Origin of the sequence: Streptomyces sp. YIM 98790, assembly GCF_011421595.1 — a bacterium.
In the GTDB taxonomy this organism is placed as follows: domain Bacteria; phylum Actinomycetota; class Actinomycetes; order Streptomycetales; family Streptomycetaceae; genus Streptomyces.
Window position 1 is genome coordinate 1 of record NZ_WTLH01000012.1, and the last position, 54,160, is coordinate 54,160.

Consider the following 54,160-nt stretch of genomic DNA (forward strand, 5'->3'; position numbering starts at 1 on the left):
GGGCCCGCCGCGCCCGGCGGGCCGCTGCCGCTCCGCCGCCGGGACCGGCTGGCCGGACTGGGCGGCTTCCTGCTCGCCCTGTGCCTGCTGCGGCTTCCGTTCCGGGTGACGGTGCGGGGCGTCACCGTGGCCAGGCGGCTGCTGTGCCGGAGCCCGGCCACCCCGGCCCAGGCGGAACGGGCCCTGCGGACGGTGCGGCGGGCGGCCCGGCGCCACCCGGGACGCGCGGCGTGCCTGGAGCTCTCCCTCGGCGCCGTCCTGGCACTGGCGCTGACCGGCCGCAGTGCCGCCTGGTGCCTCGGCGGCACGGGCGACGCACTGCGCTTCCACGCCTGGATCGAGGCCGGCCGGGTCCCCGTGCACCACCCGGACGACGGAACCGGCGCCCCCGGAAACGGCCCCCTGCACACCGTCCTCACCCTCTGACCCCGCCCCCGTCCCCGTCCCCGTCCCCGCGCCCGCTCCGCCCTCGCGCCCGCCCCGGCAGACCGGCAGGGGCCCCGCCGCGCCGCGCCAAGGCCCCCTGGTGCCGGCTCCACCGCCGGACGGTCAGCCGATCCGGCCCGCGCCCAGGACGGCCAGAACGTCCTGGACGCCCAGGACGACCAGCACGACCAGCACGATGACGACCGTGCGGACATGGCTCCACCGCACGCGCTTGGTGCCGTGGACGGACACCCGCAGCTGGCAGATCACGAGAACCTCCTCTCCGGCTGCCGCTCGAACCCGGTGACATGACAACCCCAACGGAATTCGAGGAAACGGGAATTGCCGCCATTGTGCCCCCGTTTCCGCAGGTGGGCAACGAACTTGATGGCCCGCAACCGCGTCCCGGAGCAGCTCGTTCACCATTTCCAAAGACTTGCCTCTTCGAATTGAAATCAACCGGGCGCCTATACGGCCCCGGAATGCGCAATCCGCGGGAGCAGTCCATGAGCCGGCGGAACCGGCAGCTCAGGCCACGGACGTCACCGCACCCCCGGCCGCCGGACGGCACCACGCCTCCGCGGGGCCCGCCGCCTCCCCTCCGCGTCCGCCCGGCCCGCCCTCGATTCGATGCCGCATCCGCCCGTCACCGGTGCGCTCGCGGGAAATTGCGCGGCAGGCGCCCGCAATCCCCGCCGGAAAAAAATCCGGGAGCCCCGGGGCCACGGCACGCCCGCCTCCTCCCCCGCACGGAGCGGGGCCCGCCGCAGGGGGACCGGCCGCGTTCTGAGAAGATCCGAAGTCCGCCGGTCCGCCGGGTCCGCCGGCTCAGCGGTTCCCGGCTCAGCGGTTCAGCGGTTCAGCGGCACCTGCCGGGGGAACCGGTCCGGCAGACGGAAGACCGACCAGGCACACGCCATCGCCGAACGATGCGCGCGCATACGGAAAGGCGGGATCACCGGTGACCGCGGAGACACCCCACAGCGCCGACGGGCGCCGGGCCGGCACCGCCGAGCAGCCGGACGGCGGCGGGCCCGCGCCGCTGATCCTCAGCAATGTCCCGGGCAGCTTCCCCTGGGGTGTGCTGGAGAAGCGGCACCCGGCCCTGATCGGACAGGTCCGCGACGCCCACCCCTACACCCCCGCACAGCGGCGCGGCCTGGACGCGCTGCTGGAGGAGATCACCCTCGGCACGATCCGCCCGCTGCCGGAGTCCGCGCACGACTCCGGCCAGTGGGCGGCCTGGGGCCGGGACCACATCGGGCGCCGCTGGACCGACGTTCCCTTCCTGTGGGCGGAGAGCTTCTTCTACCGCAAGCTGCTCCAGGCCGTCGGCTACTTCGAGCCCGGCCCCTGGCAGGGCGTCGACCCCTTCGCCCCCGTCAAGCAGGCCGAGCTCGACAGCGACGGCGTCGCCGGGGAACTGGCCGCCCTCGACCGCCTCGACAGCCTCCCCCCGGATGTGACCGGCCAGGCCCTTCTGCACGCCTCGCTCTGGGGCAACCGCGCGGACCTCAGCTTCCGGCTCACCGCCGAAGACCCCTCCCCCGCCCGCTCCGGCCGGCTCGTCGCCGACGACAGCGCCGCCCTGTGGTCCCTCCTCGGCCGCACCGCGCCCGCCACGCTCGCCGTCTTCGCGGACAACGCCGGAGGAGAACTCCTGCCCGACCTGGTCCTGATCGACCACCTGCTCCGCCGCGGACTCGCCGGACGCGTCGTGCTGCACGTCAAGCCGTACCCCTACTACATCTCGGACGCCACCCTCGCCGACGTTCTCGCCTGCCTGCGCCGGCTTCTCCGGGCCACCGGCCCGGCCGGTGCCATCGGCCGGCGGCTCTGGAACGACATGGGCGCCGGGAGGCTCGACATCCGCGCACACGGCTTCTTCTGCGCACCCCTCCCCTTCCGCGAAATGCCCGAGGACCTGCGGCAGGACGTGGCCGCCTGCGACCTCGCGCTCCTCAAGGGCGACCTCAACTACCGGCGGCTGGTGGAGGACCGGCTCTGGCCGGCCACCTCCTCCTTCACCGACCGCACCGCCTGGTTCCCCACCGCCGTCGCGGCCCTGCGGACCGTCAAGTCCGACGTCATCACCGGCCTGAGCCCCGCCACCGTGTCCCGCCTGGAGTCCGGCGGCCGCCCCTGGCGCACCACCGGCACCCACGCCCTCATCCAGCTCCGCCCGTAACCACGGCGTCCCGCACCGCACCCGCCGTCCGTGGCCCCGCGGGTTCCGGTGCGGAACGCCGGGCTCCTGGCCGGCCGCGGTCACCAGCCCGGTGCGGCAGCGCTCCGGCGCCACGGCAGGCTGCCCTCATGCCGATGCGACCGAGCCTGTCCGCCGACGGACCGGGCGGGGGCGTGCCGCCGTCTGCGACGGTGCTCCCGCCCGGGTTCGCAGGAACTCCGCTGCCCGCCCGCGGGGTGCGGGCAGGCGGGAAACCTGCATGCGCGCCGGAGATTCCGGCTGCGATCCTCACTCAGGACGCGTCGGCGGCCAGCCCCCGGTTCTGTGCGTAGGCGTCGCGGCAGGCGATGGCGCAGAAGCCGACGGTGGTGCCGTCGTGCTCCAGGGTGATCGCCTTCGGGCCGAGCCGGACCTGCATACCGCAGATGGGGTCGAGGACGACGCCTTCGGGGAGGTCACTCTCCTCAGGGGTGCCGGACCGGTACTCCTCGGTCATGTAGTTCACCACGCCCGTGGCGGTGGCCGCCCTGCCGTTCAGGCCGATGCTGCCGTCGGCGATGCCGACGACGTTGATCCACACATCGCCGCCCTCGCGGGAGATTCCGCTGCGGCTGTCCTGTCGCTGGAGCGCGGCCCGTACCACGCCGATGCCGTGTCGCGACATCTCCGCCCGCCACGCCTCGGGCACCGTGATGGTGACGATGTACGGCGGCGGCGCCTGATCGGGCCACGGACCATCTCCCGTGGTCCAGCCCTTCGCCTCGCGGAACAGCACATGCACCATCCGGCGCGCCCGCCGCAGGGTCTCGGGCGGGATCTGCTCCGCACCCAGCAGTCCGGTCGTGATCTGCCGCGCGATCTCTGCCTGCGCCGCGGCATCCAGGGCTCCGGCAGGGTGAGTGATTTCGACCAGATTCATCGCTGTACCCTCCGCCTGGGGATGGCCGGGGCCCACCTATTTTTACGTACAGTTGTACCTTAATGCGGTAGAGCGTAGGACTGAGCAGACGGGGAGTCAAGCGGTGGGACGGCGGGCGAGGTTCACCGGGACCGAGGTGGAGGACGCGGCCATCGCGGTCGTCGACGAGCACGGCCTTGCCGGTCTCACCATGCGCGCTGTCGCTTCCCGGCTGGGCACCGGACCGATGACCCTCTACAACTACGTCGACGATCGGGGAGCGCTGGACGCCCTCGTGGTCGACGGCGTACTGCGGGACATCACCGTTCCCCGTTCCCCTTCGCCCGACTGGCGCACCGATGTCCACCACATCGCCGAGGAGGTCTGGTGTGCCGTCCGCCTGCACCCCAACGTCATTCCACTCGTGCTGGCCCGGCGCAGCCACTCGGCGACGTTCCTTGACATCGCCGAGGCCCTGCTCGCCGCACTCGCCCGCGCGGGTCTGCGTGGTGAGGAGCTGCTGGCGGCCTTCCGCTCCGTCACCACGCTGGCGACGGCCTTCGCTCTGACCGAGCTGGCCAGCCCGCTGAGCAGCCGCGACGGCGACGCCGATGCGACAATCGACCGGTTCCGCTCGCTTCCCACCGAGCGCTACCCCCGGCTGATCGAGATCGCCGGCGCTGCCCGGAGCAGCACTCCGGAGACCGAATTCCGCCGCGGGCTCGCCGCACTGCTCGACGGACTTCAACCACGTTGAGTGCCGGAAGGCCACCGTCCTCACCGGTGACTACGACGACATCAAGGGGAAGACCGGCATGGGCAACGAAGGCGGACTTCCCGGCGCGGGTCCGCGGATTCATCCAGCTCCAGAGGGAACGATGGCCCGGATTCCTCTCTTCCAGGGGCGCCCCAGTGGCAACCGACGGCGGGCACGGCCCCGGCCGCGTGTGCCGGATATGCCTGCTTCAGGGCCACGGTGTCACAAACGCGCCTAGAGTGGGGTGCCCAGCCGGGCCGGATCGGAGCCGGCGGGGAGGAGGGGTGGCGGTGCGCAGGATTCCGCCGGAGATGTTCCGGTTCACATGGGGTGAGTGGGCGGATCTGTACCAGGCGATACTCGACGCCTTCGCCGCCGCCAACGAACGGCTGGAGACCACGCTCGGGCTGGACGATGTCCGGGCGCGGCTCCGTGCGGGCGGCTGGCTGGCTCCTCTGACCGACGAGGAGCTGATCAGGGCACTGAAGCAGCTCCGCCAGTGGAACCTGCTCGACGTGGTCCAGAACCACGCCGAGAACTACCGCACCGCCGACGAATACGAGCGGCGCAATCTTCAGTACTCCCTCACCCGGCAGGGCGAGGCCGCGATCGCCGGTGTGCAGCACGCCCTGGAGGCTCTGGCGTCCACCGGTGCTCTCCAGACGGCCGTGCTGGATGCCATCGCGGACCGGCTCGCCGAGCTCTGTGTACTGCTGGAGACCCCCGGGTCCGCGGACCGGCGGATCTACACCACGCTTCAGGAACTTGAGGGCCATCTGGAAGCCCTGCTGGACAACACCAGAACCTTCAACAGCGAACTGCAGCGCCTGCTGCGCGCCGAAAGCGCGGACACCGGCACGTTCCGGGAGGTCAAGTCCGCGACCGTGGCGTACCTTCAGGAGTTCCTGACCAATATCGACCAGAGGGCACGCGCCATCGCCACGGCCGCCGCCCAGGTCGAGAAGAACGGCGTGAGCCTGCTGCATGAGCGGGCGCTGGCCGGTGCCGAGCTCCCCCCGGTGCCCGGCGGTGATCCCGTACCCGCGTGGCTGGCGCACCGCCGTGCCCGCTGGGACGGCCTGCGGGCATGGTTCCTGCCGCCCGAGGGTGTGCCCGCCCGGGTCGAGCAACTGCATGATGTCGCCCGCCGGGCGATCATCACCCTGCTTCAGGCGCTGGACCGCATTCACGAGGCCCGTCGCCGGTCCTCCAGCGCAGCCCAGGATTTCCGCGAGCTGGCCCGGTGGTTCGCCCTGGCGCCCGGAGAGGAGGATCTGCACCGGCTGTGGCACCTGGCCTTCGGGCTTGCCTCATCCCGCCATGCCCACCTGCACCAGTCCGACCCGGAACTCACTCCGTCCGCCACCTCGTGGGCCGACGCGCCTCCGGTGGACGTATCCGCCCTGCTGCGCACCTCGGGCCGGACACAGCAGGCCGGCCGTACCGGCAACGTCCGCCCGGTGGACGCACTGCGGGCCCGCCGCGCCGCCCGGGCCCGCCAGGAGCGTGCCGAGCTGGAGGCCGCGTGGAGCCTGCTCGGCACGGATGTCCCCATTCCTCTGTCCCGCTTCGGCGAGCTGGACCACACGGTCTTCGAGCGGCTGCTCGACCTGCTCGGCCGGGCCCTTGCGGCCCGGCCCGACCAGACCGGCATCCGGCGCGCGACCACCGGCGACGGCAAGGTGGACATCCTGCTCCGGCCGCCCCCGGATACCTCCGCACCGGCAGTGCTCCGCACCGGGCGCGGGCGGCTCACGGGCCCGGACTATCTCGTCGAAGTGCGTGTGGCCGGCACCGCCGCGCACCCCGCCGGGGACGGAGGGGCCGGCGGATGAGTAATCTCGCCAATCAGCTTGTGGTCGCCGAGCGGGATGAGATCTCCCGGGCCATCCGCCTGCTGCTCGCCCGGCCACTGCTGACCAGACGGCACGATCCCGAGCCCTTCGAACTGGTCCGGCGCCGCCGGGACCCGCTCGTCCAGTGGTTCGACTACCACGTCGGCTGGACCCTTGCCGTCGAACCCCGGCTCGGATATGCCCGGCTGTTCAAAGTCCGGCAGACGGCGGACGCCTCCCGACCGGCCCGGCGGGCACGTGCCGGCCGGGCCCCGTTCGACCGACGCCGCTACACGCTGCTGTGCGTGGCTGCAGCGGAACTGCTGTCCGTGCCGGTCACCACCATCGGCCTGCTCGCCGAGCGGGTGGTGCGCGCCACCGCCGAGGACAAGGCAGTCCCGCTGTTCGACACCGCCTCCCGGGCCGAGCGGATGGCCTTCGTCGACGTGCTCCGGCTGCTGGAAACCCTCGGTGCGCTCCGCGCCGTGGACGGCACCACCGACAGCTATACCGAATCGGCGGAAGCAAAGGTCCTCTACCGGGTGGACACCACGCTTCTCATGCGGCTGATCGCCGCCCCCGAAGCCCCTTCGCGGCTCGCTCTGCCGCCGGCCGGCATCCCCGTACGGTTCGACGAGCTGCTGGACGGCCTGATGCGGGAACGCCGTTACGGCGAGACCGGCGACACGGCCCCGGCGGGCTTGATATCCGAAACCCAGCGCAACCTGCGACTGCGCCACTCGGTGCTGCGCAGGCTGTTCGACGACCCGGTACTCCACCGCGAGGACCTCTCCCCCGACGAGGCGGCCTACCTCCTCTCCCCCACCGGGCGCCAGATTGTGCGGCGTGCTGCCGCCCAGGCCGGCTTCGTGCTGGAGGAACGGGCCGAGGGCATCCTGCTCGCCGATCCGGACGGGATCGCCACCGACTCCGCATTTCCCGATGGCTCAGGAACGGCGAAGACGGCCGCGCTGCTCCTGCTGGACTTCCTGCTCCAGTCACCGGGCGGCGCCATGCCGGAACAGCTTGCCGCCGAGGCCGAGCGTCTGCTGGGCCGGCATCCCCGCTGGGCCGCGGGGTACCGGTCCGAGGGCGGCGGCCCCCGTCTGGCGGCCGATGCCGTGGACGTGCTGTGCAGCTTCGGGCTGGCACGCCGCACGGCGGACCGGATCACGACGCTGCCCGCCGCAGCCCGGTACCGCGTGACCATATCCGGCCCCGATGACCGGCCGGCACCGGAACGGGCACCGGGCCAGGGGCAACGGGAACCGGACCACGGGCACCGGGACGCCGGCGAAGCCCACGACGAAGCACACGAGGAAGCCCGCGACAAGGAGGCACTGGGGTGACGGTCATCAAGCTCGCCGACCGGACCCGGAACGCGGCGGCCGGCCCGCACGGCCACGTACCCGGAGCGGACCGCTGGCGGCCGACCAGGGCCGGCATCCTCAATGTCTGGCGCTACTACGACGAGGTCTTCACCTTTCACCAGGGCCGCCTGCTGCTGCGTGGCCCCAACGGCACCGGCAAGTCCAAGGCACTCGAACTCCTGCTGCCGTTCCTGCTGGACGCCAGTCTCCGCCCGAACCGGCTGTCCACCTTCGGCGGCTCCGAACGGACGATGCACTGGAACCTCATGGGGGAAGGCGCCTCCGGCCGCACACGTGTCGGCTATGTGTGGCTGGAGTTCACCCGCGGGGAGGCCGGACACTCCCAGTGGTTCTGCTGCGGCGCCCGGCTCCAGGCCACGGTCCACACCACCTCCGTCACCGCGGACTTCTTCACCACCGGCCGGCGCATCAGCCACTGCGCGGCCCCAGAACAGCCGGACGGGCCGGGGAGCCTGCACCTGGTCGACGCCGGCGGCCGGCCTGTCTCCCGCCGCGAGCTGCGAGACGCGCTCTCCGAGGGCCGGGGCGCACTCTTCCCGTCCGCCGCCGAATACCGCGCCGCCGTCCGCCACACACTCTTCCCCGGCATGACCGAGCAGCGCTATGACGCCCTGCTGACCGCCCTTCTCCAGCTCCGCACACCCAAACTGTCCCAGCGCCTTGACCCGGCCCTGCTCTCCACCCTCCTCTCCAGGGCACTTCCGCCGCTGGGCGAGGCCGAGATCGGCGAACTCGCCGAAGGCTTCGAACGGCTTGACCGTCAGCGGGAACGGCTGCGCAAGCTGGACCAGGAAGTGGCCGCCGCGGAGACCCTCGCCGCCCGCCAGCGCACCTATGTCCAGCGCGTTCTGCGGGCCGCGGCAGGCCGGCTGATCTCCGCCACGACGGACCTGGACAACGTCACCCGGGAGGCGCGGGAGAGCGAGCAGAAGCTCGAATCCGTTCTTGCCGAGCGTGCCGAAGCCGGGCAGGACCGGGACCGGGCGAACGCCCGGGGCCTGGAGCTGGAAGCGGCCATCGACGGCCTGCTGGACAGCGAGATCTACCGGCGCGGCAGCGAACTCGACGATCTGCGGCGCCGGGCCGATCGCGCCGAGCGCGCGGCCGGGGCGGCCCGGGACCGTGCGGACTCCCTGGCGGCCGTCGCCGAGCAGGACGCACAGCGGCGGACGGAAGCAGCCGAGCGGGCCGGCCATGCCGGCCGCCAGCACGACCAGGCCCGTGCGGAGGTCCGCCTGGCGGCCCGGCCGGCCGCCATGGAGTCCGTTGCCGAAGAACTGGACCGGTTGCTCGGTGTCGCCGTCGATCCCACCCGCGGCGCCGGCGGCTCCGAAGAGGAGCGGCCGGAACAGGCCGCCCGGCAGCTTCTGCACGGCGCGGTGAACAGCCGCCGGGACCAGGTCGCCCGGGTCCGCCGCGCCGGAGAGCGGCACGAGCGGGCGGTCGACGCCCGCACCGCCGCCGAGACCGCGCTGGAGGAGCACCGGGCGCAGCTTGCGGAGGCCGTGACCTCCCAGGCCGCAGCGGCGCGTGCCCATGAGCAGGCTCTTGATACCCTGGCGGGCGAACTGCGTCAGTGGGCCGGCCGGTGCACCGAGCTCCGCATCACCGACCCCGCCGCTCTCTCCGACCGGGCCGCTTCGCGAGACGCGGTGCAGGCGATCGTCGAACCCGCCGCACGGGACGCCGACCGCCGGATCACCGAAGAACGCACCACCGTGGCCGCGGCCCGTACCGCTGCGGCCGAGCGGCGCGGCGGGCTGACCGCCGAGCTGGACCACCTGGCGGAGGCGGCCGACCTGCCGCCCCGGGCCCCGCACACCCGGACCGCGGACCGCACCGCGAGGGAGGGCGCCCCGCTGTGGCGGCTGGTCTCCTTCTGTGACGACGTGCCCGCCGCGGTGCAGGCAGGGGTGGAAGCAGCCCTGGAAGCAGCGGGCCTGCTGGACGCCTGGGTCGGCCCGCACACCGGCTTCCGGGTGTCCGGCCACGACACCTTCGCGGAGGCGGATCTCGCGCACCCCGTGCACGGCCCCTCACTGCTGGACATCCTCCGGCCGGAGCCGGAATCCCCCGTCCCCGTCGAACGGATCCGGCGCATCCTCTCCGGTATCGCGTACGGGCCCACCCTGCCCGCCCCCACCCTGCCCGCGGCACCTGTCGCCGCCGTCTCCGCCGACGGGCACTGGCGGCTGGCCGGGTTCACCGGAAGCTGGGCCAAGGCGGAATCCGCCCATATCGGCGCCGCCGCCCGGGAGCGGGCCCGGCTCCGTCGCATCGACGAACTCACCCGCGAACTCGAGGAGGCCACCGCCGCAGTCGCCGCCCTCGACGACCGGCTGCACACGCTGGACGAGCGCCGCCGACGGCTCGACCTGGAGCTGCGCAGCCGCCCCTCGCACGAGCCGCTGGACAGCGCCCGGCAGGTCCTGGAACGTGCCGAGGCACGGACGGCGGCCCGCGAGGACGCGGTGCGGGCCGCCGTCACCCGGCTCGACCGATGCGAGAGCGATGTCCGGCAGACCCTGCGTGCCCTGACCGCGCTCGCGGCCGAGCAGGGCCTGCCCGCCGAGCCCCGAGGGCTGGACGCCGTGCTGCAGGCCGTCACCACTTTCCAGGACACCGTCGGCGCCTGGTTGCACGCCCGCACCCGGTGGACCGCCGCCCGGCGGGCCGCCGCCGTGGCGCGTGAACAGGCCGAGAGGTCCGCGCGCACCGCCGGGGACTCCGCCGGTGACGCCGACCGGGCACGGGCCGAGGCCACGGCACTCGCCGCCCGGCGAGCGGCCGTGGAGAGCGCCATCGGGGAGGACTACCGGGAAACCGCCCGCCGCATCGGCGATCTGCGCCGGGAGCGGGACCGCACACGGAAGGAGGCCGCCGCCCTGGACGCCGGACTGCTCCGCCTGGCCGACCGCATCGCGACCCTGAGAGCCTCCATGACCGCCGAGGTCCGCCGACGCGAAGAAGCCGTCGGGGAACGGAACACCGCGGCGGCCCGGTTCCGCCACCTGTGCGGGCTCGGCCTGGCCGAGGACGCCGGACTGCCGCTGTCCCTCAGCGCGCAGGACGGCACCCGCGCCACCCTGGAGGCGTCCCGCACCGTGGCCGCGCGCTGGCCGTCCCTGCCGCACGCACCCCACAACCTGGGGGATGCCTACACCCGGCTCGCCGACGCGGTCCACAGCTCCCGCCAGGACCTCGGAGAACGGGCCGACCTCGACCTGGAGGCCGATGAGGACGTCCAGATCTTCACCGCCACGCTCGACGGCATCCGGGTGGGCGCCGCGCAGCTCCTCACGACGCTCATCGCCGACCGGGACCGGAGCGCGGAAGACATCACCGCGGCCGAGCGCGATCTCTTCGACCGGACGCTGACCGGTGACACCCGGCGTCACCTCGCGGACCGCATCCGCCAGGCCAACGCCCTGGTGGACCGGATGAACAAGCACCTGGACGAGGTGCGTACCGCCTCCAACGTCGCGGTGCGCCTGGACTGGGACGTGGACCCCGAGCTTCCGCCGGGCACCCGGACCGCCCGCGACCTGCTGCTCAAGGATCCCCGGCACCTCACCGAGACGGACCACCGGGCTCTGCACGACTTCTTCCGCGCCCGGATCGACGAGGCCAGGGCCCGCGATACGGCGACCGGCTGGGAGGACCAGCTCGCCGAGGTTCTCGACTACACACGCTGGCACCGGTTCACCGTCCGGCTGCACCGGGACGACGAGCACGGCTGGCAGCCACTGACCCGCAAGCTGCACGGTGCGCTCTCCGGCGGCGAGAAGGCCATTGCTCTGCACCTTCCGCTCTTCGCGGCCGTGGCGGCCTATTACGAGGCCGTGCCGCGGGCCCCGCGCCTGATCCTCCTCGACGAAGTCTTCGTCGGCGTGGACAGCGCCAACCGGGGACAGGTCTTCGCCCTGCTGAGCGCTCTCGACCTGGACCTGGCCCTCACCTCCGACCACGAGTGGTGCACCTACCGGGAACTGCCCGGCATCGCCATCCATCAGCTGATCACCGAGGACGCGGGCAGCGGCGGGGACGACGCGGTCACCAGCGCCCGCTTCACCTGGACCGGCACTCGGCTCCACCCCGAGAACACCGCACCATGACCGACCGCCCCACCCCCCTCACGGCCCTGGACCGCCCGGAACTCCGCAAACTCTGGCAGACCGCACACCACCGCCTCAGCTCCGGCCACCCCGTCACCCGGCTCCGCCCCGGCCCCCTGGACGACGAGGAACGCAACGCCCTGGCAGACCTCCTGGGCCTGGCCCGCCTCCCCGGCCCCCGCCCGACCGTGCCTCTCGCCCGCCTGGACAGCGCCCTGTCCGAGGCGTACGGACTCACCACCAGGGAGGTCGCCGCCGCCGTCGTCGGCCCGCTCACCGACCGCGCCGCGGACCGGCGCCGCGCGGAATCCGAACGGACCGCCCTCTGGTCCTGGCTGGAGACCCATCCCGTGGTGACGGCCCAGCCCGCCCTCCTCGACTGGGTCGGGCACACCCGCTCGACCGGCCTCGCCGCCGGTTCCACCACCGTCACCCGCGCGCTCCTCACCGACGCGCTCACGGTCCTGGCCGCCCTGCCCGCCCAGGGCGAGCCCCTCCCCGTCTTCGCCACCCGCCTGCTGCGCGGCGACCCCCACGCCCTGGACGACGGAACACGGCTGTCCACGCTCGTGCTGCGCGCCCTGGCCGCACTGCACGCCACCGACCCGCCCACCGACGCCGCGGCCCGCCGCCACCTGTGGAACCTCGCCGGTGTCACCGACGACGGACTCTCCTCCACCGTGCTGGCCGCGGGACTCCGCCCCGCCGGTGACGGTCTCCTCGCCTCCCTCGCCCGCACCTGCGCCGGCGCCGGCCAGGCCGTCTCGCTCACCCTGACCCAGCTCCGCTCACCGGGCGCCTTCACGCCGCCGCCCGTGCCCGTCCACATCACCGAGAACCCCAGCGTGCTTGCCGCCGCCCTGCACCGCTTCGGCCCCGGCTGCCCGCCCCTGGTCTGCACCTCCGGCTGGCCCGGCGGTGCCGTCATGCTGCTGCTGCGCCTGCTGGCCGAAGCCGGCTCACCGCTGCGCTATCACGGCGACTTCGACGGCGAGGGCCTCCGTATCGCCGCCCACATCTTCGCCAGAACCCCGGCCCGGCCCTGGCGGATGACCACCGCCGACTACCTCGACGCCCTGCGCACCACCCCCGCCGGCCCCTCCCCCGGCCGCATCACCGACGCCCCCTGGGACCCGGCCCTGGCCCCTGCCCTCCGCCACCACGCCACCGCCATCCCCGAAGAAGCCGTCCTCCCCCGCCTCCTCGAGGACCTCACCGATAGCCGAGACGGCCCAGCAAGACCTCCAGGCTCCGCGCCGCCTCCGCCCGCTCGGCCCTGATGTCCCGCAGGGAAACGGCGTATTCGTCCTCCCACCGGCGGTATGCCTCGATCAGCTCCCGACGGCGGCGTGCCACATGGACGTCGAGTTTCCTCACAAGATCCTCGTGGAGCACGTCCAGCACCACCCGGCGCTCCGCTCCGGGCTGGTCGCTCAACTCCGCCCGCGTAGCGAACAGACCGTCCAGAAACCCCGTCTCCAGATGTCGGATCGCCCTCGAGACACGCATGCGGTCCCGCTTTACGCGGGACAATGCCGCTACTACGGCAGGATCGCCGTCCGGCGGGGTGTCCTCCTCGTGCTCCTCCGTCCCCGCGTTGAGCTCGGACCAGCGCGCATCGAGCTCTCCTTTGCGGGAATCCGCCTCTCTCAGTTCGTCGAGAAATGAGGAGGCGATCGCGGCAACCACTTTATGGGCATATGCCTGCCGCCGCTCCGCGGCGGTGCGGCTGCGGGTCCGTCCGGCACCGGGCTGCTGTTCCGGCCGGAGCTGGGCCTCAATCTGCTGGACCCACCCGTCCAGTACTCCGGCGAACCCGTGCTGTGACAAAGTCAGAAACTCGTATTTCCCATCGTGCCACCAGCCGGCCAGGGCACCAGCCAACGCAAAGCCGTCCAGCAGACCTACCCGCCCGAGCCGATCTGTGAACGACGTGATCAATGCGCTTCGAACAGACATCGGCGCGGCCCTTCGTTGCCCCGCCTCCGCTTCCAGGCGGTGCACGGCCTCCGTCTCCCACCACTGCCGGAGTGCCGCCCAGAGCTCTTCCTCTCTCGGGCGCACCAGCTCGGCCAGCCGGTCCGCGTCCGGCCGCTCGGGCTTGGGCAGGAAGTCGAGGTATCCGGGGTCCACCGGGTTACGTTCGGCGAACAGGTCCGTGACGCGCACTCCGCACGCATCCAGCAGGTCCCGTTTCGCATCAATCTCCGCCCTTGGCATGCCGCCCCCCAGGTAGGCCCGCACGTGCTGCGGCTCCGGCGGCGGAGCGGTATCCACATAGCGGCGGATGTTGAGGTTGTCTCCGTTCGCCCGCAGCTCATCACGGCCGACGATCCGGGAGAAACCGGGCACCTGCTGATACCGGTGGAAAGTGGCGGTGATCTTCTCGATGTGCTCGGGCAGCAGCGTGTTCCGCGCCCGTTCGGCTCGGTATTCGCGTTCGGCGTTGATGAACAGCACCCGGCCGGCTCGCGCCGGAGGCTTCTTTCCCGGCGGGCGAAGCACGAGCAGGCACGCCGGGATTCCGGTGCTGGGAAAGAGGTTGGACGCCAGCCCGATGACCGCTTCGATGACGTCGGCGTTCAGCAGGTTAGTGCGGATCTCCTGCTCGCTGCCGCCCCGGAAGAGCACGCCGTGCGGCATGACGGCGATAACGGTGCCGCCGTCGCCTTCCTGCTTCGCCGTCGCCAGCATGTGCTGGAGGAACATCAGGTCGGCCCTGCCGCTTCCCTTCGTGACGCCGTATGCCGCCCGTTCGGCGCCGGCCGCCAGGAAGTCTTCCAGCACGTAGTCCACCGAGAACGGCGGCTTGCTCAGGACGCCGTCGAATCGGTCCCGGTCGGTCTGTGGCAGGTGCGCCGGGCGGCCGAGCGCGTCCCCGGTCAGCAGTTCGAAGTCCTGCACTCCATGCAGCAGCAGATTGATCATGGCGGTGAACCGAGAGCTGCTGTTGACGTCCTCGCCCGCCAGGAACAGGTCTGTGGTGTTGCCGCCATACTCCTTCACGTACTCCTTGACGTGGACCAGCACGCCGCCCGAGCCCACGCACGGGTCGTAGATCCTCATCCCCGGTCGGGGCCGGAGCAGTTCCACCATCAGGCGGACTACCTCTCGCGGGGTGTAGAACTCGCCACCTCGGGAGCCGGACGTCTCTGCGAAGTGACGGATCAGGTGCTCGAAGGCGACGCCGGGGAGATCGGGGAACTCGAAGTCCGCGGTCCGCAGCCTGATTCGGTCGAAGTGCTGGATAAGCTGCCTGAGCCGCTGATCCGTGCGGCGAGCGCGGCTGTCTCCGGTACCGGTCCCGCCGATACGGGTGAAGTCCGGGTGGTCAGAGAGGCCGGTCAGCTCCCTGTGCCGGTCCTCCAGGGCATGAAAGGCCGGACGCAGAACCTTGTCGGCGATGTGGTGGGTGCCGAAGGCGATCCGGCTCCAGCGTGCGGGGCCGGGCACGAAGAGCACACCGCGGCTTCGGTACTCTGCCTCTTGCTCCAGGAGATCCTCCACCCTCTCGCCGCTCGGCTTCGGGCCGGAGGCCGCGTCCTGTGCAATCTGCTCGCGGGCCGCCTCGAACTCATCATTGACCCACTTGAGGAACAGCAGGGCGAAGAGGTGGTCCCGGTACTCGGTGACATCCATCGTGCCCCGGAGGATGTCTGCGGCGGACAGCAGATGCCGCTCCAACTGCGCAAGCGTGAGCTTGGCCATGGGTGACTCCCTCCATTCCGGGACTGCTCCAGGAACCCTACGGGGAAGGAGGTGCCCGGCAGGAATCGCTTCGGACGCGGCTGGCTGCCGTGGCCGCCCGCCGCAACCTGGAGGGACGCGGGAAACATGCTCCCGCAGAGCCGGGCTCCGGCTATCGGGGGCCCTTCATGGCACGAATCGCGGGCGGTACCGCCAGGCACAGGAGGAGCGAGGTGGCGAACGCGCCGCCGCCCGCCATGGCAGCCTCGGCCCTCCCGACGCCGGCAGCGGACGCCAGGATTCCGGCACAGAGGGCAACCACCACAGAGATCAAGCCCATGATCGCAAGCCAGTATGCCCACGTGTGGTCGGTGCGGGAGTTTCGGACAGCGGGAGGCATGACGGGTCTCCTTCCGAACAGGACGAAGGGGAAACGGCGCGGTTCAGTTCCGGGCTGGCCATGGCGTGCGCCGCGGGACCCCAGCGGCGCGACGCGGGGGGCGTGGGAGGGACCCCTCACCCTGTCCGGCGCCGGCCTCCGGTCTTCTCGGTCAGCAAAGCCTGGCCGAGCCGGACCAGCCGACGGTTCTCCTCTGCGTTGCACAGCATCTGCCGGTCGATCTCGTCGAGTGCCCCCGCCAGCACCTGCTGCTCGGCAAGGTCGGGCAGTACCACCGGCAGCCACGCCAACTCGCGCGCGTTGATCGTGCTCACGGCCTGGCCGGGGTTGGCGTAGTGGCTGAGCCAGGACCGGACGGCAGTGCTCCCGAGGTAATGCACCAGGTACTGCGGAAGCAGCCGCTCGGAGGTCACCGTGAGGAGCACGCAGGACGTGGCGAACAACCACCCATCCTCTTCCTGCCGCACCAGCGCCCGCCGTCCGAGCCCCACTACGGCCTGGCGCACCATCAGGATCTGGCCCGCACGGAGCCGGTAGCGGTCGGGCAGGGCAGCGGCAGCGTCCCGTCCCACCCTCTTCATCCCCCGGTGGTCCACCCGGTTGTACTCGGTGATATCTGCCGGCGTCACGACGGGGACACCTCCTTCCAGCTCCGCAGACATCCCGGCCAGCCAGCTTCCGGACGGGCCGGAGACGATCTCGCACAGCTCCCCGAGCGTGACCTCCCGAGCGCCAGCCTCCATCGAAGACCTCAATTCTTTTTGATTCTCCGTTTCTGACATCTCATAGAGTAGCAGAGGGTGCGCGTAGGTACCTACGCGATCTGACGCCGCGCGCAGTCGTCGGCTGCTCGGGGAGAGTCGGGCAGCGGAGGACGCGGGGGCTACGTGCCCTGAAACGGGACTGCGACTGGACGGAGGCCGCAGGCCTTCACCCCTCGGCTTCGACCTGGAACGACACGGGTTCTGCCAGTGCCCGTCGGGCGCCCTCCAGGTCCGCCATGCGCTGGGCGAGGGTTGCCCGGGCGAGGGACGCGGGCAGGGCGTCGGCGAACTTGAGCCCCTTGACGGCACGCTCGTCGATCTCCGGCAGGCACAGACGCTCGGCGGAATCCGCGACCGCCGTGCGCCACAGCGTGGGTGTCACATCGGCCCGCAGGCGGACCCAGCAGTCGTCGACCCGGTGATGGACGGAGACCGCGGTGGGCAGCGAAGCCGCGAGAGTGGCGTTGGCGCGGTGGCCGGCCCAGGTCCACCAGCGCACCTCGCCGTCGGCACGCCGGGTGATCACCGTGCCCGCCGGATCAACGGTTCCCGCCCGGACGGCGCGCGCCTCGGCAAGGGCGGCGCGGGCACGCCGGGTCAGCCGCACCGGCGGATCGGTGCCGAGCAGGACATCGCGCGCCGCACGGGTGAGGGCGGACGAGTGGATGCGCGTGGAGCCGAAGGAACTCCACTTGGCGCGCCCGCCGCCCTCGGCCGGTTCCACGAAGCACCGCCGCCGCCGGAAGTCGATGTAGGTGACGAGCCAGCTCCGTCCGGCCAGCAGCAGCTTGCGCGGGCCCTCGATCTCCTCGGTGAGCAGATCGGGATCGGTGCGCCCGATCTCGGTGCGGCCGTTGAGCACGGTGAACTCCGGCGGTGCCGTGAAGACGGCGGTGAGATTCATGAAATGCCGGTGCCCGAAGCGCCGTTCCGCCTCGGGACCGATGAACAGCAGATCACCGTCCCGGTCCAGGTAACCCTGCTCGACCAGGTGACGCACGACGGGAGCGGCGGTCCGCGGTTCGAAGGGGCTGAGGCCGTGCCACCATTCCGCCCACAGGGCGTCGCCGACCCGGTGTTCCTGGAGACACAGGGCAAGAAGTTGCTGCGCGACGATGTGCCGCGGCTCCGGAGGCGGCACCACGGGCTCGACCCATCCCCGGGACCACTGGAGCAGCAGGGCCGCGGCGGCGAGAAATCCTTCGTCGCTCACGGCGAGAAAGAGGCAGTTGCGGGTGGCGCCGGGCCGCCGCCCGGTGCGGCCGAGGCGCTGGAGAAAGGAGGCGACGGTAGCCGGGGCGTCGAGCTGAATCACCCGGTCCAGGTCGCCCACGTCGATGCCCAGCTCCAGGGTGCTGGTGGAGACGATGACACAGTCGCGTGCCTCGGCGAAGGCCGCCTCGGCACGGCGCCGCTCCGCCACGGAGAGCGAGGCATGCGACAGGAAGGTGGTGACGCCGCGCAGCCGGAGCTGCTCGCCCAGTTCCTCCACCGCACGGCGGCTCTCGCAGAAGACGAGCCGCTTCTCGCCCCGGTGCAGGGCGGCGATGACGGTGGCCGCGTTCCCCAGGGAACCCACATAGTCCAGCTCGATGTCCGGCGCGGCATCCGGCGTGCTGCCCGGTGGGCTGCCCGGTGCGGCGGCACCGGGCGGTACCCCCGGCTCGGGCGCGACGACGCGGGCGGGCCGCCGGCCGTGCCCCGATCCCTGGAGCCAGGCCAGCAGCTCCCCGGGATTGCCCACGGTCGCGGACAGCCCGACCCGCTGCAGCGGGCGCCCGGCAATCCGCTGCACACGTTCCAGGACCGCCAGCAGGTGCCATCCGCGGTCGTCCCCGGCGAAGGCGTGGACCTCGTCCACCACCACGCAGTGCAGCCCGGAGAGGAACGCCCGGTGGTCCACGTGGACGCTGACCAGCATCGCCTCCAGCGACTCCGGCGTGGTCAGCAGCACATCCGGGCGTTCGGTCAGCATCCGGCGGCGCCGGCCCGTGGCGACATCACCGTGCCACACGGCCGCGGTACGGCCCAGCCAGCCGGTGTAGGTCTCCAGCCGCGCCAGCAGGTTGTTCAGCAGTGCCCGCAGCGGACAGACGTAGAGAAGGGAGGTGCCCTGCCATCCGTGCCGCTCCGCCCGGGTCAGCAGCGGGAAGACGGCGGCCTCGGTCTTGCCTCCGGCGGTCGGCGCGAGCAGCACCGCGTCCTCGCCCGTCAGCAGCGGCGCGACGGCCTGTTCCTGCAGCGGGCGCAGGCTGCGCCAGCCCAGCGAGTTCACGATGTGGTGGCCGAGCACGGGGTCCAGCAGGTCGAAGGCCCCGCCCTCACCGGTCACGGCAGGTCCAGCTCGACGCCGTCCGCGCCCGGGGGACCGGCGGAACCCACGGAGCCCGCGGCGCTCATGGCACCGCCCGCCGCGTTGCGCTCCACCTCGCTGAGTTCGGCGGAGCCCAGGGTGAGGGAGTAGTGGCGCCGGGGGTCGAAATCCTCGAACTCGTCGACCCGGTCCAGCACATCGGCGACCAGCTTGCGCAGATAGACGCGCGGCGCGACCCCGACCCTGCCGCCGAGCCCGCCCGTGACCGCGGCGGCGAGTTCATCCACGTAGGCGTCGTCGACCCGGGCCGCGACCCGCTCCGGGTGCCGGGCCGCGCCCTGGTACACCGCACGGACGTTCCGGCCGAGCCTCCCCAGGCCGGGCAGGTCGAAGCCGGGCAGCCGGAGCTGCACGGCACGCGGCGAGTCGAACCGGGGATCGGTGGTGAAGTCGGTGGCCAGCCGCTGGGCGAGCGGGGCGAGCCGCTGCACGCCCTGCTGCCCGTCGTAGAAGGCCGGAGTGCCGGTGATGACCAGGAACAGGCCCGGGAAGCGGCCGGCGTCGATCTCGTCGAGAAGCTGGCGCAGCGCGTTGAGGGACTTCTCCCGCACGTCCCCGCGCATCCGCTGGAGCGTCTCCACCTCGTCCAGCACCAGCAGCAGACCCGGGTGTCCGCAGTCGCGTCCCACGGTGAGCAGCCCCTGCAGGAAGCCGAGGGCCCCGAAGTGGTCCAGATCGCCCCGCACCCCGGCGGCCCGCCGTGCGGAGGCGGCCACCGACCGCTGCCCGCCCAGCCAGGCGATCAACGCTTCGGCGGTGGCGCCGTCTCCGTCGGCCACCGCCCGCCGGTAGCCGCGCAGGGCGGCGGAGAAGGCGGGGGTGGTGCGGGCGACCTCGGCGAGCCGCCGCTCCATCAGCTCCTCCACCGCCGCGGCCAGCGCCGCCTCGTCACCGTCCGCCACCTCACCCGCGTCGAGGATGTCCTCCTCCAGGGTGTAGAACCAGGAGTCCACCACGGCACGCAGCGCGGAGGGCGGGTGCGTGGCGGTGGTGAGCCGCTCGGCAAGCCGCCGGTACACGGTCTCCAGCCGGTGCAGCGGGGTCTCGGTCTCCGAGATCTGCACCTCGCTGACGGCCAGCCCGGTGCGTTTGGCGCGCTCGGCCAGCCAGCGGGCGAAGAAGGTCTTGCCGGAGCCGTACTCGCCCCGTACAGCACGGAACGCGGAGCCGCCCCGGGCCACGGTGGCCAGGTCGTCGTCCAGCGCGGCGGCGAAGCGTTCCATGCCGACGGCAAACAGGTCCAGGCCCGAGCGGGGCACGGTTCCCCGCCGCAGGGCGTCGATCACATCACGGCGACGGGCGGCACTGATGTCGCGGGCGGGTGTGGTCATGACCGGTCCGCCAGGAACTGCTGCTCCAGAAGAGCCTTGTTGAGCTGGACGGTGTGCCCGGAGTCGACGAGGCCGAGCACCGGGTAGCCGTCGATGTTGAGCAGCCGCTCCAGCACGGTGGCGAACCGCTCCGGATTGCGCTGCGACTTGCCGGTCGCGGCCTGGGCCGCCGCGGCGACCGCTCCGGGGGACAGCTTGCCCCCGGCGTCCAGCAGGGCGTCGATGACGGCCGCCACGGCCTTCTCGGTCGGGGCGTGCCGCACGAACTCCCGCTGGGCGCGGAACTGCGCGGTCTGCACCACGCGTTCGCCCGTCGTGCCCAGGCCGGGCAGCATGAAGATGCCCTCACCGTGCTGCGCCGGACGCTTCCGGCCGCCGCCCGCGGCGGCCACCACCGGCGCGGCCGTCGTCGGCGCCGCCACCGGTGCCGTCGTCGGCGCTGCTGCCGGGGAGGCCCCGTCCGCCGGGCCGCCGCGCCACCAGGCCGGCGCGGTCCGCTCGCGCGGAAGGAGGGTCCAGTTCTGCGGAATCAGATCGGCGGAGGGCACCAGCCCGATCACCGGGACCGTGACCTCGGCCAGCGAGGCGCCACCGTGGTACCCCGCCTGGCGGGCGGTGTAGCGCAGATCGTCCCGCCATGCGGCGGTCAGGGCGGTGGGCCTGCCGTCCGCCGCCAGCACGCGCGGCCCGGCCAGGGCCACCTCTCCGGCCCCGGGCGCACCGGTGCGCCAGCGCGCGGACTCGGCGCCGGGCACATCGGCGGGCCGGTGGCCGTGCGGCGTGCGGTCCACCACATGCCCGTGGTCGGAGACCAGCAGCACCGGCCGGCCGTAGTCACGGGCCGCGTTCATCAGGTCGGGCAGCTTGGCCACATCCCGCAGCCGCCAGTGTGTGCGGCTGCCCTCCCGGCCGCTGGCCAGCGAGTTGTCGATGGTGTTGAGCACCACCCCGACGACCTGATCACCGGCCAGGGCGTCGAGCAGCGCGGGGGCGAGGCGGTGGCCGGGACCGCCCTCATAGCCGCCCTTGTGGAACAGCGCAGCGCTGCGATGGCGCTTCTTCCAGAAGGCCGCGAACCCGGCCTGCTCCGCCGACTGCCCGCCGGCCGTGGCCGCCCCGCTCAGCAGGGACGCCCTGCTGATCCGGGTGACCGTGGGCAGCATGGATACGGCGGCCAGCCGGCCGGGCACCCCGCCCTGCCCCGTCTTCGGCACGATCTCGGTCCACACCCGGCGGTCGAGTCCGTCGGCGAGCTGCACCGCCACCTCCGCGCTCATGCCGTCCAGCACCAGAATCAGCGGCCGGGAGTCCTTGGCGGCGAGCGGCGCGGCTGCCTTTTCCAGCACGTCCTCGATCAGCAGCGCCCCGGAGGGGGCCTGCTGGGAGGCGCCCTCGGCCCACACCGCCAGCCGCTCGGCGAACTGCTCGTCCAGCAGGCTGCGGCGTTGGCGGACCGCTCCTATCAGCCTCTCGTACGCGTGGCCCACCGCCTGATCGCGCCCGGCGTCCCCCTCGGTCAGCACGCTGACGGCCCGGTCCGCCCAGCCCCAGGACGCCAGATGTTCCCGCACCCCCTGTGCCACGGACGTCACCTGCGGCACCGGCCCGGCGAGCCAGCGCACCAGCCGCACCGCGGCGCGCGCCGCGGCCGTGGACTCGGCGTGCAGCTCGGCCAACTGGTGCTCGGTGACCCGGCGCAGCGCCGCCTCCGCGGCGGCCGGCTCGCGGCTGTCCAGGGCGTCGGCGAGCGCGTGCAGCCGGGCCCGGTAGCCGGACGGCAGCATCCGGTCGCCGCTGAGCGGCCCGGACAGATGCGCCTCCTGGGCAAGCCGGTCCGCCCGGTCCAGCACGGCCAGCACCCGGTCGCGGGCCTCCTCGCTGTGCTGTCCCGCGCCTTCGGCCTGTGCGATCCACCGGCTCAGCACCCCGTCCGCTGCCTCGGCGAACGGCGGCAGCCGGTCGTAGGACTCCAGGGCCTGCCCGAACAGGGCGCCCAGACCGAACCCGGCCGCGTTTCCCGCGTCCGCATGCAGCACGGCCGTGGCCAGCGCCCCCAGCGGCAGCGCGTCGCCGCCGCGGCCGGCGGCGGCCAGCGCGAGCAGCGTCGGGGCGGACAGCCCCACCGCCTCGGCCAGCCACCCGGTCAGGCCCTCCCGCTGGGCGGCGGGCAGGGCCGCGAACGCGGCAGGACCGGCAGAGGTGCGGGTCCAGGAGAACAGCCGGTCGGCGTCCAGGTCCAGGGTGTCGGCGGTGACGTCGCCCAGCCCCAGCCGGGCGGAGAGCAGCGCCCGCACGGCGTGGTCCCGGGTGACCACGGTGCCCGACCGGGGCCAGCCGCCGGGCGGCTCGGTGTCCAGGATGGCGTCGAGCAGCCAGGTCTCGCCCACCATCCGCGGGTCCAGGTCGGCAGCCCCGAACAGCTGCTTGACGATGTCCGCCCGGTCCACCCCGACCGGACGGCCGCGCATTGCCTGGGCCCGCAGATCCCAGCCGATCTGGTCGGCGGGCACCCGCCCGGTGACCACGAGAATCCGCTCCTCGCCCGCCTCCGCCGGCTCGGCCAGGTGCCGCTGCCAGGCGTCGGCGATGCCGAGTGCGGAGTCCTGGTCCGTGACGCGGACCCGGTGCATCCGCCCGTCCGCGCGGAGGGTGAACTCGCCGCAGTGGCCCGACTCCTCATGCACGGCGTCGACCAGCAGCAGCCGCCGCCCCTCGGCGTTCATCAGCTCCGTTTCCAGCAGCGCTTCGATGACGCGCCGGCCGACCACCGGACGCGGCGCCATCAGGTCTCCTCCCGGTCGGTCGCGAGGCCGGCCTCGAGGGAGCCGGTGTTCCCGCCGTCCCCGCCCGTCGGCACCGCACCCCAGGAGACCTCCACGGCCACCCCGGGATGGGCGGCGAGGAACGCACTGATCTCGCCCTGCACCGCGGCCAGCTCGGCTGCCAGGAGCGATTCGGCCTCGGTAAGCCCGCCCTCCGCGGCACCCGGCCGGATCACCCGGCGACGCCCGCCGGCCGGGCCCGCCCCGGACCGCGGCGTGCCGCCCCAGCCGTCCCCCTCCCCGTAGCCGTTGCCGCCGGCCGGGCCGGGCCGGTGCCCGGCGCCGGGTTCCGGACTCCGGGCCGGAAGCACCGGGTCGGCGTGCTCGCCGAGCGAGACGCCATCGGCACCGGCCTCCCGTGCCGGTGTCGGAACCAGCGGGGCGGCCCGCTCCACCCTCAGCGCCGCGTTGACGATCTCCATGCCGGTCTCCCGGATCGTGCCCAGCACGGGTGCCAGCGCACGTTCGTTCTCCGGGGCACGCGCCGTCCGCCGCACCTGGCCGAGCAGCCGCCGGGCCCGGTCCCCCACGCTGTCGTCCCGGCCGGCCAGGCCCCGGACGCTGCGCAGCATCTGCCAGTCCGCGTCGTCCAGCGCCTCCAGCACCGCGGGCGCCGAGGAGAGAGTGGTGGCCAGCACCTTGTCCTCGACCGTCCGGGGCGCCGCCGCCAGCGCCCGCACCAGGGCCGTGTTGTCAGTGCGGTGCCGGGTCAGGCGGGCGAGCAGTGCCGCGGCGTCGCGCAGCAGGGCCAGACGCGGGGCAGACCCGTCCGCACCCCCACGGCCGTCGCCACGGCCGCCAACATGAACGTCGTCATCTGCCCCGTCGAGGCCGAGCAGGGCCGCGTGGCGCTCCAGCGCGGCGCGGATGCCCACCACGGCCGGCTCGCACTGCTCGGCACGCAGCCGCACCTGCTGGGCGAGCCCGTTGACGTTGCGGGCGAACAGCGCCGGCTGCGAGCGGATGCCGAACAGCTGGGCCGCGCGCTCGCGGGCGGTCGCGTACTCCTCCTCGGCCGGCATGGGCTGCGAGCGCAGCGCCCAGCCCGGCCCGATGGCGTTCAGATCGGGCGCCGCCACATCCGGGCTGGAGTGCAGCACCCAGGCACGGTCGTCCAGCAGGGCGTAGACGGCGATCAGCAGGTTGGCGGTCAGCTTGTCCAGCCCGGTCCAGCCGATGTCGCCGGCGATCCAGCCGCGGATGTCCTCCACCGCCAGGTCCCCGGTCTCGCCGTGCCTGGCGGCGGCCTGGTTGATACGGGTGCGCCAGTCGCTGCGCAGCACCAGCGGACCGTCGTGCACCGTGCCGATCTCCATCGGCTCGACGATCCGCTTGACCTGGCGGAGCTGGTGGCTCTCCACCTCCACTCGACCGCCACCGTCCACGGCCCGGGTGACCCACTCCAGCGCGGTCCGCAGCTCCGCGGGCGTGACCGCCTTGAGCTGTCCCTTCGCGTCCGGGCCGAAGTCGGGGTGCTTGGGGTGCACGGCCGAGAACAGGCCGTCGGCCAGGTGCACCGCGTTGTCCAGGAACGACTTGCCGGCCTGCGGCTGCGGGCGCGGGAACTCCGGCTGGAGGGACAGCAGGTGCCGACCTTCGGTGACCTCCACGGCCACCGACCCGTCCTGCACGGCGGCGATCCCGTACACCTCGCCCAGGGCATCGGTGAGGATCTTGGTCAGGGTGTCACGGCCGAATTCGAGCTGGCGGCGGATCTTCACCCGGTCGTCGGGCGGGAAGTTCCCGGTGTAGTCGGCGAGCCGGTCCCGCTCCAGCAGGAAGTTGATCCGCATCAGCCGGCCGAGCTGGGCGTTGCGCTGCTCGGAGAAGAAGTGCGGCAGCCAGACCAGGGTCTGGGACACCTGCCCGCTGGTACGGAGCTGCTCCACCCGCTGGAAGTCGTCGCTGGGGAAGGCGTCGCTGTCGTCGAAGGGGTAGTCCAGCACGAAGCGGATATTGCCCGGGGCGGACACGGCGAACTGCTCGTCGGGCAGGCTGGACCGGTCACGGACATTGCCGAACACGAACTCCGCGGTGCGCCGGGTGCCGCGCCAGACGATCTCCCGCTCCGAGACGAACTGGGTGTCCGTGACGCCGAACGCCGCCCACAGCCGGTCCCGGATCCACAGGCGGCGCACGCCCGCCTTGTCCTCCTCGGCAACGGCGTCCAGCAGCGGCTCGATGTCGAGGTCGGTGAGGTGCAGCGAGAACACCGGGTCGGCCTCGCCGTCGGCCCGCACCTCGGTGGGGAACTCCGCCTGCAGCTCCCGCATCCGGCGGATCACCACATGCCCCGCGGGCACCGTCCGGGACCGCACCGAACCGTGGTTCAGCGCGGCCAGCCGGGCGCCGGTCAGCCGCCGCAGCGCCGGCACATCCGGGGCCAGCGCGCCGAGCAGCAGCGTCTTGACGAACAGGTCGTCCGCCAGGAAGTCGGGGTGGGACTCGGAGCGGTACTTGGCCAGCAGCCAGGCGCGGGCCTTGGTGTAGAAGCGCTGCGCCGCCTCGGAGTCGTTGTGCAGCCGGTCGGTGAAGGCGGCTCCGGTGCCGTCCACCAGCACGTCCCACAGGTCGCCGAGCGGGATGAGCCGGCCGACCCTGGTGTCCGCGTTCTTCTCCAGGAGCTGCTGCACCAGCTTCAGGCCGGTGCGCTCGCGCTGCAGCGCGCCGGAGAGCGCGACCAGCACGTTCAGCAGGGCCGGCGAGAGCGGGTAGACCGCCCGGAAGTCGGCCCAGCCGGCGTGCGTGGCGCCCTCGCCGTCCAGCAGGACGTCCTTGACCTGCTGCTGGAACTTCTCCGCGCCCGCGAAGGCCGACTCAAGAGCCTGCTCCCGGCCGGGGCGGGGCTTGAGCACCCGCTCCTTGATGATCTCCGGCAGGTTGCGGTCCTCCAGGTTGATCAGGGTGAACCGCTCCTCCAGGTACTCCAGCGCCTTTTCCATGTTCTTGACGTCGGAGCCGAGGATGTCCGCGCCGATGAGCTGGGACAGATCCCGCTGCCGGGAGACGAAGGAGATGACCGGCACCGGGCGGTCTGCCTCGCCCGACTCGATCAGCTTGACCAGCTTCATGATCTCGTCGTTGACGAAGGTCCGGTCCCGCATGTGCGCCTGGAGCCACAGGATCAGCTCGTCCAGGAACAGCACCAGGCCGTCGTAGCCCAGGGACGCGGCGTGCCGGCTCATGGCGGCCAGGCCGTTCTCCAGCGGCACATAGGCCGCGGCGTCGCCGCGCACGCTGTTCGCGTAGGACTTCATGGGGCCGCTGACCAGCGCGGAGACCAGCCGGTCGCGCAGCGGGTCGCCGGCGGGCGCGGCAAAGGCGCGGTCCAGGTCCTCGGCGGACCAGGACACCGCCTCCACCCAGCCGATCGGCCGCAGCTCGTCCAGCTCGTCCAGCTCGTCGCCGGAGCCGGCCGAGGAGGCGGCGGCGCTCGCCGTGTTCGCGGTGCTCGCGACATTCGCGGCGGCGTTCAGCAGGCGGGTGAACGCCTCGTCGCCGAGCTGCTCGCGCAGGCCACGGGCGTCGGCGAGCATGGCATCGGACCGGAAGACGGGAGGGGTGGGTGCGTCGGGGTGCAGCTTGCGGACGGTGGAGACATAGCCGCCGAGCAGCGCCGAGTCCAGGTTGGCCGCTCCCACCAGGTGGTAGGGCACCATGAGGAACCGCTTGCCGGGCAGCCAGTCCTGGTGCTCGGCGATCACCTCGCGCAGCCGGGGCTTGCCGAGCACCGCGGGTTCCCCGTTCAGGACCGCGTGCAGCACGGAGAGGAAGTGGCTCTTACCGGACCCGAAGGAGCCGTGCAGATAGGCGGCGTAGGACGCCCCCTTGCGGAGGGAGCCGCGCACCATGCCGAGCGCCGCCGAGAACTGGTCGGCGAGCTGGGGAGTGACCACATACTCCTCGATGCGCCGGCCGAGCTCGTCGGCGGAGCCGAAGCCGCCGGACAGCTCGACCTTGAAGTCTCCCGCGCGCATGTCCTCCTTGATGTCGAGGACATCCCTGAGCACCATGCCGTCGCCGACCGCCATGTGCCTGTCTCACTCCCCGTCGCCTCGGGACCTGCCGTCACGGGCCGCCCGCCCGTGCCACGGGCACCGCGCCACCCGCGGCATCCCATCCTGCCAGCATGCGCCGACGGCGGTCCGCCCGTGACGTCATCGTTGCGCAGCGCAACGCGCGGGGCCGACCGCTATGCACCTTTGGCCTGCTTTGTCGACCGGTGATGCCACCGGCTCACGGTCTCTGGACTGCCATGCTGGGTGCCCGGCCCCATCCGAATTGGGCGTGTGCGCGGCCGGCGGCGATGTGGGCGAGGGCTGCCGCGTGGTAGGGGACGGTGTTCTCGGGAATCGCGTCGAGGTCGTACCAGCCGATGCCTGCGCATTTGTGGGGTTCGGCGTTGTGGGGTTCGCCCTCCCAGGATGTGGCGCGGTAGAAGACGCCGAGGCGCGGTTCTTCCCCGGGCGCCCGGTGGTCGATGAAGTGGACCAGCTCCAGGTGCTCGGGGCGGACCCGGACGCCGATCTCCTCCAGCCCTTCGCGGGCGGCTCCCTCGTCGGTCGGCTCACCGGCTTCGAGGTGGCCGCTGGGGACCTGCCACAGTCCGGAGGCGTATCCGCCCCGGCGCAGGGTCAGGAAGACCTGGCGGTCGCGGACGAGGAGAAGGTGGACGTCACAGATGCGGCGGTGACGTGCGGTGGAGAGGGAGGCCACGGTGATGAGCGCTTTCGTATGGGGTTGGTGAGGCTCCGATTATGGCCACGCCCGGTGATCGGGAACGGCCATGGTCCCCCACATGGCGGGCGGTGGTCAGGACGGCTCGGTGCGCAGGAACTCCTGGGCTGCCTCCAGCTGTCGGCGGGCGGTGGCGGCGATGCGGCGGGGCAGTCGGGAGAAGAATTCGGCGTGCACGGTGCGGGTCCTCTTCTCCCAGCTCCAGGTGCCGACGATCCGTCCGGCGACGGTGATGGCCGCGCGGACCTCTCCAATGGGGTTGAAGGCACGTGCGGTGTGCGCGGGGTCGTGGTAGCGGGCGCGGGTGGTGAAGTAGCCCTTGCACGTGGGGTCCTCGAAGGCCAGCAGCCGGACGTGATCGTGAGGCAGCGGTGGCGTGGCGCGGATCCGGTCCAGGTCCTCGCTCAGGACGAGCAGGGTCTCCGGCAGGCCCGCCACCCGCACGGGGGTGATCTCGCGGCGGATCGCCGCCAGGGCGGGGGTGATCTCGGAGCGGGTGAGCCCGGACCACCACAGCAGGTCGCTCTCGGCGGCGGGGCCGTAGGCGCGCAGGTAGCGGCGGACCAGAGCGACGGTCGCCGTCGCCGGTTCGGTGGCATTGAGGGTGAGACCGGGATGGAAGTGTTCCAGGAGGGCGAACTGCCGCTGCTCGCGGTGGAGGGAGGAAGCTGTGTTCCGGCACGTGAGGTGCCCGGCCTCCCAGGCCCATTTGATGCCGAGCCGGGCGGCCTCGATGCCGGCTGCGGGGTTCTGCTTGGCCAGGCGTGCGGTCAGGTCGCGGTAGCCGAGGGGGCCGCCGGCCAGGGCCTCCCGTGCCCGGTCGGCCCACAGACGGAGATCCTTGCCGGTGAGACCGTGGCGCCGGCCGGTCGCCGCGGTGGCACCCAGCCGCAGTCGCAGCGAAGCCGTGTGGGCGTCGGCGGCCTGGTCGAGGGGCCACAGGTGGAGGGTGCGGCGCATGCACCGCACCTTCAGCAGCGTGCCGCCCGGCGCGAGTGCCTGGCGGAGCTGTGCCGGGGAGAAGGTGCCGGCGAAGCGCGAGTAGGCCGTGACGTAGGGGGTCAGCAGCCGGGCCGCGTGCAGGCCCGCCTGGGCTCCGGCGAGCCCTGGAAGGTCGCGGGGTGCGGGGCCGGTGCCCCAGCCGTGGCGGTTGGCGACGGCTGCGCGCTCGACGGCCGCGGGCAGGACTGGTACCGGGGTCACTGCGATTCGCTCCTCGTGCGCTCTGCGGTGCGGCCGTGGCCGGTGGGCCGCGAGGAGCTTTGAGCGTAGTGCTCACGGTCAGGCTCCGGGGGCGGAAGTGGGAACCCGGTGCCGGTCGGGCCACAGCTCGTCGACCATTCCGGCGAGCTCCCGATAACCCGCCTCGACTTCGGCGAACTGGTCGGGGGTGCCCCACCAGTGCTTGTGGTTGTGGTGGATGTGGTACTGGGCCCAGTCGCCGTCCCAGCCCGGCCGGCTGCTGGTCCCGTGAAGGTCGAATTCGGCCGGGTGATCGTAGACGTAGGTGCCCGGCAGCGGCACGAAACGGAAGAGTGACACCCGTTCGATCCCGGGGGCGAGTTCGGCGAGGAGGTCCATGGTCTCCCGGGTGCTGGCGCGGTCCTCGCCGGGGTAGCCGTGGATGAGGAAGAGCTTGACGTGCATGCCGGCGTTCCTGGTCCAGCGCACGGCACGCCGGATGTGGTCGGGGGTGATGTTCTTCCGCATCGCCCTCAGGATGCGCGGGCTGCCGGACTCCATGCCGTACTTGACCTCCAGGCAGCCGGCGGCGGCCATGTCCCCCAGCAGGGCCTCGTCCACGGTGTCGACGCGGGAGAGTGCGGACCATTTCAGACCCAGGTCGGCGATGCCGGTACAGATGTCGCGGACCTTGCGCTTGTTGACGATGAAGTTGTCGTCGACGATCGCGAAGCCCTCGATGCCGTACCGCTCGATCATGTCCACCAGCTCCCGCCGGGCACCGGCACCGGACCGGTACTGGATGCGGGTCTGAGCCGCGGCGCAGAACCGGCAGGGGAAGGGGCAGCCCCGGCTGAACATCACGTGGGCCATGCGCAGATCGGTGGTGCTGAGCCGGTCGCTCATCACCAGGTCCTCTGGCGGCAGCAGATGGCGGGCCGGCAGCGGCAGTGCGTCGATGTCCTTCAGCAGAGTCCTCGGCCGCGTCCGGACGGCCTCGCCGCCGCGGAGGTGGCACAGGCCGGGGATGTCGGCGAAGCGCCGCGTGCGGGCCTGGGCGATCAGCTCGCGGAAGGTCTCCTCGCCCTCTCCGATGCCGACCGCGTGCGGCTCGATGTCCCGCAGGGTCTGTTCGGGATAGAAGTTCGGGTGCACCCCGCCGACCAGGATCAGCGGGTCTCCGTCGTAGCGGCTCTGCAGGCGGCAGTCCCGGATGATCCCGTAGGTCGCCGAGGACGGGATGGTGAAGGCCACGACGTCGTACCCGGTGAAGTCCCGGACGTGATCGCTGCCGCTGACCTTGACCACCCGCACGTCATGGCCGTCCGCCTCGGCCACGGCGGCCAGGTACAGCACTCCGAAGGGAGGGAATTCCTTGCGGTTCTCCTTGAACCGCGCGAGATCGAGAACCTCTGGATAGACGAGAGCGATCCGCATGGCCGCCTCCGGTGTCCGAATCCGCGTGCGTGGGCAGGCCGGCGCCCCGCCCGCTGTCCGGGGCGCCACGCGCGGAGGTGACCGCTTGACCCCACGCGCTTCCCGCCGACGGCGTGTCGCCGGCCTCCAGCGGGCTGCCGCCTCTGCCAGGACACCGCACCGCACGACCGTCCGAAAGGGGCGCGTGCAGCATCCGCGAGCTGTGAGCGCACCACGCACACCCCCTGGGCGCGCCGTGGCGCGGTGGGCCGCGCGGGCGCGGCCGGCCGACACGGTGTGACGGAACGAGACCAGGCGCACGACGCGCCCCTCCGGCCGCTCGCCGATGCGCTGCGCCAGGCCCCGGCCGGCCACCGGCTCGCCCGAAACGGACCGCCACGGCTCCTCTTCCGGCCGAACCAAGCGGTGGCCGCTTCACGCGCGTACTGCCACGCGTGCCACGCACCAAGGGGCGGGCGGCCCGCACGGACCGCCCGCCCGGCGCCACTCGTGGGCTACTCGGCGGCTGTCTTCCGGCGTCCGCCGCGCGACTTCTTCTCCGGCCGCCAGGAGCGCAGATCCGCCACCGACAAACCGCACTCCATCAGCCGGGTGTCGAGCACGGACTGGAACTCCTCGGCCGGGTTGCCGCCCCACTCCTCGTCGTACTCGCCGTACCACTGGCGGACCCAGGGCAGCACCTCGTGGAGCCCGGCGAGGAGGGGAACGAACCGGGGGTCGTCCTTCGGCCAGCCGTCGTGCTCGATCCGGTCATTGATCAGGTTGACCAGCGCGGCGGCCTGATCCCGGTGGTTCCACCCGGCCCAGCCGAGCAGCAGCGAACCATCCGCGTCGGGACTGGCGCCGGGGTAGGAGATGAACCGCTCCTTGGGGACGTCCAGCTTGCCCCGGTTCGACCAGTAGGAGTGCTTCAGGAAATCCGCGCCGGTGTACTTCGGCGGCACCGGGATGTCGAGCCGCTCACCCGTCTCGTCCTCCTGCCGCTGCATCTCCCACACCCGCTCCCACTGTTCGCGCTTGCGCAGCCCGGACTCCTTGCAGCGCAGGGCGGCGAGATGCGGAACGTGCTCGGCGGCGGTCACCTCGGCCAGCACGGTGGCGAGGGAAGCGTCCCGGTCGTCGAGGTGGTCGGCGGCATAGAGCGCGGCAACGGACTGCACGTCCTTGTCGTGGCGCAGGGCGTCGGCGAGCTGGTTCACGGTGAGCACGCGGGGCGTGACGAACTCGTCGCGTTCCTCGAACCACAGATCCTCGCGCTCGGCCGCGTCCAGCAGCCAGGCGCGCAGCGCGGCGGCCTCCCGCTTCTTCCACGGTTCGAGCGACCACCGCCGCTTGTACTCGGGGCGCTCGATCAGCCGGATGTCCTTGTTGTCCTCGATCAGCTTGATCCGCGCCTCGACCACCCTGCGGTACGCCTCCGGCCACTCCGCCGGAACCTCGGTGACCGGCGTGGACCCATGCCGCTCGAACCAGGCCGTCTCGGCCCCTTCGTCCCGCATCCTGCGGGCCAGCACGATCTCGAACGCCCGCTGCCCGAGGGCCACGGCCGGCAGCTCGGCATCGGTCAGATCCGCCGGATCACCCGGCAGCGTCGTCCGCACCACCTCCTCGGCGGTGAGCAACCCGTAGGAGCCGTAGACCGTCCAGTCCAGCTCCTCCTGCAACGCGATCATCCGCGCCCGGACGCGCTCCTGCACGGCACGGGCCTCGTCCAGCGCGGCCCGCGTGGGCGTCCCCGAACCGGTGACCGCACTGGGCTCATGCGCGGCGAACTCCTGCGCAAGCGCATCCAACTCCCGCCCGAGGGCAAGCGGCAGCTCCGCAGGCAGCGGAAACTCCTGAAGCTTCGTCCCGGTGAACTCAAAGAACCGCTCCCATTCCTGCGACTTGAAACCTTCGTTCACCCCCTGGCTTCCCTTGTCGTGACAGACCTGCTTCAACCAGAAACACGCCGCCGACGAGTTCAGCACCCCCAGCAACTCCAGGTGCTGCTCCTCCGTCGCCCCTTCCGGCAGCTTGATCACCGGCGCAGAACGGTTGAATACCTTTCCACCCCGATCCAGCACGAAGTGATTATGCGTCGCAATAAAGGAGAAGGGGATCACCAGAGGCGCGCGGTAACGTTTTGAGAAGAACATTGAGTACTCGTACCACTTCAAACCGCGTTCGAGCTGCGTCTTTCCGTATGCAACACGCTCTCGCAGGACCACACGGTAAGGCCAAAGGAACCGCTTAGCAGGAAGTGAGCCAAGAGCCATCAAGGTGGATTCTTCATAAGGCCACAAGCTGACGGTAGGCTCGTTGATGCAAAAATCGCGGACTGAATCACCTTCTACCAGCGGCCGCTGGCTAACCGAATCAATATTGGCCCGCCGCAGTGCGCCTGCACCCACCATGTAGGCACTGTCTTCACGAGTCACAGCTCCGAAGCCGATCTCCGCTTTGAGCGTAGAGATTTTTCGCGAAAGTTCCTGTAGTTTCCCTTGTAGGTCTTCCGCGCCACCTCCATGGAGCGACCATGGATGCTTGGAAAAGGTCACCCTTTCTGCATCGCTTACGCTAATCCACTGCGATTCAGACCCGGGAGCCCAGACTTGCTTCTCAATGGCGAGCCAAACAGGGCCTCGTTCTCCCTCTGAAGGAATCGTCGTTTCACCACGAATACCGAGAACCGCCCGGATGCGACTTGCTTGCCGCGCCGACTGATTCCGGCCAGCCAGAATGACGGTCGGAGTGCCGTGCCCAGGAATATAGGCCCCGGAAGTGTCGATGATGTGTGTAAGTTCCACTCCAGCGAAGGTCGTCACCCTTTTAGTTTGAGGATCCTTATATGGAATACCTCCGTGAAAGAATGACTCGATAAGCACTCTCCCGAACTCTCGCTTCATGAATCCGTTCGAGGTAATCTGCCCAGTGAAGCCGCCGTCACGCCGGTTACTGTCTGCTCGAATTGCCAACTCAAAGACACGTTGCGCAAAGGGAACGGAGAGTTGATATTGACGTGAGCAAGCGAAGTAGGCATAGCGGTAGTTTTCGTTCTCCTGCTTGTCCTTGACCGTGATATACGGCGGGTTGGCCACGACGACGTGGTAGGAGCCCCTGCCCAGGAGATCGATACTGTCGTTGTATTCCTGCACGTCCTCCGTGCGGTAGGTGAAGACCTCGCGTTCGGCATCGTCCAGGGTCGGGTCGGTGCCGCGTCCGGCTTCCCGGCCGTGGAGGAGGGAGTCGCCCGCCGCGACGCGGATAGGCAGTTCCGGCGCCCGGGACAGCTCGCGCACGCCGCATGCCTTGAGCGCGGCCACCAGCAGGCGGAAACGGGCGATAGCGACGGCGAAGGGGTTCTTGTCCACGCCGTGGACGGATTCCAGTACCCGGCGCACGTGCGCCCAGTCTTCCGCGCCGGGTTCGGCTTCCCGCCACTTGGCGAGCAGCCGCTCGAAGAGACCGAGCAGGAAGTGACCGGAGCCGCAGGCGGGGTCGATGCAGCGGAGGCCGCGTGGCGGCTCGTCTCCCGTCCAGCCTTTCGGCTTGTGCTTCCACTCCGGGTCCAGGCCGAATTCCTCGACGGCCGGTTCCAGCGTCAGGTCGAGGATGAATTCCTCGACGAACTCCGGGGTCTGCAACAGGGCGTAGGTCTTGCGGGCGTGCTCGCTGAGGTCCTGGTACAGGTCGCCCAGGAAGCGGGTGTCCAGCTCCGGGTCCGTGAAGTTGTAGCGAACCTCGCCGTCCGCGCCACGCTCACGCCAGAAGGCCAGCAGCCCGGTGGCACCCTCGTAGGAGGGCATGACTTCCCACAGCGGGTTGTGAGTCTTGTCGAAGAGCTGGCCGGCGATGGTCGGGTGCGCGCGTGCCAGCGCTTCGAAGGACTCCACCAGCCAGTCGCGGTCGTTCTTCTCCGGGTGCTTGCGGAAGTAGGCGTCGTGACGGTCCTGGGCCTCCGCCAGCCGGTCGCCGGGGCCGGAGAGCCAGGCGTCGGGGATCAGGCCGTTGTCCTCGCAGAAGCGGACGAACACGCAGGCCAGGACCCAGGCAGCAGCGACCTGGACCAGCCGGTCCTCCCGCCACGTCTCGTACGTCACGCCGGTGCGTTCGGCCTGCTGGGCCGCCTGGTACTCGGCACGCAGCTCCTCACCGACCGCTTCTGTCTCCGTTTGCCTCCGCAGGTCGTCCGTCAGCGCAGTGACCTGCTTCTGCAAGTCTTTGAGCAGCGCCGCCTTGTCCAGCGACGCGGACGCGACCGGCGTAGCAGATGACATCGGCAAGACCTCTTTCCGCCCCAGGGTGCCCCTTGCGGCGTGCCCGCAGGCACGCCGGTCCCATCCTGCCAGCCCGGCGGGTGCGGAGACTCCCCAATGCGTCGGCTCGCGCGGACTGGCCGACCAGGGGTTCAGGAGGTGCCGAGACCGCCACCGTGGAGAGCGGACAGGAAGCCAGCCCAGCCGGCCGGCGGGAAGGTCAGCACCGGGCCGCGAGAAACTTTGCTATCCCGGACGGGGACCGCGCCGGAGTGCGCGAAGGCAACGCAGACCTCGACGCACTGCCCGCCGTTGGACGCACTGTATGACGACGCGATCCACTCAGCGGCAGTGAGGTCAATGTCCGCAGTCATGACGTGTACTCCTTGTGCAGTGCCTTGAGCAGGGTGAGCGAGTCGTCCGGGGCCAGTGCGTTCGCCCGCAGACGGTCATAATGCCGCACAGCCTCTGCAACGAGCTTCTCCTTTTCGTACATCCTGCCTCCCTGCGGACCGTCTGCGTAATAGAGGGTGGGGGAGGATTCGAACAAGAGGAGAGTGAACGGTCCCACGTGCGCCGCGGCGGCCCCGGCCGCGTAGGTGATCACCTGGATGTCGATGTGCGGGTACTGAGCTGCCGTGATCAGGCAATCGAGCTGTTCCGCCATGACGGTGGGGCCGCCCACCACTGTGCGCAGGCACGCCTCGTGGAGGATCAGCCACAGCGTGGGTGGGTTCTCGCGTTCGATCACCTTGCGACGCACCAGCCGGGCATCGACCTTCCCCTGGATCACATCGTCCCGTGCACTCGGGAAGCCTGCGCGGAAGATCGCACGGGCGTACTCCTCGGTTTGCAGCAGACCCATGATGGCGCAGGTCGAGTAGTCCTCGATGTGGTCGGCCTTCTGCTCCCCTTCGAGGTAGGGGATGAACCAATTCGGGCTGTCCGCCTCCAGCATCCGCTTCCGCAAGCCTGCGAACAGTCCGTTCGTCCCGAAGGCCAGGTCGCAGCCCTCGGCGAACTTCTCGCTGCATGTGATCTGTCCGGACTCGACGCGGCTGACATACGCCTCGGAGTAGCCGGCGGCACGACCCAACTGCCTCTGGAGAAGTTTTCGACCCAGGCGAACTTGTCGAACATCTGCGCCAAAGCGCTGAAGCGGAGTCAAGTGCTCGGGGTTCGTCGTTTCGTCCAACGCCGTGACCTCTTCGAATGTGCTCGCGTCTGACGTACCAGCAGGTCCGTCCCTTGCCGATGGCCGTTAAAGTACCCCGTTCCCCATGGAAGTTGCGTTGTTCTGGTGAGCGAATGAGTACAGGCGGTATCGGGGGATGGCCGCAGGACCAGGCAGCGGAGTGGTGATGGATGCGCAGCAGCGGAAGACGGTGACCGGCGGCGAGGGCCGAGAGGAGCCCGAGGCCGGGGTGCAGGACGGCGGCGGCCTCCCGGAGGTGGCGGTCACCGGGGATGCGCCGACGCTGGAGGAGCTGAGCGAACGGCGGGAGGAACTGCGCGCGCGGGTCGCGGCGCACCTGCGGGCCCTGAGGAGCGGCGATGCATGAGGTCTACGGGGTGCGCCGGTTCGCCGTCGTGCTGGACACGGAACCGGACGCGGAGCCCGCGACGGTGGTCATGGAGTGTGCGGTCTGCGGGGAGTCCGGGACGCCGGTCGAGGTCGCCGTGGCCGGCTCGGAGGTGGACCGTGCGGTGGCCCGCCGGAGGGCGGCGGAGTGGGTGAAGCGGCACCGGGACCGCAACCGGGAGCACTTCACCTACCGGCTGGTGGAGACCTCGCCCTGCCGCCTCGTCCCCGGGGACTGGCGATGACCGCCGTGCACGACGGCTACTGGTGCGAAGTCGTCGCCCGCTGTCCCGCCCTGGGCGGGGAATGGGTGCTGGGCGGTTACCGGGCCGGGACGCCCCGGCTGGCGCTGCGGTGGCTGCGCGGCCAGGCACGCCGCCTGTCCGACGCGCTGGACCCGCACCCGTGGCGCGGCGGCCCGTTCCCGGCCGAGGCGCTGTACCGCTGCGACCCGCAGGCCCCGAACCCCGGGCGGGTCTTCCGCGAGTGGATGGATGACTTGCCCTGCCACGAGCGGCAGTTGGCCGCCCTGGTGGCCGGCCGGCACATCAGTGTCACCGCCCGTGTCCCCGACCGGGTGGGCGGCCGGTGGGACGCGGAGGTCACCTACGGGCTGTCCTGCCGCCCGATCGCCCTCCCCTTCCTGACCGGTCTGACCGGCCCGACCGGCCTGACCGAGGCGTCCCGCCGTACAGCTCGGATACCCGCCCGGCCGCGCCATGCGGCGGCCTGAGCTTTCAGCCCGACAGACTCCCGCCCCCCTGCCGGGGACGCAACCGACCGTCCCCCACGGCACAGCACCCCCGGCAGGGGGCGGGTCACCGGGCGGTCAGCCGGCGACGCGGGGGACGCCGCCCTTGCGGCCGATGTTGAAGGCGATGCGGTACACGTCCGGCAGGTCGATGCGGCCGTCCCGGCGGCGGCGCATCACGCCGAGCGTGATCAGCTCCTCGATCAGCAGCTCCGGGTCGTCGGGGTGGCGGGGGCCGGTGCGGATGTCCTCGCTGTCGGCGTTCCCGGACGCGTCCCGGAAGGTTTCGGCCTCCCGGCGCAGCGCCTCCGACAGGCCGGCCTCCCGCCACAGCTCCACGACCGTGGCCTGCTCGATGGGCACCTGGCGGCCGGCCAGGGGTGCGGCTGCCCGCTGCACCCACGGCATGTCCTCGCCGATCTCCTTCACCCTGGTCGTCGAGGCGGTCTGGACTCCCCTGCGGATGCCCTCGTGGTGCAGGGGGTACCGGTGGCCGGCATAGGAGCCGCGGGTCTCGGCCACGGCGCGGTTCAGCGCGCTGAGAAAGCTGCGCGGGCTGACCTGCTCGACCCCGTCCATCAGATGGTTGGGCAGCCAGGTGTAGGTGTTGCCCTTGCGGTAGTTGGCGCCCATGTACGGGCCGGCGATCTGGGTGAACTGGTCCTCCTGGTGCCGCTCGTCGCCGCGCAGCAGCGCGGGCGGCACCCAGCGGCGGCCGTCCGCCTCCGGCTGCCACCCGCCGGTCAGCCTGCGGAAGCGTTCCGCGTGGTGGCCGTACTCGCCGCCGTGATTGCCCAGGTAGTGGAAGAGCAGGCCGTACAGGTTGGCCCGCGACCAGGTGAGGGCGGCGGCGTTGGCCGTCAGCTTGGAGGCGTCGGGGAAGCGGAGCAGCGCGCCGTCGAACATGTCCGGGCGGATGAAGACCTTGCAGCGGATGTTGCGGGTGCCCAGCCGCATCGCCAGGGCCAGCTCCAGAATGCCGCCGACCAGGCGGTCCGCCTCGGCGCGGACCCGGTGCAGGCGGTCCAGGGCGTCGAAGAGGATCAGGTGGGTGGTGCCGTCCTGCTGCGCCTGCCGGTCGGCCCGGTGGATGATGCGCTCGGCCGCCCCCGGGTTGGCGCGCACCCATGCCACCCGGTCGCGCCATTCGACCAGCGGGCGCAGCTCCTCCCTGCCCAGCGTGGACAGCAGCACGGTGTACCACAGGTCGTAGGGGCGGACACCGTCCTCCACCAGTTGCCACAGCACACCGGGGCCGGGGTACAGCTCCGGCTCCACGGCCGCGCCGTAGCCCGGCCAGACGGTCAGGCGGCGCAGCCGCTCGATGCCGTACTCCTCGGCGGCGACCTCCCGCAGGGTGTCGTCCAGCAGCGAGTGGTACCAGAAGGTCTTGCCGACGCCCCGCCCGCCGCGCACCACCGTGGCGTCCACATACAGGGCCGCGCGATGGCTGTCGGGGGTGAAGAGGGTGGTGAGGTTGGGCAGGATGGTGTCCGCGTCCGTGGCCTCGGGCAGTGCCGCGGCGAGCAGCTCGCGGTACTCGTCCGGTCCCAGCGGCTTGAGCATGCGCGTCCGTCCTCAGCTTTCCGGCGGGCTTTCCGATGCCGGGTTCGCGGTGATGAGCCGGCCGGCGGTGGTGAGGAAATCACGGTACGCGGCCTGCACGAAGGCCCGGTCCTGCCAGCCCGGCGTGGAGTCCGCGTCCAGCCCGATCAGACCGGGCTCGAAGAGGATGGGCACGGGGTAGTGGGGGGCCGAGTCGTCCTGCGGGGTGGGGAAGAAGGCGTCGGGATCGTCCGGGTCGGACACGTCGTCGTACAGCGCGGAGAAGCACTCCCACGCATGGTCGCGGAAGGACTCCAGGTAGGCGTCCTTGGGGCGCTGCGGCGAGTCCGGGACCATGGCGGCGACCATGCGCAGTTTCTCGCGGATCTCCCGGGCCTGGCCCGAGGTGCGCCAGGCGGCGAAGAGGTCGCCGTAGCCCTGCCAGGTCTGCCGGTTGTCCGCGCCGAAGAGCAGGGCGAGATCGCACAGCCGCGAGATGGTGACGGCGGCGATGTCGTGGATGCCGGCCCGGCTGTCCATCAGGACCACGTCGGGGCGGCGTCCGCTGTCGCCGGTGCGCCGCACGGCGTCCTCGCAGCAGCGGACCGCGTCTTCGAGCCGGTCGGCGAAGGCGGCGCCGGGGATATCGGCATACACCCGGTTGAGCTTGTCCACGTAGGAGTAGGGGACCTCCTCCGCGCCGCCGTCCGGGCCGTCGCCGTCCCGCCCCCGGGCGGGTGCCACCCAGAGTTCCCCCCGGCCGGTGGGGGGCGTGTATCCGGTGGGGGCGACCACCTCCAGGCCCTGCGCGTTGCCCACCGCGGCCTCCACCAACTGGTCGACGATCCCGTACGGGGGCAGGTGTGCCTGGTCGGCGAGGAGCGGCCCGGCCCCCGGCGCTTCGAGATCGAGGTCGACGACGAGGACGATCCGCCCTTCGTCGGCGAGGTGGCGGGCCAGCATCGCGGTGGCCGTGGTGCGCCCGACGCCGCCCCGGAAGCCGTACAGGGCGGTGCGGTGGGTGAACGAACCGTCGGTCTCCGGATCGGGGGTGGAGACGCGGGACCAGTCCTGGCCGACCACGGTGTTGTCGATCAGCCGCACGGTGCCCCGGCCGGCGGCCGGGGGTTCCGCGGGGAGCTGGACGGGCACGGCGACGGGCACGGCGTGCGGGGAGTGCAGCAGTGCTTCGGCGGAGAACAGGGCCGAGGCCAGGAGCACGGGCCGCTCGGCGGCGTACCGCTGGAGGCGGTCGGCCAGGCGGGTGGCCCAGACCGCCGGGCGGTCTTCCGGGACCGGCCGTCCGCGGTCGTCCACCACGAGGGAGAAGCGGCCCAGGACGTCCCGGACGAGAAGCACGTCCTGCCCTTCGGCGGCCACCTCGCCGGCGATGGCCAGGGCGCGCGGACGGGCGTCGTCGAACCGGACCGGGCCGGCGCGGAGAGTCCCGGCGGGGTGAGTCACAGCAGCCCTCCATTGATCAGGGCCTGTTGGTGCACGGTGATGATCGCGTGGGCCACGGTACGCCGTGCAGCGACGTCCTGCGCGGCGACCGCGGTGCCGTCGCGGTAGCGTTCCTCGACCGACCAGGCGTCGAAGGCCGACAGGCCGCCCAGTGCGGCTGCCGTACGGGTGGCAGACCGGCCGCGGGCGAGCAGCGCCAGGTCGGCGGCCACCCACGGCAGGTGTCCCAGGTCCCGGGGCTTCCCCGTCGCCGGGTCGAGATACCACGGCCTCTTGGACCCGGGCTTTCCCTCCTTCTTCGGATTCAGGGTGACGGCGGAGGTGAACCGCAGCAGCAGGCTCTTCAGCGCGCACTCCACCGCGAAGCCGAAATGGTGGTCGGCGTTGCACAGGCGCCCGTTGTCGTGCAGCAGCACGGCATCCCAGTAGTGCCGCTCGGCGGCATGAGCGAAGTGGTGCTCTGCTGAGGTGGTCGGCACCCGAGCGATCATAGAGCGCGCATCACCCGGCCGGCCCAGCCGCGTCCGCCGTTCGCGACGCTGTTCGTGCGGCCGTTCGGACCTCCGGCTGAGCCTCTGCCCGGGCCTGTGTCCGGGCTTCTGCCCGGGCTTGTGCCGACGACGTCTGCAGGTCCTTGAGGAAGAGCCGGTCCAGCACCACCCACTCGGTGTCCCGGTCCACCACTTCCACCGTGCGGCCGTCCAGGGTGGGGGCGGCCCGTGGGTCGTCCATGGGCAGCAGCAGCCACAGACCGTGCGGGGTGTCGGACGGACGACGCGCAGCCTGCTGGAGCCGGGCCACCAGCTCCCGGCCACCGCCCTCCCAGTAGCGGGCCAGCAGTCCGGCGTTGTGCAGGAACAGCACCGTGCGCGGGCCCGCCGCCTCGGCCCGGGACGTCAGCCGGTCGGCCAGGCGCTGGGTCGCGGCCCTGGTGTACGAGGCGAGGGCTGCGCCCAGCTCGCCGGAGGCGGTCAGGCGCGCGTCGGCCTTCAGCAGCGCCTGCCAGCGCACGCCCTGCTCCTCGGCCAGCTCCCGCAGCGCGGTGAGGAATTCGTCGCCCAGGGAGACCGGAAGGACGTCGAAGCGGTCGGCGAGGTGCCGGGCCGTGCCGCGCAGGTCCGCTCCCTTGAGGGTGAGGGCCAGAAAGCCGCCCCGGCGCAGCGCGGTCTCCAGCTTCAGCCGCAGGACCTGCCGCGGGTCGCGGCCGGCTGCGACGTCCGCCTGGGAAGCCCGGACCAGCACACTGGTCCGGGTCGGTTCGGAGACCTCGCTGTGCGGCCGGCTGCTGCCCGCACCGCTGCGCGCCGGCATGAAGCGCTTGCGCTGTATGTCGTAGGTCAGGGGGAACTGGGCCTCGGCAAGAGCCTCCTGAAGCTCGACGTAGGTGAGTTCCTCCAGCCCTTCCAGCCCCGGGAACCGGGCCCGCACCCGGGTCAGCAACTCCTCGATGGAGATGCCCGTGCCCGGCCGCACTCCGGCCGGGGCCTGGGAGATCCGCAGCGCCCGCGGCAGCGGCAGGTCGCGGGGGAACACCTCCAGGCGCCGCGAGACGGCGACCCGCTCGGCGACAGCCGCGGCGAGGGTGACCAGCCGGGTGTCCGCCAGCGGCGCCATCCCGTCGGGAGCGGGCACCGTCCGCAGTTCCCGCACCACGGTGGCGCGGCCGGGGAGCGGATCGCGGGCTGCCAGGTCCGCCGCCAGTTCGCCGAGCCCGGCGGCGTAGTCGGCGAGTTCCGCCGGGGTGGGCTCGTCGGCGCCCGGGCGGTCCTCCAGGGCCAGCAGGACCCGCCCGCCGCGCCGCAGCACGGCGAGGCGGGCGACGGCCTCCGTACCGGTGCCGCTCGTGTCACCGTCCTGTGCGTCGTGGAGCGGCTCCTCGTCGCGTTTCCGGGCCTCCGTCTCGGCGGCGGCCCGCACCACGGCGAGCGCCCTGGCAAGCGTCTGGGCCGGGCTGTCGGCTCCGGCTCCGTGCCGGGCCCGCAGTTCGGCGGCCAGCTCCTCGGCCGTCATCACCCTGCCCTGGGCGGTAAGGATCTCCACGAGTTCGTCGCGGACCTGGCGCAGCCATGGCAGGGCAGCCCACTGTTCAAGGGCCGCCTGCTGGTGCTTGGACACCGTGGCCTGGCTGATGTTGAGCGCCTTGGCGATGGAGGTCTGGGCCGGCCAGGTCTCCAGCGGAGCGGCGCCCGGCAACTGCAGCGTGGCCAGCACGACATCGGGGCGCGGCCGGGAACGGCGTCCCTCGCCGGAGGGCGTCAGGCGGGCGGCGAGCTCGTCGATCGAGCCGTAGCCGTCCGCCCCGGCATCCGCGGTCCCGCCGGTGCGGACGCTTTCCGCGGCGGGCTTCGCGGCCGGCCGCTGCCGCAGGGCGGCGCTCCACTGACGGTGGCGGCGATTGAGTTCCTTGCGGACCACGGCGCCGGCGCCCCGGGCGCGGGAGATGACATGCGGCTGGACGGCCAGCAGGCCCCGGACATCGGTCGCTCCCAGGGCGCCGGCCACCGACACCGCGCGGGGGGACAGGCCCGCGGCGTCCAGCGGCGTGTCCAGGGTCGCCGCGGCGGCGGCCTGCTCCCGGGCGTCCTCGATGTCGACGGCGTTCGCGCCGACGGTCGCCGGCGTGGTGGCCGGGCGGGCCGAGTCGGCGGTGCGGAAGATCTGCCGCCAGGCGTCCCACATCTGCTGGAGGCTGTCGAAGCGGTGCTCGACATCCCGGTGCAGTGCTCGCTCGAAGAACCTGGTCAGCCCGTCTCGCAGCGCGGGTTCGAACAGTTCGTCGGAGAGGGAGAGCTGTGCGTCCGGCACGGTCAGCGGGGCGCTTCGTCCGTCACCCCACACGGGGCGTTCCCCGGAGGCCATTTCGTGGAGTGTCACGGCCGCGGCATACCGCTCGGCGTGGTCGTCGTAGCGGGAACGACGGCTGCTGCCGAGGAAGGGATCGAGGTAGCCGCGGGTTCCCGCCTGGATGTCCTTGTCCGGGGCGTCTGCAAGCGAGAAGTCGAACAGCATGAGCTGCCAGGAGCCGTCGCTGCGTTTGAACAGGCCGAGATTGTCCGGCTTGATGTCCCGATGGCGGACCCCGCGGGCCGCCAGACTGTCGAGGGCGTGGAACAGGTCGTTGCCGAAGCGCTCCAGCTGGTCGTAGCTGAGCCGGCCTTCGCCGCGCAGCCGGGAGCCGAGGCTGACCGGCTCGCGGTCCCCCGCGCTCCGGAACCCGCCGGCGTATTCGATTTCCAGCAGGGTGCGGCCGCCCAGCTCCCGCGGCTCCTCCAGAAGCTTGACGATGCGGTCGCCGCCGACTTCCTTGAGCGCCGCGGCCTCGGCGTAGAGTCGCGCGTCCTTCTCCCGGTCCAGGGCGATCTTGAACACCCTCGGAGGTTCCGGCCGTCCGGCTCCGTCCCCGTGCTCGTCATTGCCCTCGTGCTGGTCGGTGGGCCGGACCAGCACCGCGCGGGCGGTGGCGCCCGTTCCCAGGACGCGTACGACGGTCCAGCGGTCGTCGATCGGCCTGCCCGGCTGCACGGTCAGCGGGTCGGGGAGCGAGGCGCCGGGTTCCTCCGGCGGCGTGGCATCCTCCTCCGCCTTGTCCAGCAGCCGGAGGAAGTCGTCCGCCGAGGGCAGGCGGTCCTGCACATCGGGACGAGTGGCCTGGAAGACGAGGTCGTCGAGGGCCGAGGAGATGCCGTCGGCGATCGCGTAGGGATGCAGGCCGCCCTCGGCGGCAAGCCGGTCGATGAGGGCACTGCGGCGGTCGGCCGGGGGACGTCCGGTGAGCAGAAGATAGGAGAGACTGCCCAGGCCGAACACATCGAGGTCGACCGGGTCGGCAAACTCCTGATCGGTCTCGGGGGCGAGGTAGACCTGAGCCGTATCGGCGATGAGACCGGCGTCGAGAGGGGTGTCGCCGAGCGAGCGGAGATGGGTGGTGTCGAAGTCCCTGGCCGCGGTCTGCCAGTCGGCGATGCGCAGCACGGGGTCACTGCCGTCCTCCTTGGCGGAGACGTAGACGGACCGTGCCGCCAGGGCGCGATGGTAGAGGGAGCGGTTGTGGGCGTACCGCACGGCCTCGCCGAGCTGGCGGACCAGGTTGAGCCGGTCGTCGGCGGTGAGCCGGCCGCCGTAGGCGTCGAGGTACGCGTCCAGCCGCAGATCGGACTCGCGGTGGCGGAAGAGAATGGCCGGCCCACCCCGGTGTTCGCGGATCTGGACGGCCTGCACGATGCCGCGGTGATTGATGCCCTGCAGGACCTGGTACTCGCGCCGCGCGGCGCGATCCACCTTGAGACGCTGCTGTTCGGATGCCGCCTCGCCGGCCAGATAGATACGTACCCGGCCACGCTCCTGCACCAGGCCGTCGTCGCGCGCGGCGAGCCGGTCCTCCCAGCCGGGGCCCGCGTCCAGGACACCCGGCTGCAGTCTCCAGTCGTCCCCGTACCGCAGGTGCGCAGTGGAATGGCTGATGCCGATGTGCTTCATCAGCGCTTCGACGAGCTGACCGGTCTGGGGAGTGATGCGCCAGCTCTCCCGTTCCGGTGGCAGGCCGAGCAGATCGTCCCAGATCCGGGGCAGCCCGCTTGCGCCGTCGTTGAGCCCGAAGACGCCCGGTTGCTGGAACTCGTCCAGCTCGCTCCGCAGCGTCGGGTCGTGCAGGAAGACGGCCGGCTTGATGAACGGCACCCTGCGCGGGTCCTTGCCGGTGGCTCGGGCCGCGCGCTCCAGCCGGCTCTTGAGCTCCTTCGTCTTCAGGTCCGTGAGGTGCAGGGGGTTCTTCAGGGTACGGACCCGGTCGCCGTGGAACTGCCAGGTGTCTCCGTGGTTCACCAGGCGTCCGGGATGCCCCTTGAGTTCCAGCAGGTAAAGGCCGCCCGGAACGACGATGAGCAGGTCGCACTCGTTGACGCGTCCGGAGGCACCGGTGAACTGGAACGTCGCCCAGGCACGGTAGGGCTCTGCCTGCGGCATCAGCCGCCGGATGTGGTCCAGGCCCTCCTGCTCCCACCGGTAGCCGGAACGGCGGGGCTGGAACCAGCGCTCCTTGCGCGGCGGCGGTCCGGGCTTGGGCACGGAGGACCGCGCTGCGGGCGTCACAGGGGGTACCTCCAGTCGTCGAAGCGGCAGATGAACGCAGGCTACTCGGTGAGCCGCCGGGAGGATCCACCGCTGTGGACGCCTTGCCGGGCCGACCCCGGCTCTGCATCCTAATCGGCCCCCATGGCCTCCGCCGATGGCCGACCAGCCGCTCTCTCCACGCCGTGCGACACGGGCATACACGTGCCTTTGTTCGGTCCTCGGTCACGATCTTCCAAGGCGGCGCGGCGACTCCACCACGCAGCGCCTCACAGCCCTGCCGGTCTCCGTCCCTCGTGACCGGGGCACTGCCGTTGCCCTCACACAGAAGGCGGTGGCTCCGGCGATCAGTCTTGTGGGCGACGATGCCCTGGACAGCGACGGCCTCGACCTGCATGCCTCGGGTGAGCAGGACCGTGCCGTGCCTGTGCGGTGAAGGCCTTGAACGCCACGGTCTTTCGGAGGTCGTCCGCCACGGGACCACTACACGGAGTCACTTTGTATGGTCTCTACAAGGGAGTGGGAGGAGGGCCAGGTGGGGCGGGTGCGGGCTCCCGGTTGCGCTGCACCTGGGAGCTCCCGTGACACACACAGGGGTTCGGGGGCCGAGGTAAGGGACAGGGAAAGAGAAAGGCCAAGTCGGAGGGGCCTGACCTGGTTTTTGGGAGAGCCGCATGAGGGAATCGAACCCTCGACCTACGCACCACGAGGGCGTCAGCGATCATGCCGCTGGATGACACGGATTCCCATCGTCGATCGGTGCGCCCGGATCACCATGCGCATGAACAAGTTCTCCGTCTCCGGCAGGCTCGTCGGACGCCCGGTCCGGGTCATGCTGCACGCCAGTGGGACGGCGGCCTTCCCGGACACGGACCCCGGGCTGCTCATCCGCTGCCTCGTACCGGCCGCAAACGGCATCGCGGTCCGGGGCGGGCCGGGGGCGCTGCACAGGCGGCCTGCGGCAGGTAGCCGAGATCGCTCTGCAGTCCTGGCCGGCCCTGGCGCCGTGGGTCACCGGTCGCCGTCGCCCTCCGGGGCGAGCCGTGACCAGACGCGGGCCAGGTCGCGCAGGTCGTCGTCGTCCAACCGGTCGAAGAAGAGACGGCGCAGGTCGCTGTACTGCTGCCGCCACGCCTTGCGCAGGAGCGTCCGCCCCTCACCCGTCAGGACGGCGACATAGCCGCGCCCGTCCTCCGCGGCTCGCCGGCGCTCGATGAGTCCGCGGCGCTCGAGCCGGTCCGCCATCCGGGTGAAGCCGCCAGTCGACATCACGCGGCGCTTGGCCAGCTCCGACATGCGCATGCCCCTGCGACCGGCCCGACCGAGCAAGGACAGGGCGCTGTACTCCGCCATGCTCACGTCCAGTGGCACGAGTCCGGCCTCCACCTCTCGCCAGATGCGGTCGTGCGCGTGGAGAAAGCCCACCCATGCCTCGTCTTCGAGCTCGGTCAAACGCGGAGTCGCCATCCCCGAACACTACCGCGACGCCCGGTTTCGCCACTCCCGGAACGTGACTGCGCAGACAGCGGCACCGCGGGAATATCTGCCTGCGCAGGCAGGTTACTCGGATTGCCACACCGTATCGAGACCCCACGGAGGCCCACGATGCCCCAGTTCACGAGCGACGGCGGCGAGAGGCCGACGCGGTGGACACCCGCCTGATCCCGGCGGACGAATACGCTCCGGTCCGCGCCGGCGGCATCGACGGGCCCGACCACCGGGAAGGAACCCACCACCATGAGCCCCACTGCCGACAACACCGCCGAGCTCAAGCAGCGGTCGCCGTTCGAGATCGGCTTCATGACGTTCGTCGAGATCACCGAGGACCCGCACACAGGCGCGCTCCCCTCCCCGCAACGGCGCGCCCGCGAGACCATCGAGCAGGCCCGGCTCGCCGACCAGGCCGGCCTCGACCTGTTCGCCGTCGGCGAGCACCACCGCACCGACTTCGTCGGGTCGGCCCCGGCGATGGTCCTGGCAGCGGCCGCCGAGGCAACCGAGAACATCCGGCTCACCAGCTCGGTCACCGTGCTCAGCTCCGAAGACCCGGTCCGCGTGTGGGAGCAGTTCGCCACGCTCGACCAGTTCTCCGGCGGCCGGGCCGAGATCATTGCGGGCCGCGGATCGTACACCGAGTCGTTCCCGCTGTTCGGATACGACTTGCAGGACTACGCCGACCTGTTCCGGGAGAAGCTCGACCTGCTGCTCAAGATCCGCGCACAGAACCCCCTCACCTGGAACGGCCGGTTCCGCCCGGCACTCGAGAACGCTGACATCGGCCCCCGCGCGCTCCAGGACGAGCTGCCGATCTGGGTCGGCGTGGGCGGCACGCCGGCGTCCGCGGTCAGCACCGGACGACTCGGGTTGCCCATGGCCATGGCCCTGCTGCTCGGACCCCTCACGTTCCACGAGCAGACGCTGGAGATGTACCGTGCCGCCGCCCAGCAGGCTGGGCACGACCCGGCAGCCCTGCGGACAAGCATCAATCTCCACGGCTACGTCGCCCGCACCAGCCAGGGCGCACGCGACACGATGTACCCGTACTTCGCACAGGGCATGATGGAGAACAACCACCAACGAGGCCGCGGGTTCCGGATGCCCCGGGCCGCGTTCGACGCCCAGACGTCTCCGAACGCCGGACTCGTGGTCGGCAGCCCGCAGGAGGTCATCGACAAGCTGCTGACCTACCACGAGATCTACGGCCTGGACCGTGCCCTCGTCCAGATCGGCTTCGGCGGAATGCCGCAGAAGCACGTGCTCGAGGCCATCGAGCTCCTCGGCGCAGAGGTGGCCCCCGTGGTGCGCCGCGAGGTGGCCGCACGGAAGGAGAAGGTGGCGTGACCGTCTCGCCCGAAGCACCTCCCGCCCTCTCCGTCACTCCGGGCGACGGCGTGTCCCGCCGCATGCTGCGTGTCGTGGTCGTCAACGGCAGCCCGAGCGCGAAGTCCAAGACCATGGGTCTGGCCGATGTCGTCCTGCAGACCCTGAGCAGCGCGCTCGCCGAGGATGCGGTCACGGTCGACCACACCCGGATCGACGTCTATCGGCTCGGCCCCGGATTCACCGGCGCCGTCGAGCGTGAGGGGATCGCTCCGGAGATCGAGTCCGTGCTGCGGCAGGCCGAGCAGGCCGATCTGCTGATCGCAGCCACACCGGTGTTCCGCGGCTCGTACACCGGCATGTTCAAGCACTTCTTCGACCTCGTCGACCAGTACGCACTCGCGAACAAGCCGGTCTTCCTCGCCGCCACCGGCGGCGGAGACCACCACGCGCTGGTCCTGGAGCACGCCCTGCGACCCCTGTTCGGGTTCTTCCAGTCGCTGACCGTCCCGGTGGCCGTCTTCGCCTCGTCAGGCGACTTCGACGGCACCACCCTGCTCAACCCCCGCGTCTACGGGCGGATTGAGACGGCCATCACCGACGTCACGGATCTGCTCACGACCCGGGCACGGCGGCGGCACAGCCTTGGCATCACGACATCGGAGTCGCCAGAACTCACCTCGTAGGGCGTCAGAAGACGGACGCAGCCTCTTGAATGGCCAGTAACCACCGTTTGGGAGGCTGTCCGGTTGTCAATTACCCGGGTGTTTTGGCGTTTTCGATGTGAGACATGAGGAGGGCTTTTGTTACGCCGGTTGATATCCACGGTGGCGGTGATGGCCGGGCTGGCGGCGGCACTTGCCGTTCCGGCTGCTCCGGCCGCCGCCACCGAATTTCCCGCCAACACCACGCCCTTGATCAGCTGGAACATGCAGGGGGCCAATAACGCGGCGGAGAACGGCAGCAAGTGGACCAATACGGTCCAGCGGCTGGCGTTGCAGGTGCCGATCCTGATGCTTCAGGAGGTCGGCCCGCACCCGCCTTGGCGCAGCGTCCGCCAGCCCGACCAGACCTTCACCACGACCGACAGCCAGGGCAACACGCATCAGTACACCGTGCTGCACCATACCTGGAACGTTGCCAGCGCTTTCCGCGATGGGGTGCACACCCGTGAGGTCTATTTCCTGCAGACCGCCGACGACGCGACCAACCCACGCCGGATCGGCGGCCGGGTCAACATCGCACTCGTCCTGTCCGAGACGCCCGACGAGTTGATCGTCGTCGGCAACCCGGTCGATGCCGGCCGGAACGCGCTCGGTGCGCGGTTCGGCGACGAGTGGTATTTCACCGTGCACGGCCTGTCCGGCGGCGGCGGTGACTCCGGGACGTTGCTGGACGCCATCGACGACCGGATCGAGGCCCTCGCGACCCAGCGCGGCGTCACCTACCACGCGACGGTCGGAGGCGACTTCAACGTTGCCCCGGACATCCTCCGTAACCGGGACAGCTTCCCGCCGACCATGCGGCCCTACGCCCCGCGCCCGGATCAGCCGACCCACCAGGACGGCGGTGTGCTGGACTACTTCGTCACCACCCACTTCTTCGACGAGGCGCCGAGGATCACGGTTCGGGAGGAGGGCGATTCCGACCACCGGCCGGTCCAGTTCGGACGGTTCAACGCGGCCGGTCCCAGCCCGTCGATCGAGGAGCTCCGGCTGATGCCGACCGGTGACGGGACCACGGCAGGTGTGCACTCCACCGACGGCAGTGGCTTCCGGGATTACCTGCACGACATTGTCAAGGGCCTGACCACGCTTGCGGTGGCCGGTATCGGGACGGCCGCTACCCTCCTCTCCAAGCGCACGGACTTCGTCGGTGAGCTGCAGAGCGGCACGACCGGCGACCCCGACCACATGGGGTTCGACGGCAAGAGCATCGACGAGATCAAGGCCGAGACGATCCCCGCGCTGCGGACGCTGCGGCCGAACATGATGACCCTGGTCGCGGGCACGGTGGATCTGGCCGGCGGTGCCGACGGTACGGCGACGGCCGGGAAGATGCGGAGTTTCCTGGACGAGATCTACTTCGCCTCGCCGACGACCACGGTCCTGATCGGGACCCTGCCGCCCTCGACGAACCCCACGTACCAGGCCCGGATCGACGCCTACAACTCCGCGCTCCGCACGATCGCCCAGGACAAGATCGACAGCGGCGCGAAGGTGGTGCTGGTCGAGCTGGGCTCGGTCACCCCGCAGGACATCGTCCACGAGATCTACCCGAACGACGCCGGTCACCAGAAGATCGCGCACGCCTTCGCCGAAGGTGTCCGAAAAGCGTTCCTGCAGCGCATGGTCAGCGGCCGCTCGTACGTCTGGGAACCGCTCGGCAAGATCCGGGACGCCGCCGCGGCCGGCTCGAAGATCGGGTTCCCCGATCTGAACGGCGACGGCAAGGCCGACTACGCGGTGGTCGGTACGGACGGCAGGGTCACCGGCTGGCGCAACGACAACCCGCGCGAGCCCGGGGTCCCGCTGGGCGACATCAGCCCGGCCGACCGCGGGGACGACCCGGAGCGGGTCTACTTCGCCGACCTGGACGGCGACGGCAAGGACGACTACATCCGCATCCTGCCGGCGGCCGACTCACCGACCGGCGTTGCGGCGATGCGGGTGTCGCGGAACACCAGCAGTGGCGGCGAGGTCAGCTGGGGCAGCGCGACGATCGTCGCCAACGACCTCAACTACGAGCGGGACATGAACTTCTCCGACCTCGACGGCGACGGCCGCGACGACCTGGTCACGCTGAACCGGCTGAAGTTCGCCAGCGCCTGGCTGAACAAGGGCGCGGGGATGCCGGCTCCGGGCGACTGGGACACGGCCGAGGATTTCGGCAGTCCGGGTGAGTCGCCCGCCGCGCAGCTCGCCTTCGCCGACATCACCGGTGACGGCAGGGCCGACACGGTCCGGGTCGAATACATGACCGGCGAGGTCCGGGCCTGGGAGAACACCGGCGCTCCGTGGAGCGCCACCGAGGGCTGGAAGTCGCTGGGCGTGATCCGTGCCGACGATCCGTTCCCCAGCGGCTTCGGCACCTTCGCCGACCTGAACGGCGACGGGATCGAGGACTTCGCCGTGACCCGGACCAGCACCACGGCGAGCGCTACGGTCAAGGCGGCCCTGACGAGTGAGGCCGGGCAGACCGACGGCTGGCTGGTGCCGAGCTACGGCGACGGCAGCCGCAGCATCGGCGGTGCCGGTGATCTCGGTGTCAATGGCGGTGTCGGCGACCCGATGGAGGCGCACCCCGGCGGTGACGACGGCGGCCCGCGGCCGGACGCGTCCGGCGACTGCCGGCCGGAAGGTCTGGCGACCACGCCGGGCGTGGCGACGCCGTACTGCAAGGTCTACCAGAGCGACGGCCGGGAATGGCTCGGTCAGGGCCGGCAGCGCCGGATCGTGGGCTACTTCAACGGTGGCCGCACGGGCGCCGACGGCACGCCGCACTACCTGGTGAAGAACATCCCGTGGTCGAAGGTGACCCACATCAACTACGCGTTCGCGACGGTGGAGAACAGCCGGATCACGGTCGACGCGAACGCCACCCAGAGGGAGTGGCCCGGCGAGCCCGGCGCCGAGATGGACCCCTCGCTGCCCTACAAGGGGCATTTCAACCTGCTGACGAAGTACAAGCGCCTGCACCCGCGGGTGAAGACGCTGATCGCGGTCGGCGGCTGGGCCGGTTCCGGCGGCTTCTACGCGATGACCACCAACCCCGACGGCTCGGTCAACCAGGCCGGGATCGACACGTTCGCGGACTCGGTCGTGGACTTCCTGCGCACCTACGGGTTCGACGGTGTGGACATCGACTTCGAGTACCCCACGGTCCTGGAGGACACCGGCAATCCGGCCGACTGGCCGGTGGCGAACCCACGCCGCGCGGGTCTGCCCACGGCCTACACCGCGCTGATGAAGACCCTGCGGGACTCGCTGAACAGGGCTTCGGTCGAGGACGACACGTACTACCTGCTCACCTCGGCGTCCTCGGCCTCCGGTTACATGGTCCGCGGGATGGCGAACCAGACGGCGCTGGCCTACCAGGACTTCACCAACCTGATGTCCTACGACTACCACGGCACCTGGAACGACGTGGTGGGTCCGAACGCGACGCTGTTCGACGACGGCAAGGACCCGGAACTGGCCGACCAGTACGCCACTCCCGAGTACGGGGGGATCGGGTACTTCAACACCAGCTGGGCGATGACGTACATGCGTGGCGCGATGCAGGCCGGGCGCGTCAACATCGGTGTGCCCTACTACACGCGCGGCTGGCGGAACGTCACCGGCGGTACGAACGGTCTGTGGGGCACGTCGCAGAAACCGGACGGCTGCGAGCCGGGCACGGGCATCCAACGGCCGTGCGGCGACGGCGCCCTCGGCATCGACAACATCTGGCACGACGAGACCAACAACGGCAGCGAGCTCGGCTCAGGGACGAACCCGCTGTGGCACACCAAGAACCTGGAGAACAACATCACGCCGGTCTACGCGCCCAGCGTCGGGCTGACGCCGGAGACCGACATCACCGACCGGCGCACGGGCGAGTACACCCGCCACTGGGACGACACCACGAAGACGTCGTGGCTGTGGAACGCCGAGAAGAAGGTGTTCCTGTCGACCGAGGACGAGCAGGGCATCGACGCGGTCACCGATCTGGTCGAGGCGACCGGCGCGGGCGGCGTGATGATCTGGGAGCTCGGTGGTGACTACTCCTGCCCGGCCGAGGTCCAGCCGGACACCCCGTGCGGGATGGGCTACACGCTGACCACCCGGCTCCACGAGAGGCTGGGCAACAGCGGCGCATACGACAACAGTCTGCGCACCGGCAGCGCCGGTGCCGCGCCGACGGTGACCGCCGACGTGAGCGTCGAGCTGGTCGACTACCCGACCACCTCGGCGGATCTGTGGCCGCTGCAGCCGACCGTCCGGATCACCAACAACACCGGGCGCACGCTCGGCGGCGGCAAGGACACGACGCTGTCGTTCGACCTTCCGGCCTCGACGTCACCGCTGGTCAAGGATGCCGACTGGCTGACCGGTGACGAGGGTGGCCAGTGGAAGCTGACGCCCGGTACGACCTTCCACCGGGTCAGCACGACGCTGGAGTACTGCCAGATCATTCCGGCCGGCAAATCGCTCGACCTGCCGATCATCTACTTCCTCCCGGTCACCGGTCCGGTGAACACGAGTCTGTCGATCGGCGGTACGGCGTACGCGCCGGTGACCGACAACCTCAAGGGACTCGGTACGGCGACCCCGCCGGCCGGTGGCTGCAGTGCCGCGGACTGGGACGAGACCAAGATCTACTCCCCGGACAGCCAGCCGGTCGAGGAGACCACGGTCAAGTACAACGGCAAGGTCTGGAGGGCCAAGTGGTGGACGCAGGGCAATGCCCCGGGCACCGGGGCCGACCCCGACCACGAGCCCTGGAAGCTGATCGGCGACGCTGACTGACCGCATCAGGGGAGAGTGCTTCTGGCCTGCGGCCATGGGACTGTCCAAGGTCCTGCCGGCTGCACGGACAGAAGCACTCTCCTCGATCCCTGCGGTCCCCACCGGAGGTCACGTCCCAGGAAGCCGGCCGGGACGTGTGCGCCCGGTTTCCGAGGCCAGTACAGCTGTGTCCCGCCCGCCCGGTCACCCCACGCACAGCGGATATTGCTCGCGGCAACTACCCCGACTAGCTTGGTGGCTCATACAGTTCGCAGGCCGGACGACACGGGGGCGAGGGGCATGGGGCGGGCTTCGGACTGGTCGCCGCTGGACATGGACAGCGATCCCACGCCCGGCGACCCCAGCCGTATCGAACAGCTGGGGAACAAGTTCACCACCTTCGCCGATGACGTCTACGACGCGCTGCAGAAGGTCCGCGCCCTGGGTGAGGACGGCACCCTGGCGGCGTTCGTGGGGGAGTCGGCGGATTCCTACCGGGACAAGTTCGACAAGGTCCCGCCCAACCTCGAAAAACTCCACACCTCCTACGACCTGGCCGGACAGGCGCTGCTGACCTACGCGCCCAAGCTGGAGGACGCCCAGCGGGACGCCGACCAGGCCCTCACCGACGCCGAGGACGCCCGCGCGGAGCTGTCCACCGCCCAGTCCTGGCTGGAACGCGCCACCAGTTCGCTGGAGGACGCGGAGGACGCCGCCGACCCGCCGGACGAGGAAGAGGTCTCCGCCGAGGTCCGCCGCGCCCTGGCCGACGCCCAGCTCGACGCCGGCAACGCCCAGAGCGCCGTCGACGACGCCCGCGAGAAGCTCAACGCCGCCATCGCCCTGGCCCAGCAGGCCAA

The 54,160-nt window shown here is 71.3% G+C and carries 33 protein-coding genes; 14 read left to right on the forward strand and 19 right to left on the reverse strand.

Annotation, left to right across the window (positions count from 1 at the left end; all coding sequences use genetic code 11):
* A partial coding sequence (locus tag GQS09_RS03995) for a lasso peptide biosynthesis B2 protein (RefSeq protein WP_165984570.1) occupies positions 1 to 426 on the forward strand: 426 nt, incomplete at its 5' end.
* 123 nt (positions 427 to 549) lie between these two features.
* Here the strand turns inward: GQS09_RS03995 and GQS09_RS04000 are convergent.
* Complete coding sequence (locus GQS09_RS04000) at positions 550 to 696, reverse strand: hypothetical protein (RefSeq protein WP_165984571.1); 147 nt, start codon at positions 694 to 696, stop codon at positions 550 to 552.
* 691 nt (positions 697 to 1,387) lie between these two features.
* On the opposite strand from GQS09_RS04000, the gene GQS09_RS04005 reads away from it, so the two are divergent.
* Positions 1,388 to 2,614 carry a damage-control phosphatase ARMT1 family protein gene (locus tag GQS09_RS04005; RefSeq protein WP_165984572.1) on the forward strand — a complete coding sequence of 409 codons (1,227 nt, stop codon included), beginning with the start codon at positions 1,388 to 1,390 and terminating at the stop codon, positions 2,612 to 2,614.
* Between the two features lie 292 nt (positions 2,615 to 2,906).
* On the opposite strand, the gene GQS09_RS04010 is transcribed toward GQS09_RS04005, so the two are convergent.
* Positions 2,907 to 3,533, reverse strand: coding sequence for a hypothetical protein (locus GQS09_RS04010; RefSeq protein WP_165984573.1), 627 nt, complete (start codon positions 3,531 to 3,533; stop codon positions 2,907 to 2,909).
* A 103-nt stretch (positions 3,534 to 3,636) separates the two neighbouring features.
* Here GQS09_RS04010 and GQS09_RS04015 point away from each other — a divergent pair, with 103 nt between their 5' ends.
* From GQS09_RS04015 to GQS09_RS04035, 5 genes are all read left to right on the forward strand, one after another.
* Positions 3,637 to 4,269, forward strand: a complete 633-nt coding sequence (locus tag GQS09_RS04015; protein WP_313895981.1) for a TetR/AcrR family transcriptional regulator — start codon at positions 3,637 to 3,639, stop codon at positions 4,267 to 4,269.
* Between the two features lie 311 nt (positions 4,270 to 4,580).
* Positions 4,581 to 6,104, forward strand: a complete 1,524-nt coding sequence (locus GQS09_RS04020) for a TIGR02677 family protein (RefSeq protein WP_207957435.1) — start codon at positions 4,581 to 4,583, stop codon at positions 6,102 to 6,104.
* Positions 6,101 to 7,453: a TIGR02678 family protein gene (locus GQS09_RS04025; RefSeq protein WP_165984575.1), complete on the forward strand. Its 1,353-nt coding sequence runs from the start codon at positions 6,101 to 6,103 to the stop codon at positions 7,451 to 7,453. Before GQS09_RS04020 ends, GQS09_RS04025 begins: the two co-directional genes overlap by 4 nt.
* Positions 7,450 to 11,610, forward strand: coding sequence for a TIGR02680 family protein (locus GQS09_RS04030; RefSeq protein ID WP_165984576.1), 4,161 nt, complete (start codon positions 7,450 to 7,452; stop codon positions 11,608 to 11,610). The genes GQS09_RS04025 and GQS09_RS04030 overlap by 4 nt, the downstream gene beginning before the upstream one ends.
* Complete coding sequence (locus GQS09_RS04035) at positions 11,607 to 12,890, forward strand: TIGR02679 family protein (RefSeq protein ID WP_165984577.1); 1,284 nt, start codon at positions 11,607 to 11,609, stop codon at positions 12,888 to 12,890. Before GQS09_RS04030 ends, GQS09_RS04035 begins: the two co-directional genes overlap by 4 nt.
* Here GQS09_RS04035 and GQS09_RS04040 read toward each other — a convergent pair.
* The 12 genes from GQS09_RS04040 to GQS09_RS04095 form a co-directional block, all read right to left on the reverse strand.
* Positions 12,823 to 15,318, reverse strand: coding sequence for a class I SAM-dependent DNA methyltransferase (locus GQS09_RS04040; protein ID WP_165984578.1), 2,496 nt, complete (start codon positions 15,316 to 15,318; stop codon positions 12,823 to 12,825). The genes GQS09_RS04035 and GQS09_RS04040 overlap by 68 nt on opposite strands.
* 495 nt (positions 15,319 to 15,813) lie before the next feature.
* A complete protein-coding gene (locus GQS09_RS04045) occupies positions 15,814 to 16,440 on the reverse strand; it encodes a restriction endonuclease subunit S (RefSeq protein ID WP_165984579.1) in 627 nt (208 codons plus the stop codon).
* Positions 16,441 to 16,627: 187 nt separating this feature from the next.
* Complete coding sequence (locus GQS09_RS04050) at positions 16,628 to 18,793, reverse strand: DEAD/DEAH box helicase (RefSeq protein ID WP_165984580.1); 2,166 nt, start codon at positions 18,791 to 18,793, stop codon at positions 16,628 to 16,630.
* Positions 18,790 to 20,166 carry a BREX system ATP-binding protein BrxD gene (gene brxD / locus GQS09_RS04055; protein ID WP_165984581.1) on the reverse strand — a complete coding sequence of 459 codons (1,377 nt, stop codon included), beginning with the start codon at positions 20,164 to 20,166 and terminating at the stop codon, positions 18,790 to 18,792. The genes GQS09_RS04050 and brxD overlap by 4 nt, the downstream gene beginning before the upstream one ends.
* Positions 20,163 to 22,949 (reverse strand): BREX-2 system phosphatase PglZ, encoded by a 2,787-nt coding sequence (gene pglZ / locus GQS09_RS04060; RefSeq protein WP_165984582.1) that lies wholly within the window; start codon positions 22,947 to 22,949, stop codon positions 20,163 to 20,165. The genes brxD and pglZ overlap by 4 nt, the downstream gene beginning before the upstream one ends.
* On the reverse strand, positions 22,949 to 27,019 hold the full coding sequence (locus GQS09_RS04065; protein ID WP_165984583.1) for a hypothetical protein: 4,071 nt from the start codon (positions 27,017 to 27,019) through the stop codon (positions 22,949 to 22,951). Before GQS09_RS04065 ends, pglZ begins: the two co-directional genes overlap by 1 nt.
* Before the next feature lie 205 nt (positions 27,020 to 27,224).
* Positions 27,225 to 27,704: an NUDIX domain-containing protein gene (locus GQS09_RS04070; protein WP_093840848.1), complete on the reverse strand. Its 480-nt coding sequence runs from the start codon at positions 27,702 to 27,704 to the stop codon at positions 27,225 to 27,227.
* A 96-nt stretch (positions 27,705 to 27,800) separates the two neighbouring features.
* Positions 27,801 to 28,928: a DNA glycosylase AlkZ-like family protein gene (locus GQS09_RS04075; RefSeq protein WP_165984584.1), complete on the reverse strand. Its 1,128-nt coding sequence runs from the start codon at positions 28,926 to 28,928 to the stop codon at positions 27,801 to 27,803.
* Between the two features lie 78 nt (positions 28,929 to 29,006).
* On the reverse strand, positions 29,007 to 30,344 hold the full coding sequence (locus tag GQS09_RS04080) for a B12-binding domain-containing radical SAM protein (RefSeq protein ID WP_093840846.1): 1,338 nt from the start codon (positions 30,342 to 30,344) through the stop codon (positions 29,007 to 29,009).
* A gap of 494 nt (positions 30,345 to 30,838) precedes the next feature.
* The gene (gene pglX / locus GQS09_RS04085; RefSeq protein WP_165984585.1) at positions 30,839 to 34,603 is read right to left on the reverse strand and encodes a BREX-2 system adenine-specific DNA-methyltransferase PglX; all 3,765 of its coding nucleotides are present in this window, start codon (positions 34,601 to 34,603) and stop codon (positions 30,839 to 30,841) included.
* A 131-nt stretch (positions 34,604 to 34,734) separates the two neighbouring features.
* Positions 34,735 to 34,956 (reverse strand): DUF397 domain-containing protein, encoded by a 222-nt coding sequence (locus GQS09_RS04090; RefSeq protein ID WP_165984586.1) that lies wholly within the window; start codon positions 34,954 to 34,956, stop codon positions 34,735 to 34,737.
* Entirely contained in the window at positions 34,953 to 35,777 is an 825-nt protein-coding gene (locus GQS09_RS04095; RefSeq protein ID WP_093840843.1) for a helix-turn-helix transcriptional regulator, read from the reverse strand. The genes GQS09_RS04090 and GQS09_RS04095 overlap by 4 nt, the downstream gene beginning before the upstream one ends.
* A gap of 136 nt (positions 35,778 to 35,913) precedes the next feature.
* On the opposite strand from GQS09_RS04095, the gene GQS09_RS04100 reads away from it, so the two are divergent.
* Genes GQS09_RS04100 through GQS09_RS04110 form a run of 3 tightly spaced genes read left to right on the forward strand, consistent with a single transcriptional unit; the run spans position 35,914 to position 36,897 of the window.
* Entirely contained in the window at positions 35,914 to 36,144 is a 231-nt protein-coding gene (locus tag GQS09_RS04100; RefSeq protein WP_139238410.1) for a hypothetical protein, read from the forward strand.
* Positions 36,137 to 36,409 (forward strand): hypothetical protein, encoded by a 273-nt coding sequence (locus GQS09_RS04105; RefSeq protein ID WP_165984587.1) that lies wholly within the window; start codon positions 36,137 to 36,139, stop codon positions 36,407 to 36,409. The genes GQS09_RS04100 and GQS09_RS04105 overlap by 8 nt, the downstream gene beginning before the upstream one ends.
* A complete protein-coding gene (locus GQS09_RS04110; protein ID WP_165984569.1) occupies positions 36,406 to 36,897 on the forward strand; it encodes a hypothetical protein in 492 nt (163 codons plus the stop codon). The genes GQS09_RS04105 and GQS09_RS04110 overlap by 4 nt, the downstream gene beginning before the upstream one ends.
* Positions 36,898 to 36,993: 96 nt before the next feature.
* Here GQS09_RS04110 and GQS09_RS04115 read toward each other — a convergent pair whose 3' ends face one another.
* The 5 genes from GQS09_RS04115 to GQS09_RS04135 all read right to left on the reverse strand — a co-directional run bounded on the left by GQS09_RS04115 (position 36,994) and on the right by GQS09_RS04135 (position 46,443).
* Positions 36,994 to 38,481 carry a hypothetical protein gene (locus tag GQS09_RS04115; protein ID WP_165984588.1) on the reverse strand — a complete coding sequence of 496 codons (1,488 nt, stop codon included), beginning with the start codon at positions 38,479 to 38,481 and terminating at the stop codon, positions 36,994 to 36,996.
* A 12-nt stretch (positions 38,482 to 38,493) separates the two neighbouring features.
* Complete coding sequence (locus GQS09_RS04120; RefSeq protein WP_165984589.1) at positions 38,494 to 39,924, reverse strand: KGGVGR-motif variant AAA ATPase; 1,431 nt, start codon at positions 39,922 to 39,924, stop codon at positions 38,494 to 38,496.
* Positions 39,921 to 40,403, reverse strand: a complete 483-nt coding sequence (locus GQS09_RS04125) for a hypothetical protein (RefSeq protein WP_093840837.1) — start codon at positions 40,401 to 40,403, stop codon at positions 39,921 to 39,923. Before GQS09_RS04125 ends, GQS09_RS04120 begins: the two co-directional genes overlap by 4 nt.
* 22 nt (positions 40,404 to 40,425) lie before the next feature.
* Positions 40,426 to 45,012 (reverse strand): BREX system serine/threonine kinase PglW, encoded by a 4,587-nt coding sequence (pglW, locus tag GQS09_RS04130; protein WP_313895982.1) that lies wholly within the window; start codon positions 45,010 to 45,012, stop codon positions 40,426 to 40,428.
* 990 nt (positions 45,013 to 46,002) lie between these two features.
* On the reverse strand, positions 46,003 to 46,443 hold the full coding sequence (locus GQS09_RS04135) for a MarR family winged helix-turn-helix transcriptional regulator (protein WP_165984590.1): 441 nt from the start codon (positions 46,441 to 46,443) through the stop codon (positions 46,003 to 46,005).
* Between the two features lie 285 nt (positions 46,444 to 46,728).
* Here GQS09_RS04135 and GQS09_RS04140 point away from each other — a divergent pair, with 285 nt between their 5' ends.
* The 4 genes from GQS09_RS04140 to GQS09_RS04155 form a co-directional block, all read left to right on the forward strand.
* A complete protein-coding gene (locus tag GQS09_RS04140) occupies positions 46,729 to 47,832 on the forward strand; it encodes an LLM class flavin-dependent oxidoreductase (protein ID WP_165984591.1) in 1,104 nt (367 codons plus the stop codon).
* Positions 47,829 to 48,497 carry an NAD(P)H-dependent oxidoreductase gene (locus tag GQS09_RS04145; protein ID WP_313895983.1) on the forward strand — a complete coding sequence of 223 codons (669 nt, stop codon included), beginning with the start codon at positions 47,829 to 47,831 and terminating at the stop codon, positions 48,495 to 48,497. Before GQS09_RS04140 ends, GQS09_RS04145 begins: the two co-directional genes overlap by 4 nt.
* Positions 48,498 to 48,740: 243 nt before the next feature.
* The gene (locus GQS09_RS04150) at positions 48,741 to 53,321 is read left to right on the forward strand and encodes a glycosyl hydrolase family 18 protein (protein WP_165984592.1); all 4,581 of its coding nucleotides are present in this window, start codon (positions 48,741 to 48,743) and stop codon (positions 53,319 to 53,321) included.
* Between the two features lie 279 nt (positions 53,322 to 53,600).
* The coding region (locus GQS09_RS04155) for a putative T7SS-secreted protein (RefSeq protein ID WP_399552392.1) at positions 53,601 to 54,160 on the forward strand (560 nt) is incomplete at its 3' end.

Bases quoted from the DNA above. Each gene is read 5' to 3' on its own strand.
- GQS09_RS04040 (WP_165984578.1), bottom strand. From the start codon at position 15,318: ATGGCCAAGCTCACGCTTGCGCAGTTGGAGCGGCATCTGCTGTCCGCC.
- GQS09_RS04110 (WP_165984569.1), top strand. From the start codon at position 36,406: ATGACCGCCGTGCACGACGGCTACTGGTGCGAAGTCGTCGCCCGCTGT.
- GQS09_RS04105 (WP_165984587.1), top strand. From the start codon at position 36,137: ATGCATGAGGTCTACGGGGTGCGCCGGTTCGCCGTCGTGCTGGACACG.
- GQS09_RS04010 (WP_165984573.1), bottom strand. From the start codon at position 3,533: ATGAATCTGGTCGAAATCACTCACCCTGCCGGAGCCCTGGATGCCGCG.
- GQS09_RS04025 (WP_165984575.1), top strand. From the start codon at position 6,101: ATGAGTAATCTCGCCAATCAGCTTGTGGTCGCCGAGCGGGATGAGATC.
- brxD (WP_165984581.1), bottom strand. From the start codon at position 20,166: ATGACCACACCCGCCCGCGACATCAGTGCCGCCCGTCGCCGTGATGTG.
- GQS09_RS04045 (WP_165984579.1), bottom strand. From the start codon at position 16,440: ATGGAGGCTGGCGCTCGGGAGGTCACGCTCGGGGAGCTGTGCGAGATC.
- GQS09_RS04100 (WP_139238410.1), top strand. From the start codon at position 35,914: ATGGCCGCAGGACCAGGCAGCGGAGTGGTGATGGATGCGCAGCAGCGG.
- GQS09_RS04090 (WP_165984586.1), bottom strand. From the start codon at position 34,956: ATGACTGCGGACATTGACCTCACTGCCGCTGAGTGGATCGCGTCGTCA.
- GQS09_RS04140 (WP_165984591.1), top strand. From the start codon at position 46,729: ATGAGCCCCACTGCCGACAACACCGCCGAGCTCAAGCAGCGGTCGCCG.
- GQS09_RS04020 (WP_207957435.1), top strand. From the start codon at position 4,581: ATGTTCCGGTTCACATGGGGTGAGTGGGCGGATCTGTACCAGGCGATA.
- GQS09_RS04150 (WP_165984592.1), top strand. From the start codon at position 48,741: ATGCAGGGGGCCAATAACGCGGCGGAGAACGGCAGCAAGTGGACCAAT.
- GQS09_RS04035 (WP_165984577.1), top strand. From the start codon at position 11,607: ATGACCGACCGCCCCACCCCCCTCACGGCCCTGGACCGCCCGGAACTC.
- GQS09_RS04080 (WP_093840846.1), bottom strand. From the start codon at position 30,344: ATGCGGATCGCTCTCGTCTATCCAGAGGTTCTCGATCTCGCGCGGTTC.
- GQS09_RS04115 (WP_165984588.1), bottom strand. From the start codon at position 38,481: ATGCTCAAGCCGCTGGGACCGGACGAGTACCGCGAGCTGCTCGCCGCG.
- GQS09_RS04065 (WP_165984583.1), bottom strand. From the start codon at position 27,019: ATGGCGGTCGGCGACGGCATGGTGCTCAGGGATGTCCTCGACATCAAG.
- pglZ (WP_165984582.1), bottom strand. From the start codon at position 22,949: ATGGCGCCGCGTCCGGTGGTCGGCCGGCGCGTCATCGAAGCGCTGCTG.
- pglX (WP_165984585.1), bottom strand. From the start codon at position 34,603: ATGTCATCTGCTACGCCGGTCGCGTCCGCGTCGCTGGACAAGGCGGCG.